The following is a 56,243-nucleotide window of genomic DNA, read 5'->3' on the forward strand; positions in this document are numbered from 1 at the left end:
CGATGCCGTCGGAGACGATGTTGAAGCCTTGCGCATGAGTGAGGGGCGGGCCTTCGAGGAAGCAGGCCATGCGGTCGCCCCGCGGCGAAATCCGCCAGGGGCCGGCTAGGAAGGCGGCGATCTGGTCTGGCGCGAAATAATCGTCCTGCGGCCCCATGATGACGCGGATCGTCTCCGCCGGCCGGTCGAGCATCGGCGCGACGATCAAGCCGGTCTCGACGCCGTCGGCGGCGTTCGCTGCGACAGCGATCCTGTCGCCGGCTGCGAGCGTGCGGCCGTTGAGGCCGCCGAGGCTGGAGCGGGTATGGGTCGAGGCGGAGCCGAGAGCCTTCGGCACGTCGAGGCCGCCCGTCACGGCGAGATAGCACCAGCTGCCGGCCTGTCCGGCGCGCAGCTTGAGCTTGGCACCGGGCTCGACGAGCGCGATGGTCGCGGGCGGCAGCGCCTGCCCGTCCAGTGCGATCGCGAACGCCCCGCCGGCGATGGCGACTGCCACGGGGGCGCCCTCGGCCGTGACCTCGATGCCGCCGAGCGAGACTTCGATCGCGGCGGCATCGGAGGGGTTTCCAAGCGCGCGGTTCGCAACCGCATGGGCGAAGGGGTCCATCGGGCCCGCGCCGGTGACGCCATAGCGCAGATAGCCGTGGCGGCCGCCATCCTGGATGGTCGCGCCAGGGCCGGCGGAAAGCAGGCGCAGCGCTGCCGTCATGGCGTGATCCTTCGGGCCACGACCTCGCCCGCCTGGACCCGTGCCTCCAGCGCCGCGAAGGTCGCAGCGTCGATCGGCTCGAAACGCAGATTGTCGCCGGGCTCCATCAGGAAGGCCTCGGGCCGCTCCGGTGCGTAGAGCCGCTCGGGCGTGCGCCCGACGACATACCAGCCGGTCGGCATGGCGAAGGTCGCGATGGCGCTGAGGCCGCCGCCGACGAGCACGGCGCCGGCCGCATGCGGCGGGCGCGGCTTGCTGCGCCGCGACACCGCAATGTCCTCGCTGAGGCCGCCGAGATAAGTGAAGCCCGGGGCGAAGCCATACATGTAGACGCGGTAGGTCGCGGCCACATGGCTGGTCACGATCTGCCCGGGCGAAAGGCTCATCACGCCGGCCATCTCCGCGAGATCCTCGCCATGGGGCGCCTCGTAGCAGCAGGGGATGGTCCAGAGGCTGGCGGTGCGTGTCCTGGCGACAGGGGCGGAGAGCCGCGCCGTTACCGCCTCGACCAGCGCCTGGCGGGCGATCCGCAGCGGGTCGTAATGGATCATGAGCGAGCGATAGGTCGGCACGAGCTCACGGATGCCGGCAGGCAGGTCGGCGCTCAGGACGGCGTCGAGCGCCAGCACGCGGTCGTTGATCGCGGGATCGACCACACGGCCGAACTCGACGACCAGCGCCGCCTCGCCGGCGTCGAGGAAGCGTGGCTGCACCGCGCCGGGATCGTCTTCCTGGTCGGGACCGTCTTGGCTCATCGGAAGGCGGCCAGGCGCAGGCCGGCCTGCTCCAGGGCCTGGCGCACGCGCCTTGCCGTGGCGACCGCATGGTCGGAATCGCCATGAACGCAGATCGAGTGGATCTGCGTCGGCAGGCGCTTGCCGGAAGCGGTGATGATCACGCCCTCGGTCACCATCTCGACCATCCGGCTGGCGGCTTCATCGGCATCCGCGATCAATGCGCCGGGCTTGTCGCGGGCGATGAGCTGGCCCTCATCGGTGTAGCCGCGATCGGCGAAGATCTCCTGATGGACGGCAAGCCCGGCAGCCTCGCCGGCCGCGACCTGCTCGGTCAGGGCGATGGCGAGCATGGCCAGGCCGGGATCGACCGCCTTGACCGCGCGCGCGATCGCATCCGCCACGCCGCGATCCTCGGCGGCGATGTTGCCGAGGGCGCCATGGGGTTTGACATAGCCGATGCGGTGGCCGGCATAGGCGGCGAGCGCCGCTGCCGCGCCGATCTGATAGGCGACGAGGCGTTCGATCTCGCCCGTCGAGAACGGAATGCGGCGGCGGCCGAAGCCCCAGAGATCGGGAAAGCCGGGATGGGCGCCGACCGCGACGCCGCGCTCGCGGGCGACGGTGAAGGCGCGCGCCATGATTTCCGGGTCGCCGGCATGCAGGCCGCAGGCGACATTGGCGGAGGTGACGACAGCCAGCATCGCCTCGTCATCGCCGCAGCGATAGGCGCCGAAGCCTTCGCCGAGATCGGAATTCAGATCGATCGAGAGCATCACATTTCCTCGCTCTTTCCGGCAGTTTGGCCGCGCGCTGGTCGGGGGAACACGAGCACGCGGCCAAGCGCCTAAAGCAGTTTCCGATCCGATCGGATCGTTCAACCGCTCTAGCTCTTTGTTTTAACGCGTTGTCTCCGCGCAAACGCTCCGCATTTGTCGCGGGGAAACCTGTGTCCACTTCGCTCAGCAACGCTTTAGATTCCGAGATAGGCCTTGCGGATGTCGGGGTTGTCGCGCACCTCGGCCGCCGTGCCGGAGAGGATGACCCGCCCGGTCTGCAAGACATAGGCACGGTCGGCGATCTCCAGGCTCTCGGCGAGGCGCTGCTCGACGAGCAGGACGGTGACGCCGGCCTTGCGGATGGCCAGCACCGCCTCGAAGATCTCGTCGACGAGCTTGGGCATGATGCCCTGCGAGGGCTCGTCGAGCATCAGGATGCGCGGCCGCGTCATCAAGGCCCGTCCGATGGCGAGCATCTGCTGCTCGCCGCCCGAGAGGGTAGAGGCGCGCTGCGGCAGGCGCTCCTTCAGGCGCGGGAAGAGCGTGAAGACCTGCTCCATGGGCTGCTCCCGGTCGGGACGCTTACGGTGCAGATAGCTGCCGAGCCGGAGATTGTCGGAGACCGACAGGCGCGGGAACAGGCGCCGGTTCTCAGGCACATAGGCGACGCCGCGCGCGGTGATCTCGTGCCCGGGCAGGCCGCTGATGCGCTCGCCGTCGAAGCTGACCTCGCCGGAGCGCGGCCGTTCCATGCCGGAGATGCTCTTGAGCAGCGTCGATTTGCCGGCCCCGTTGGCGCCGGCGACGACCACGATCTCGCCCTCGGCCACGGAGATCGAGATGTCCGAGATGGCGATCAGGCCGTCATAGGCGGTGGTCAGGGAGGAGACTTCAAGCAGCACGGTGTCTCTCCCCCAGATAGGCGGTGATGACGGCGTCGTTGCGGACGACATCGAGCGGCTTGCCCTCGGCGAGGACCATGCCGAGATTGAGCACCACGGCCCGGTCGACCAGCGGCATGACGATCTCCATGACGTGCTCGACCATGACCACGGTGACGCCCTGGTCGCGGACCTTGCGGACGAGCTCGACGCCGAGCCGCGCCTCGCTTGGCGTCAGGCCGGTCATGACCTCGTCGAGCAGCAGGAGTTTCGGCTTGGTCGCGAGCGCTCGCGCGACTTCGAGGCGGCGCTTCTCGGGTGGAGTCAGGTCACCGGCAGAGGCGCCGGCGCGATGGGCGAGGGCAGCGAACTCCAGCGTCTCATAGGCGATGTTGCGGGCCGCGGCCGCACTCCGCGCCCGGACGAAGCCGCCGACCATGACATTGTCCAGCACGCTCATCGAGTCGAAGGAGCGCGGGACCTGGAAGGTGCGGGCGATGCCGCGCTGGCAGCGGAGCGGGGCGGAGAGGGTGGTGATGTCCTCGCCCTCGAACAGGATATGCCCCTCATTCGGCGGGAAGGTCCCGGCGATGAGGTTGAACAGGGTCGACTTGCCGGCGCCGTTGGGGCCGATCAATCCGAGGATCTCGCCGCGCTGGACGGTGATCGAGACATTCGCATTGGCGACGAGGCCGCCGAAGCGCCGCGTCACGTTGTCGATGCTCAGCAGGGTGTCGGTGCTCATGACCGTACCTCGCGCTTCGGCTTGCGCTGGAACAGGCTGAGGATGCCCTCGGGCTTGGCCAGCGAGACGACCATGATCAGGCCGCCATAGATGATGAGGTCGATGCCCGAGCCGGAACCACCGAGATAGGAGCGCGTGATCTCGGTGAGCGGGATCAGGATGGCGGCGCCGACGAAGGGCCCCCAGAGCGTGCCGATGCCGCCAAGCACGGCAGGCAAGGCGAAGAGCAGCGAGAAGCGGAAGCTCATCACGCTTTCCGGATCGATATAAGCCAGGAAGCTCGCATAGAAGCTGCCGCCGACTGCGGTGAAGAAGGCGGAGACGGCCGCCGCCGCCATCTTGGAGTGGAAGATCTCGACGCCGAGGCTCTCGGCCGCTTCGGGATTGTCCTTCACGGCGCGCCACCAATAGCCCCAGCGCGAGCCTTCGATCAGGAAGGTGACGAACCAGGTGACGGCCAGCAGGCCGAGCGCGAGATGGACGTAAGGCACCTTGTCGCGGGCGAATTGCAGCGTCCACCAGCTGTCGGAGCCGAACGGCCACTGGATGCCGAGCGCGCCGCCGACGAAGTCCCAGTTATGGATGAGCAGCAAACCGATCTCGGCGATGACGATGGTCGCGATGGAGAAATAATGGCCCTTGAGCCGGAAGCAGGGATAGCCGAGCAGGAGCGCGACCGCCGCCGAGAGCACGCCGCCGACCAGCATGCCGCCCCAGGGCACGATGCCATAGCTGACGAACAGGACAGAGGTGGCGTAGGCGCCGATGCCGAAATAGAGCGCGTGGCCGAGCGAGATCTGGCCGCAATAGCCGCCCAGGATGTTCCAGCTCTGCGACACGGCGGCGTAGAGCAGGGTCAGGATCAGGACGTTCTGGAGATAGACGTCGCGGACGATGAAGGGCGAGGCCGCGACGGCTGCGAAGACGAAGGCAGCTGTGAGGAGCTGCTTGCGCCGCTGCGGCAGCATGCCGGCCGTGCGGGGAGGGGAAAGCGCGTCTGCTGTCATGGTCAGAGCTTTCCGAAAAGGCCGCTGGGTCGCACGAAGACGACGCCGAGATACAGCATGTAGATGCCCAGCGACTTCATCGCCGGCGGCAGGATGGCGGCGGTCAGCGCCTCGACGAAGCCGACGATGATGCCGGCGACCAGCGCGCCGAAGACGCTGCCGAAGCCGCCGAGCGCAACCGTGACATAGGCGATCAGGCCGAAGGTCGCGCCGACCTGCGGGTGGATGTAGTAGAAGATCGCAAGCACCGCGCCAGCCAGGCCGACGAGCGCGGCCCCTAGGCCCCAGCCCAGCGTGAAGACACGGTTGCGGTCGATGCCGACAAGCGCGACCGCGCCCTGGTCCTCGCGGGTCGCCTCGAGCGCCTTGCCGAAATCGGTGCGCGACATCAAGAGATAGAGGCCGCCGAAGGCCGCGATCGAGACCAGCCCGCCGAAGATCTGCGGCAAGGGCAGGAAGACGCCACCGAGTTCGAGCGTCTTGCCGCCCAGCCAGGAGTTGCCGATGCTGCGGTAGTCGGGCGTCAGGAAATACTGCGCGGCGCCCTGCAGAAGGGTGGCGAGACCGAAGGTCGCGAAGATTTGCACCATGCCCTGATTGGCCTTGGCCCGCATCGCGAAGCGCACGACGCCGAGATAGACCACCGCGCCGACGCCGAAGAGCACGGCGACGACGATGGGCATGAGCAGGACGGGATCGAGGGAGGTCAGGAACACCAGCCCGAAAGCCACGTACATTGCCGTCATCAGGAACTCGCCATGGGCGAAGTTCACGACATCCATCAGGCCAAAAATGAGCGAGAGGCCCACTGCGATCAGGGCGTAGATGAGCCCCATCAGCAGGCCGCTCGCAAGCACTTGAGCCAGTGCTTGCGCCGTCATGTGAATTTCCTTCCGCCTGTGGAGCGTCAGCCGTTCATCGGCCAGATCGCACCGGCGATCGCGACATCGGTCGGGAAGATCGTGACGAACTTGCCGTCGACATATTGCAGCAGGACGGGGCTCGCATCGGGGTTCTGGCCGTCGGCGCCGTAGCGCACGCGCGCCCAGGGCATGATCGTGCTGGTGCCGGGGATGTCGGTCGCGGCCAGCGCGTCGCGCACCTTGGCGCCGTCGGTCGTGCCGGCGCGGTTGATCGCCTCCGCCAGCAGCAGCAGGCCCATGAACTGGCGCGAGCTGTTATCGTTGAAGTCGCGGGTCGAGCGCGCCTTGAACATGTCGTTCACCGTGGTGATGAACGGGCGTTTGGCCGCCAGATCGAGCGAGAAGCTGGCGCGGGTGATCGCGCCGCGCAGCTTGTCGCCGACCGCGTCATAAGTGACCTGCTCCGAGAAGCCGCTCGCCTGGGCGACCAGGTTCTTGGGTTTGTAGCCGAGCTCGGCCGTCGTCTTGACGAGCAGCATCGCGTCCGTGGTGTAGGAGGACGGCATCAGCACGTCGGGATCTGCGGATTTGAGCTGCTGGACCTCGGCGGTCAGCGAGGGCGAATTGGTCCGGTATTTGACGTCGGCCGCGATCTTGTAGCCGCGCTCGGTGGCGAGTTTGCGCTGGACGTTGGAGGAATCGACGCCGAAGATCGTGTCCTCGAAGAAGAGCGCGACAGTGTCGATCTTCTTGCCCTTGGCCTTCTGCGCATCGAAGAAATCGAACATCGCGGCCGAGAACATCTCGTCCTGCGCGGCCGGGCGGAAGAAGAACTTCATGCCGCGGCGCTGCAGGCTGGGCGAGGAGGAATCGGCGCAGAGGAACGGCACGCCGTAGCGCTCGGTGACAGCGCTCACCGTGGCGGAAACCGAGGACTGGTAGCAGCCGATGATGGCGGAGACCTTTTCCTGGGTGATCAGGCGCTCGGCCTCGGCGCGGCCCTTCTGCGGGTCGGCCTGGTGGTCGGCGAAGACCAGTCGCAGCTTGGCGCCGCCAAGCGCCGAGAGGCCTGCGCCCCTGGCGCCGATCAGGTCGAGCGCATGGTCGTTATTGACGATGTCGAGCGCGGTCTCGAAGGCGTGCCTGGCGTCGATGCCGACCTGGGCGCTGGCGCCCGACATCGGATAGATCACGCCGATGACGACCTCGCGGGCCGCCTGGGCCTGGACCGCCCCGGCGAAGCCGGCAGCAGCGGCGAAGGACATGGCGGAGGCTCCGCCGAGCAGCAGTTCTCTACGATTCATGATGTAACCCCTCTTCGTGATGGATGGGCTCTTCGGCCCCTTGTTTGGATCTCTCGCAGTCCGGTCTTCAGATGATCGCGAACTCCGTGTTGCGGCGGTCGGTCACCAGCATGCAGCCAGGCGCATGGGTGATGGCGAAGGACGGCTTGACCTCGGCGATGACCGATTGCGGTGTGACGCCGCAGGCCCAGAACACGGGGATCTCGTCGGGCAGGACCTCGACCGGGTCGCCATAATCGGGCTTCGACAGGTCGCGGATGCCGATCTGCTCGGGATGCCCGATATGGACGGGGGCGCCGTGCACGGCGGGGAAGCGGGAGGTGATCTGGATGGCGCGGATGGCCTGGGCCGGCTTCAGCGGGCGCATCGAGACGACCATCGGCCCGGAGAAGCGGCCCGCCGGCGTGCAGGGAATGCTGGTGCGGAACATCGGCACGCGGATGCTGCGCTCGACATGGCGCAGCGGGATGCCCTCGTCGAGGAGCGCCTCCTCGAAGGAGAGCGAGCAGCCGATGACGAAGGAGACGAGATCGTCGCGCCACCATTCGCTGACATCGCCGGTCTCCGTGACGAGCTCGCCGTCCTTCCAGACGCGGTAGCCGGGAAGGTCGGTGCGGATATCGAGGTCGCGGCCGAGCACCGGAACCTTGGGGCTGCCGACATCGGAGACGCCGATGATCGGGCAGGGGCGCGGATTGGCCTGGCAGAAGCGCAGGAAATCGGCGGCGAGATCGGCGGGCAGGACGGCAAGGTTGCCCTGGACGAAGCCTGGCGCCAGGCCGGAGGTGTTGCCTGAGAGCGAACCATCGCGGCAGGCCAGCCGGATCGCCTGCGCGGCGGTGATGTCGCTGGAGCCCTGGGCGGTCGCGGAGGGAGTGATCTCATTCATCGTGCTCATGGTCCCTTCCTGCCGGTTGCGGTCCGATTGGCACATCGTTGCGTCAGCCCGTCCAATCTTGAATCGGGATCGACGGCGATAAGCTCCAATTATAGAAGCCCCGGCGAGCCGAGCGGCGCCCGCAAGGGTTTGAGAAACTTCGCATAAAGGCCAGCGCGCCCTGGCGGGCGCACCGGGCTGAACGGCAGGTGAGGCAGGCTTAGTTTGACGGCCCCACACCAAAATGAAAGACGTGTTTCTTCGCTTTCGGTTTTAAGAGAATCTGCAAATGGAGACGCGTTTCCTCCAGACTTTGCTGACGGTGGTGGAGACGGGCTCGCTGACGCGGACCGCGCGCCTGCTGAACGTGACGCCATCGGCTGTGGTGCAGCGGATCAAGGCGCTGGAGGACGAGATCGGCTCGCCGCTGATCCAGCGCTCCGGCAATGCGATGGGACCGACGGCGGCCTGCGCCGCGATCCTCGCCGATGCGCGCCTGATCGTCAGCGCGGCCGGCGACATCAAGGCGGCAGCGTCCGGCCCGCTCGATGTCGGCCTGCTCAGGATCGGGGTGATCCATACCGTGCTGAGCGGCCTGCTGCCCGACATCTTGCTGGCGCTGAAGCGCAACCGGCCGGGAATCGAGCTCTACATCCTGCCCGGCACCTCGACGGATCTCTATCCGAAGCTGCTCGACGGCACGCTCGATGCCGTGATCGCCATCAAGCCGAACTTCAACCTCCCGAAAACGCTCGATTGGCTGTTGCTGCGGCAGGAGCCGCTCCTGGTCATCGCGCCGAAATGGACCACGGAGGGCGATCCGGTCGTCATCCTGAAGAACGAACCCTTCATCCGCTACGACCGGAACCATTGGGGCGGACGCACGGTCGATCAGTTCCTGCGGGCGCAGCGCATCCGCCCGCGTGAGCAGTACGAGCTGGATTCGATCGAGGCGATCACGGTGCTGGTCGACCGGGGGCTGGGGGTGTCTCTGATCCCCGACTGGCTGCCGCCCTGGCCCCAGGGCGTTTCCGTTCGCAAGATCGCCATCCCGGACGCGCCCTTCCGCTCCATCGGATTGCTCTGGCCGAAGGTGTCGCGGCGCCTGCCATTGATCCGGGCCTTCGCCGAGGAGGCTGCTATCGCGGCAGCAGTGAAGAACGAAGCGACGTTCCGCGCTCCCGCGACAAGGGGCCGGGCAGCGCAGGCAAGCTGAGCCGGCGAGTGATTGCGATCAGGCGCCGGGCGCGGCTTCGAACTGGCGCGCGACCTCTTGGGCGAGCTCGGCCATGGGCTGGGCCAGTCCGCCCATCAGCGCCAGGGGGAAGGCGGCCGTGAAGACGAGGTCTGGCACGGTGAGCGAGGTCTGGACGATGCGCAGGCGTCCTTCCGACAGCTCCTTCTGGACGACGATGGGCGGAATCACGCTGAGCCCGATCCGGTCGAGCGTCATCCGGACGATGGTGGTGAGCGAGGAATTCCCGAAGATGCGCGGCGGCGGCAGGCTCGGATCGTTCAGCGCCTCGCGCAACCGAGGGTAGGGCGAGGTCGCCTTGGGATAGGTGATGATCGGGAAATTCCGGATCCGTGCGAGGCTCAGCGGTTCCTCGCCTATGTCGAGATCAGGGGAGGCGATGAAGGCGAGCGGATAGGCGCACAATTCGCGATTGGCCATGGTGGGATCGCCAAGCGGGCCGAGCAGGAAAGCGAGGTCGAGCTCGCCGCGCCCGAGCAGGTCGCGCATGGTCGGCGAGACATCGACCGTGAGGTCGATGACGATGTTGGGATAGACAGCATGCGCCCGCTCCATGAAGCGGCTCAGCCAGGTCTGCGCGATCGTCTCCGAGACGCCCAATCGCAGGATGCCTTTCATGGCGACGGTGGAGCCGACATCGGCGACCATTTCCGTGCGCAGCAGCAGGAAGCGCTCGGCATAGTCGACGAGCTTGCGGCCCTGATGCGTCAGGCTGATCGAGCGCGAATTGCGCTCGAACAATTTGACGCCGAACTCAGCCTCGAGCGCGGCGATCCTCTGGGAGACGGCGGGCTGCGTCGTGTTCGCGCGCTCGGCGGCCTTACTGAAGCTGTTCAGCTCCGCGACCCAGTAGAACAGCTCGAGGCTGCGAAAATCCGTCATGTTCGCTGAGCGTCTCCAGGCATCGAGGCAAAGCGGCCGAAACACAGGGAAGCCGGATTGGCGACTTCCGCCTTTTTGCTAGAGCAGGATGCGAAAAAGCGGGCACCGGTTTTTCGCATTGATCCTGCTCTAACTCTAGGATGAGAGACGGATTCAGGCTTCAGCACAAGCCAGGGTGAGGGTCACGGAGATGGCCTGCGCGGCGAGCCTGCTACTTCACCTGCCGCCAGTCGCCACGATCGCCCTTCCAGTTGACGGAATGCCCGAGCGCCCTGAGCACCGAGGCCCGCAGCGTGCGCACCAGGCCTGCCCATTCCAGGGCGGAGATGCCGTCGACCGCCGGCTCCGGCGCCATGAACATGCCGTCCACGCCGCCGCCCGCGACGCATTGCTCGATGCAGCGAACCTCCAGCTCCGGTTCATGGAAGACGACTTCGTTCTGGAGCAGGGCCGAAAGCGCGGCGATGATGCCGGTCGCGCCCCAGTTCGAGACATTGGCAACGACGAGATGGCTGGCCGCGGTTGCCGCAGCCACGCCGCCGCGTCCCGGGATGCCGCAATCGGCGGCCTTCGGTGAAAACCGCGGCAGATCCTGCGCGATCACGCCCATGCCGAGTTCGTTGCCGCCGTCGCCGATGCCGATGAAGGGCAGGCCGAGCTCCTTGCCGGTCCGGAAGAGATAGTCGAGATCGCCGACCATGCCGTCGAGCGGCCGGCCACCCAGGCCGTGATAGAGCCCGTTGGCGTTGCAGCCGGGACGCTCGATCGCGATCAGCAGGCTCGGCCGGGTCCGCTCCAGCAGGTCGTCGCTGACGGCGCGGCTGCCCTCGGCATCCTTGGGAATCGTGCGGATATAGACAGGGCGCAGGAAGGCGATCGGCTCGATGACGCCCGAGGCGGGGAAGGGCATGGGGGCGAGGCCGGCGCCGAGGCAGGTCTGGCGCATCATCGCCTCCCAATCCTCGTCGACGACGATCACGCTCTCGACGCCAAGCCCGAGAAACAACGCCCGCGCCAGCAATGCTGCGCCGACCGGACCATCGGTCTCCGGCACGCCGCCGCCCTCGGGAAAGCCCGTCGCGATCAGAACGGGCCCGCCCTTCTGCTTGATCGTGCGCAGGATGATCTCGGCCGCGCCCATGCAGATCGGCCCGGGCTGGCGCTGGGCCAGCGCCGCATGGATGTTGCCGATCAGGCCGACGCCGGTGAGGTCGATCGTCATGAACTGGTCGATGGTCGCGGCAACGCGGCCATAGAGCGGTGAATCACTTGAAAGCATGCGAAGTCCGGTTCTCTAGGAAGGGCGCCGATGTCGGGCGGGCTCAGTCGGCGATGCAGGCGCTGAACTTGTCGTGGTCGACATTGCCGCCGCTGAGCACGAGCGCGACGGTCTTGCCGGCGACATCGAGCTTGCCGGCAAGGATCGCCGCGAGCGGAGCGACGCCGCCGGGCTCGACCACGAGCTTGGTCAGGTCGTAAGCGACGCGCATGGCATGCCGGACCTCGGCATCGGTGACGGCGATGCCGCCTGCGAGCAGGGCCTGGTTGACGGGGAAGGTCAGTTCGCCCGGGATCTGCACCTGCAGCGCATCGCATAGGCTCTTGGCGCCGGGCGCATTGCCCTCGCGGCGGCCGGAGGCGAGTGAGCGGATCGTATCCTCGAAGCCGGCGGGCTCGACGCAATAGACCTGGGTCGCGGGCGAGACGGCGTTCATCGCCACCGCGGTTCCCGCCGCGAGGCCGCCGCCGCTGCAGGCGACCAGCATGAGGTCGATCGCGGCGCCGAGCTCGCGGGCCTGTTCGACCAGTTCGAGCGCGACCGTGCCCTGGCCCGCCATGATGTCTGGATCGTCATAGGGCGGAATGATCACGGCGCCGGTCGCGCGAGCGATCTCGGCGCCGATCTCCTCGCGCACCTCGGTCAGCCGGTCATAGAGGCGCACGGTGCCGCCAAAGCGCTCGGCGCCTTCGATCTTGGCGCGCGGTGCGTCGGACGGCATCAGGATCGTCGCCTTGATGCCGTGACGGGCCGCCACGGCCGAAATCGCCAGAGCGTGATTGCCCGAGGACCAGGCGACGATGCCGCCGCGCCTTTCCTCCGGTGTCATCCTGGAGACGCGGTTGAGGGCGCCGCGGAACTTGAAGGAGCCGGTGACCTGCAAGGTTTCCGCTTTTAGCAGCACGCGTGCCGACAAGCGTTTGTCGAGCTCGTCATTACGGATCAGAGGCGTCCTGACAGCTTTCCCGCAGATGCGGCTGGCGGCGGCTTCAATATCGGTAAGATCGATACTGAGCGTTGCATTGCTATTCCGGGCAGTCTTGTTCGCCGAGTCGAGCACGTCTTCATCTCCGATTTAAACGGAGACGCTAGTCGAGGCGGCGTATCAGTCAAATTCTATCTGTTTATTCTCTGGGATAAGCTGGACTTATTCGAGATTAGAAGCTGTCATCCTGAAAGGCTGAGCTGAAGTGAAATGAGCGCCATCAAGGACCTCCGATCGCTTGCCTTACCCGCGTCGTCATCCTGGACAAGCCGCGCAACGGCGCAGCTCCGGGATCCATCGTAGGGCTCTGCAGCTCTACGATGGATCCCGGGTCGAAGCTTCGCTTCGCCCGGGATGACGGTGCGCAGGAGATTGAGGCGGCGCCATTGCTTGATGCCCGTTTTGCGCCGTTTCGCGGTCAAATCACGAATTCGCGTGCGTGTTTTTTCTAGTTTGTAATTATTATAAGGAAAAAACATAGAAATTGACAGCTTCCGGCTCCGGGAATCTAAGCCTCGATACTTGGTCCGCCTCCCCCACAGGACCGGAGTTGCAGAGGTTGTCATGACACTGATGCCGTCTTCCCTGATGCGCGCCGCCGCGCTCGCCTTGATCCTGTCCGGCGCGTCGCACGCCGCCCGCGCCGCCGATGAGGGCATCACGGTCTATAATGCGCAGCATGAAAGCCTGACCAAGGCCTGGGCCGACGGCTTCACCAAGGAAACCGGCATCAAGGTGACGATCCGCAAGGGCGGCGACACCGAACTCGCCAACCAGATCGTCCAGGAAGGTGCGGCTTCGCCCGCCGATGTCTTCGTCACCGAGAATTCGCCGGCGATGGTGCTGGTCGAGAAGGCTGGTCTGTTCGAGACCTTGCCCAAGGACGTGCTGGCGCAGGTGCCGGCGAATTTCCAGCCGGCGAGCGGGCGCTGGGTCGGCGTCGCGGCGCGCAGCACCGTCTTCGCCTATGACGTGCGCAAGCTGAAGGAGAGCGACCTGCCGAAGTCGCTGCTCGACCTTGCCGACGCGAAGTGGAAGGGCCATTGGGCCGCCTCGCCCTCGGGCGCCGACTTCCAGGCGATCGTCGGCGCGCTGCTCGAGCTCAAGGGCGAGACGGTCACGGCCGAATGGCTCAAGGCGATGAAGGCGAACTCCACCGCCTATCGCGGCAACAGCGTCGCCATGAAGGCGGTCAATGCCGGCGAGGTCGATGGCGCGGTGATCTACCATTACTATTATTTCGGCGATCAGGCGAAGACGGGCGAGAACAGCGGCAATGTCCGGCTGCACTATTTCCGCAACGGTGATCCCGGCGCCTTCCTCAGCACGTCGGGCGCCGGCGTGCTGGCTTCGAGCAAGCATAAGGAGCAGGCCGAGGCTTTCGTGAAATGGATGACCGGCAAGCACGGCCAGGCCGTGCTGCGGGATGGCGACAGCTTCGAATACGCCATCGCCACGGGCGCGGAATCAAACCCGAAGCTGGAGCCGATCGCGCAATTGCAGGCGCCGAAGGTCGAGCCTTCCAAGCTCGACAGCAAGAGGGTCTCCGAATTGATGACGGCGGCCGGGCTGCTCTGAGGTTTCGGTCATAAAGGGCGACGGCGTGACTCGTGTCGCGTCGTCGCCCCGCTTCTTCTTTTAGCTGGTTCGATAGCGTTCATGTCTGTGCAGGCGCAGCCCTTGCGAGCCTATCCCGTCATCGCGACGAGGCCCTTGCCGCTGCGCCGCGTCCGGCAGCTCGCGGCCAAATCCCTGTTCGGGCTGGCGGCGCTGGTTTCGCTCCTCACGCTGCTGCCGCTTGGTTTCATCCTCTGGATCACGGTCCAGACCGGCTGGGAGACGGCGTCCACCCTGATCTTCCGGCCGCGCGTCGGCGAATTGCTGGTCAATACCGCGCTGCTCGAAGTGCTGACCCTGCCGCCCTGCATCGTACTGGCGGTGGCGCTCGCCTGGCTGACCGAGCGCAGCGACGTGCCGGGCGCGCGGCTCTGGTCCTGGCTCGCAGTCGCGCCGCTGGCGATCCCGGCTTTCGTGCAGTCCTATGCCTGGGTCGGTGTCGCGCCGGGGATGCACGGGCTTTTCGCCGCGGTTTTCGTCTCGGTTCTGGCCTATCTGCCCTTTCTCTATCTGCCCGTCGCGGCGCAGTTGCGCCGCCTCGACCCGGCGATGGAAGATGCCGCCGCTTCGCTCGGGCTCACGCCCTGGCGGGTGTTCCTGCGTGTCGTGCTGCCGCAATTGCGGATCGCGCTCTGCGGCGGTTCCTTGCTGATCGGCCTGCATCTGCTCGCCGAATACGGCCTCTACGCGATGATCCGCTTCGACACCTTCACCACCGCGATCGTCGATCAGTTCCAGTCGAGCTATAACGGGCCGGCTGCGAACATGCTGGCGGGCGTGCTCGTGCTCTCCTGCCTCGGCCTGCTCGGGCTCGAACTACTGATCCGGGGCGATGCGCGCTATGCCCGGGTTGGCTCCGGCGCACCGCGCCCGGCCTCGCGCCGCCGTCTTGGGCGGGCAGGCTGGGCTTCCATGCTCCTGCCGCTCGCGCTGAGCGGGCTTGCACTTGGCGTCCCGGCCTATGCGCTCGGCCGCTGGCTCATCGCCGGCGGCAGCGAGATCTGGCAGGCGCGGGAGCTGGCCGCGGCCTTCGGCGAAACCTTGCTCTATGCCGTGGGCGGGGCGCTGGCGACGACGCTTGCAGCGATCCCGATGGCCTGGCTTTCGGTGCGCGTGCCGGGTCGGTTGCAGCGGATTCTCGAAGGCTGCCACTACTATGTCGGCGCCTTGCCCGGCGTCGTGGTCGCGCTCGCCCTGGTCACGATCACGGTCAGGGTCGCCTTGCCGCTCTACCAGACGGTTGCGACCGTGCTGCTTGCCTATGGCTTGATGTTCCTGCCGCGCGCGCTGGTGGGCCTGCGCGCTGGCATCGCGCAGGTGCCGGTCGAACTGGAGCGCGCGGCGATCGCGCTCGGGCGCAGGCCGGTCGGTGCGATCCTTTCGGTGACGATGCGACTTGCGGCTCCGGGCGTCGCCGCCTGCATGGCGCTCGTCGCCATGGGCGTCACCACCGAATTGACGGCGACATTGATGCTCGCGCCCAATGGCACGCGCACGCTCGCGACGGAGTTCTGGGCGCTGACGAATGAGCTCGACTATGCGGCAGCCGCGCCTTATGCGGCGCTGATGATCGCCTTATCCTTGCCTTTGACGGCGCTCCTGCATGCGCAATCGCGACGGGTGGCCGGACAGTGAACCTTCTCGACGTCACCGGCCTTAGCAAGCGTTACGGCCCGCAGATCGCGCTGGATGGCGTCGATCTCACCGTGCCGGCGCGCAGCCGCACGGCGATCGTCGGCCCCTCCGGCTCGGGCAAGACCACGCTGCTGCGCATCATCGCCGGTTTCGATGCGCCTGATGCCGGCCGCGTGAGGCTGAACGGCCAGGTGCTCGCGGATGGGCCATTGATCGCGCCGGCGCATCTGCGCGGCATCGGCTATGTGCCGCAGGACGGGGCGCTGTTTCCGCATCTAAGCGTGGCCGAGAATATCGGCTTCGGGATCGAGGTCGGCGATCCGGAGCGCGACCTGCGGGTCAGCGAGCTGATGGAGATGGTCGAGCTCGACCGCGCCATGCTGCGCCGCCGCCCGCATGAACTCTCCGGCGGCCAGCAGCAGCGCGTGGCGCTGGCCCGGGCGCTGGCGCGCCGACCGGCGCTGATGCTGCTCGATGAGCCGTTCTCTGCGCTCGACACAGGCTTGCGCGAGGCGGTGCGCAAATCGGTGATGCGGGTGCTGCGCCAGGCCGGCATCACCGCGATCATGGTGACGCATGACCAGGCCGAGGCCTTGTCCTTCGCCGATCAGGTTGCGGTGCTGCGAGGCGGGCGGCTGATGCAGGTCGGTGCGCCGGGCGCGCTCTACTGGCAGCCGAAGGACCGCGAGACGGCGCTCTTCCTCGGCGATGCGACCATGCTGGAGGCGCAACTGGGCGAGGGTTTCGTCGATTGCGCGCTCGGGCGCATTCCGGCCGAGACCGGCGAGCGGCGCGGCCCCGGCGAGATCATGCTGCGGCCGGAGCAGATCAGCCTTTCGCCAGCCGCGACCGGCCCCCAGGAGACTGCCGCCTGTCATGGCGAGGTCGAGGAGGTCGAGTTCGGCGGAGCGCTCTGCGCCATCACCGTAGGGGTCGGATTCGAGGAGGCGCGGATACGCGTCCTCGTCCGCTCGCCGGGCCGCGATCTGCCTCTGCCGGGCGCGCGCGTCCGGCTCTCCGTACACGGCGGCGCGCATATCCTCGAGCGGTAGAGTTCGCGACCGGTAACGCCATCCAACCGTGCCTTCGATGCAGGCGGTTCGATAAATTGCTCATGAAATAGGCTGGCATTGCCATCGTGCATACAAGATGCATGTAATCTGGCCAAGGGCCTGCTGCAGCGTGCATCGACGCGCTTCATTCGGCAAGCGCTGTCGATCGCGAGCTGGGCGCCGTTTCCAGCGCGAACGGGCGGCAATCACAGCAAAATCGGCTTCTGCCAAACTGCGAGCGCTTCAAACGATGTCGGTTTCCGCCGCCATCGCCGTGCTTTCGAGTGCGGTTTGGAGCGGCACGCTCTGTGCATGAGGGAGGGTGTCTTTCCGCCGCCGGCGCCGTTCCAGGGCTGCTGGCGCGTGCCAGCCTGTCCGCGCATCGAGGGATCGCTCCATGACAATCACACGCCGCACCGCCATCGCTGCTGGCCTCAGCCTGCCCCTCGCTGCCCGGGGCGGGGCCGCGCAAGCCCAGGCGCCGAGCCGCAGCGAGACGCTGCTCCTGGTGCAGGAATACGGCCCCAACAGCCTGGACATGCAGGGCATCGGCTCGTCGCAGCCGGTCAATGGCGTGGCGCTGAACTGCTATGATCGGCTGCTGCGCTTCAAGCCGGTGCCGATTCCGGGCGGCGGCGGCAATACGATCGCGATGGGTGAGCTCGAGGGCGAGCTGGCGGAAAGCTGGCAGCTTGCCTCCGACGGCATGAGCTGCACCTTCAAGCTGCGCGACGCCACCTTCCACTCCGGGCGCAAGGTCACCGCCAAGGACGTCAAATGGTCGCTCGACCGCGCGGTCTCGATCGGCGGTTTCGCTACGACGCAGATGAATGCCGGCTCGCTGGAGAAGCCCGAGCAGTTCGTCGTGATCGACGACAAGACGCTGCGCATCGACTTCATCCGCAAGGACAAGATGACGCTGCCTAACCTGGCCGTCACCATCCCGTTCGTGTTCGACTCCGAACTTGCCATCAAGAATGGCGGCGACGACCCCTGGGCCAAGGACTACCTCAAGAACAACATCGCAGGCTCCGGTGCCTACAAGGTCGAGAGTTGGAAGCCCGGCGTCGAGACGATCTATGTCCGCAACGACGCCTGGACTTGCGGCAAGCTGCCGAGCCTGCGCCGCATCATCGCGCGCGACATCGCCTCGCCCTCGACCCGCCGGGCCCTGATCGAGCGCGGCGATGCCGACATCTCCTATGGTCTGCCGCCGAAGGACTTCAAGGATCTGGCCGATGCCGGCAAGGTCAATGTCGTCGGCGTGCCGATCCCCAACGGCGTCTGGGGCTGCTATCTCAACACGCAGGTCGGGCCGTTCAAGGATGCGCGCCTGCGCCAGGCGGTCGCCTGGGTGATGCCTTATGAGAAGATGCTGCAGGCCTCGTTGTTCGGCCGCGGCGTCGACATGTCCGGCGGGCCGGAGACGCCCAAGGTCGCCTGGCCGCAACCCTTCCCCTACAAGACCGATGTCGCCAAGGCGAAGGCGCTGGTCGATGCCGCCGGCGGTGGCTTCTCGACCACACTGCTGTTCGATGCCGGCAATGCGACGGTGGCCGAGCCCATGTCGGTGCTGATCAAGGAGGCGCTCGCAACCATCGGCATCAATGTCGAGATCTCGAAGGTGCCCGGCGCCAACTTCCGCGGCGAGATCCAGAAGAAGACCAACCCGATGGTCCTCAACCGCTTCGCCGGCTGGCTCGACTATCCCGACTATTATCTGTTCTGGACGATGCACGGCAACAATTCGATCTTCAACATCGCCGCCTACCAGAACCCGGCGCTGGACAAGCTGGTCGACGAGGCCCGCTTCACCGCCGACAAGGCGACCTACGACAAGAGCGTCGTCGAGTTCATCAAGCTGGTGAACGTCGAGGTGCCGATGGTGCCGATCGCCCAGCCGACCCATGACGTCGCCATGCAGAAGTCGATCGGCGGCTATCAGTTCCAGCCCTGCCGCGAGCCGGATTTCCGCTACCTGACGAAGGGGTGAGCGGTCTCTTCGTCATGCTCGGGCTTGTCCCGAGCATCTCCTGATAGAGATTCTCGGGTCTGCGCGGAGTTTATCCTTGGGCCGGCCAAAGCCGGACCCGAGGGCTTCGCCCGAGAATGACGACACGGTTCCGAAACCTGTTGAAGGAGGCCAAGCCATGCTCAAGATGATCGGCCAGCGCCTTATGACGACCATCCCGTCGATCATCGGCGTGATCATCGTCACCTTCCTGCTCACACGGGTCCTGCCGGGCGACACCGCCGCCTATTTCGCCGGGCCCGCGGCGTCGCCCCAGGCCATCGCCGAGATCCGCGGCAAGCTCGGCCTCGACCGACCGCTGCCGGTGCAGTTCGCGTCTTACGTCACGGCGCTGGCGAAGGGCGATCTCGGCCAGTCGCTGACGACCGGCCAGCCTGTGACCAGGGACATTGCCGCGCGGCTGCCGGCCTCGGCCGAGCTGACATTGGCCGGCTTGCTCCTCGCCATGGCGGTGGCGCTGCCGCTGGGTGTGCTGGCCGCGGTGAAGCAGGGCTCCTGGATCGATCATCTCTGCCGGATCGTCGCGACGGCGGGCGTCTCGTTGCCGGTGTTCTTCACCGGGCTCTTGCTGGTCTATGTCTTCTACTTCCTGCTCGGTTGGTCTCCGGCGCCGCTCGGGCGGCTCGATGTCTTCGCCTCCGAGCCGCCTGGCGTCACCGGCTTCCTGCTGATCGACATGCTGCTCGCGCGCGATCTTGAGGGTTTTCGCGCCGCCTTCTCGCAGCTCATCCTGCCGGCCGTGACGCTCGCCATCTTCTCGCTCGCGCCGATCACGCGGATGACGCGTGCCTCGATGCTGGCGGTGCTCGGCGCCGATTTCGTCCGCACGGCGCGCGCCAGCGGCCTGACCAATAGCAAGGTCATCGGCACCTATGCCTTCCGCAACGCCATGCTGCCGGTGGTGACGACGCTCGGCATGGTGTTCTCCTTCCTGCTCGGCGCCAATGTGCTGGTCGAGAAGGTCTTTGCCTGGCCAGGCATCGGCTCCTATGCGGTCGAGGCGCTGATCGCCTCGGACTACGCCCCGATCCAGGGTTTCGTGCTGACCATGGCGGTGATGTATGTCGCGCTGAACCTCATGATCGACGTGCTCTACGGCGTCATCGATCCCCGCGTCAGGCTGGAGGGTTGAGGCCGTGAACGACATGTCCCAAATCCTCAAAAAAGAACCCGAGCCCGCTCCCGGCGAACCCTCGCCCGCCGAATCTTTGCCGGCCGAGTCCTTGCCGGCCGAGTCCTTGCCGGCATTGCGCTTCGAGGCGCCGCCCTCGACCAGCCTGTGGGCGCATGCGCGCCATATCGTGACGGAGAACCCGGTGACGGGGCTCGCCTTCGGGCTGTTTGCGCTGATCCTGGTAGCGGCGCTGATCGGCCCCTCGATCGTGCCTTATGATCCTCTCGCCTCGAACACCAATGCGGCGCTGCAGGGCCCGAGCCGTGCGCATTGGTTCGGCACGGACCAGCTAGGCCGCGACATCTTCAGCCGCGTCATTGCGGCGACAAGGCTCGATTTCTCGATCGCGGTGTTCTCGGTCGCGCTCGTCTTCGTGCTCGGCGGACTTGCCGGCATCATGGCCGGCTTCTTCGGCGGCTGGGTCGACAAGCTGGTCGGGCGCGTCGCTGACACCATCATGGCGTTCCCGCTCTTCGTGCTGGCGATGGGCATCGTGGCCGCGCTCGGCAACAGCGTCACCAATATCGTGCTGGCGACGGCGATCATCAATTTTCCGCTCTATGCCCGCGTCGCCCGCGCCGAGGCGAATGTGCGCCGCGACGCCGGTTTCGTGCAGGCGGCGCGGCTCTCCGGCAATTCCGACTGGCGGCTGCTGCTGACGCAAATCCTGCCCAACATCATGCCGATCATGGCGGTGCAGATGTCGCTGACCATGGGCTACGCCATCCTGAACGCGGCGGGCCTCTCCTTCATCGGTTTGGGCGTGCGCCCGCCGACACCTGAATGGGGCATCATGGTCGCGGAAGGTGCGAGCTTCATCGTCTCCGGCGAATGGTGGATCGCCTTCTTCCCGGGCCTGGCCCTGATGATCGCGGTGTTCTGCTTCAACCTGCTCGGCGACGGCGTGCGCGACCTCGTCGATCCGCAGCGGAGGAATTGATGGGTACGCTCATGAACCTCTCCGTCATTCCGGGGCTCGCGCAGCGAGAGCCTGGAACCCAGAACCGCAGGTCGAACTCCAGCAGTCATGACCGTCGCGTCCTGTCTTTTGTAACCTGCGGTTCTGGGTTCCGGGCTCGACGCTGCGCGTCGCCCCGGAATGACGGGGAGGTTCTGGCATGACCTCTCCGCCCCTCCTCGACATCAAGAATCTCACCGTCGAATTCGCCACGCGTCGCGGCGCGGTGCAGGCGGTGAAGTCCATCGATATCCAGGTCGCCAAGGGCGAGACGGTCGCGATCGTCGGCGAGTCCGGCTCGGGCAAATCGGTGACCTCCTATGCCGTGGTGCGCATCCTCGACCGGGCAGGCCGCGTCGCCGAGGGCGCGATCTCGTTTTCCGGCATCGACCTTGTGGCGGCTGACGAGGCGCAGATGCGCGACCTGCGCGGGCGCGAAATCTCGATGATCTTCCAGAACCCGCGCGCGGCGCTGAACCCGATCCGCAAGGTCGGCCGGCAGATCGAGGACGTGCTGCTCCAGCATGTCCAGGCGACGCGCGCGACCGCCAGGGAGAAGGCGATCGAGGCCCTGACCAAGGTCAAGATCGCGCGGCCGGAAGAGCGCTACGATGCCTATCCCTTCGAGCTTTCCGGCGGCATGTGCCAGCGCGTGGTGATCGCGCTTGCGCTCGCCTGCCAGCCGCAATTGCTGATCGCCGACGAGCCGACGACGGGCCTCGACGTGACGACGCAGAAGGCGGTGATGGATCTGATCGTCGAGCTTACGCGCGAGCGCGGCATGTCGACCATCCTGATCACCCATGATCTCGGATTGGCGGCGGCCTATTGCGACCGGGTCGTGGTGATGGAGAAGGGCAAAGTGGTGGAGACGGCCGCCGCCGCCGACATCTTCCGCAATCCGCAGCACCCCTATACGCGCAAGCTGATGCAGGCGACGCCGCGCATCGGCATGTCGCTTGCCGATCTGTTGCCGGACGCTCCCAAGACTGCGGCTCCCGAGCCGGATGCTCCCAAGACTGCGCCTGCCGAGGCGAAGGCGCCTCAGATCATGCCCGCGGGGGCCGAGCCGCTGATGCGGGTCGAAAACCTGGTCAAGGAGTATCCACGTCCAGCGACAGGGGCCTTCCTCGCCAAGTTCATGGGCAAGGCGGAGCCGGAGAAATCCGCCTTCCGCGCGGTCGACGGTATCAGCTTCACTGTCGCCAGGGGCGAGACGCTCGGGCTCGTCGGCGAATCCGGCTGCGGCAAGTCGACGACCTCGATGATGATCACGCGACTGATCGACCCCAGCGGTGGGCGGATCGTTTTCGACGGCACCGATATCGGCGCGATCCCGGCCAAATCCTTCGCGGCCTCGCCGTATCGCCGGCGCATCCAGATGGTCTTCCAGGATCCGACCGACAGCCTGAACCCACGCTTCACCGCCGAGCGGGCGATCGCCGACCCGATCCTGCGCATGGGCGGGATCTCGGGTCGCGATGCCTTGCGCGCCCGCTGCGAGGAGCTGGCGCGGCTGGTCGGCCTGCCGGTCGAACTGATCGACCGCTTTCCGCACCAGCTCTCGGGCGGGCAGAAGGCTCGTGTCGGCATTGCGCGCGCCATCGCGCTCGATCCCGATCTCGTCATCCTGGACGAGCCGACGGCGGCGCTCGATGTCTCCGTGCAGGCCGTGGTGCTGAATCTGCTGGAGGAGCTGAAGGGGCGGCTCGGCATGAGCTATCTCTTCGTCTCGCACGATCTCAACGTGGTGAGGCTGCTCTGCGACCGGGTGATCGTGATGAAGACCGGCGCGATCGTCGAGCAAGGCATGGCCGAGGAGGTGTTGGGCAATCCGCAGGCGGCCTACACTCAGGAATTGCTGACCGCGATTCCGCATCCGCCGATGTGACATGCCACCCTCGCCGTCATTCCGGACAAGCCGCGCTAGCGGCGCCGATCCGGAATCCATCGTAGAGTTCAGAGCTCTCCGATGGATTCCGGGTCTCCGCTTCGCTGCGCCCGGAATGACGGGGAGGGTGGAAACAAGGACGATACCGGAATGAAGATCAACGACCCCGCCGTGCTTGCCGAAGTCGAGGCCGCTTTTGCGGCTTATGAGAAAGCGCTGACGACCAATGATGTCGAGACGCTTGATGCGCTGTTCAAGGACAGCCCGCAGACGCTGCGCTACGGCGTGGGCGAAAATCTCTACGGCTATGCCGAAATCGCGGCCTTCCGTGCGGCGCGTTCGCCGGTCGGGGTGATGCGCACGATCGAGCGCACCGTCATCACCGCTTACGGCGATGCCATGGCCACGGCCAACACGCTGTTCCGGCGCGACAGCATGGTGGGCAAGATTGGGCGGCAAAGCCAAACCTGGGTCAAGTTCCCGGAAGGCTGGCGGGTCGTCAGCGCCCATGTCAGCGTGATCGCGGAATGACGCCCGGTTGCGCTGCGCCATGACCCTCACGCTCTGGCCTGCTAAGCAGGTGGCTGCGCTTCCGTTGAATCTTTGGTCCTGATCCATGCCGCCTCGCCGCGCCGCCGCCGTTGGACTCAAGCCCGCAGCCCCCACGCGCACGGAAAGCTTGCGGCTCCAGATTGCCGACGAGATCGTCTCGGGCGCGCTCGAGCCCGGCACGCCGCTCGACGAACAGGAGCTCGCCGCGCGCTTCGGCGTTTCGCGCACGCCGGTTCGGGAGGCGATCCGCCAGCTCTCGAGCTCGGGGCTGGTCAGCGTCAGGCCCCATCGCGGCGCGGTCGTGGCGCTGCCGACGCCGCGCCAGCTCCACGACATGTTCGAGGTTATGGCGGAGCTCGAAGGGCTTTGCGCCGGGCTTGCCGCCCGCAACATGACGGTGCCGGAGCGGCGCGGGCTTGAAGGGCTGCACCAGGCCTTGCGCACGCTCGTCCATGAGGGCGATCCGGCGCGCTATCACGAGACGAACGAAGCCTTCCACGCCGCGATCTATGCTGGAACGCATAACGGCTATCTCGCCGAACTCACCTTGATGACGCGGGCCCGCGTCGCGCCGTTTCGCCGGGCGCAGTTCCGTGCCACGGGGCGGTTGGGTGGCTCCTATCAGGAGCACGACACGATCGTGCAGGCGATCCTGCGCGGCGATCAGGCCGGCGCGACCGAGGCGATGCGCGCCCATATCGGCATCGTGCGCGATGCCTTCAGCAGCTATGCCGAGGCGCGGTGAGGCTCACGCCGCGCTCATCTGCGCCGAAACATAAGCCCGCCAGCCGCCATATTCCGTGACGTCGCGCGCACCTTCCGTGGCGATGGCCTCGCAGAGGAAGCCCTTGACCCGCGTAGCATCCGCTAGAGCGAGCGTGCCGATGCCGAGCGGGGCGGGGATGCCGGCGACGAAGCGGCCAAAACCTTCCGCCGGTAGTGCCCAGACTTCGAGCGCGATTGCTGCGCCTTGGCCGGGCGCGACGCGCACCAGGCCGGGCCGGGCCGGCGGTCCGCCGGGGAGGGCGAAGAGGCGGTACTCGGCCGTGGTCGTCGTCGCGCGCAGGAAGCTCGCTCCGAGCCCGGTCAATTCGCCGTTGAGCGGCATGCCGGAGAGATGCGCGCCGACGACGGCGATCTCGATCGTGCCGGGAGCGGGGGCTATGGGCCGCGCCGCCAGCACCGGCGCGTCTGTGCCCGTTGCGCCCAGAGTCAGGCCGGATGCGGCATGGAAGGCGCGGCCGAGGCCGGCCAGCGCCGCGTCATGGCCGCTTGGCGCGATGAAGGTGACGCCGGCTGCCGTGCCGTCTTCGGTCAGGCTCACCGGCACGGCGAGCGCACACATGTCGAGCAGGTTCACGAAATTGGTGTAGCGGCCGAGCATGGAGTTCTGACCGATGGGGTCTGCCGCCATTTGCGCCAGCGTGACCGGGCGTGGTGCTGTCGGCACCATCATCGCATCGATGCCGTTCAGGGCTGCCTTCGCAGCCAGTGCGAGTTCGGCCAGCTTGTAGCGCGCGGCGAAGGCATCGGCTGCGTCCGGCAGGGGCTTGCCGGCGATGACCTGCCGGATCACCGGCAGGATCGCCTCGGGGTCGCGCGCCAGCAGGTCGCGGATGGCAAGAAAGCGTTCCGCGACCCAGGGGCCGTCATAGAGCAGCCGGGCGGTGTCGTAGAACGGTGTCATGTCGAGCGGCACGATCGTCGCGCCGAGCGAGCGGGCGCGTTCGACTGCCAGCGCGAAGCTTTCTGCCGCCTTGGCATCGCCGTCGAAATCGAGATCGGCGGGGCCTGGAATGCCGAGTTTGAACTGCGGCGGGATCGCGCCCGGCTGGCCGAGAGGAACAGGGCGGGAAAAGGGGTCGGAGATATCCGGCCCCGCGATCACCTCCAGCACTGCGAAGGCGTCGTCGGTCGCCAGGGCGAAGACGGAGACGCAATCGAGCGTGCGGCAGGCGGGCACGACGCCGGCTGTGGGCACGAGGCCGAGGCTCGGCTTCAGGCCAATGAGGTTCTGCAGGCCGGCAGGCACGCGGCCCGAGCCTGCCGTGTCCGTGCCGAGCGCAACCGGGACGATGCCGGCAGCGACCGCGCTCGCCGACCCTGAACTGGAACCGCCGGGCACCAGATCGGCGCGCAGGGCGTTGCGCGGCACGCCATAGGGCGAGCGTGTGCCGTTCAGCCCGGTGGCGAACTGGTCGAGATTGGTCTTGCCGATGATGATTGCGCCCTGCGCGCGCAATCGCGCCACGGTGCTGGCGTCCGCGGTCGGCGTATAGGCGAAGGCCGGGCAGGCGGCCGTGGTGGCCAAGCCGGCGACGTCGATATTGTCCTTCACCGCGACCGGCACGCCCCAGAGCTTGCGGCCGCGCGGACCCTCAGCCTGGAGGCGTTCGGCCTCCGCCAGCGCCTCGGCTTCGGGCCGCAAAGCGATGAAGATGGCCGCGTCGCCATGGGCGCGATGGCGCGCATAGCAGGCGGAGATCGTCTCGGCGATCGTGACGCGGCCGTCGAGATGGTCGGCAAGGAGGGCGCTCAGTGTCGGCACGGCGAGATCTCTCGGTGAAAGGTTATAAAAGAGGCATCAATTGGCTCAATGCATACAAAGATTATGCATGGTTGCGATAGGCAGCTCCGATACCTGCCTCGGCGTCAGGAACGAATTTCGGTTCCGGCGAAATGGCCGTTCTGATTTCCGTGTGATTCCATGATCTTATTGTGATCCCTCTCGGCGGAGGCCCGCTCGGTCAGGCGCGCTCGCGTTCAGGCATGGCCCTTGCAAAGCCCGTTCCGTTCGCCAGTGACGGGAGCGCTTTCGGTGAGCCGGTCCGAGATTCCAGCCCAGCCTTTTCCGCTCAGCGTCGATTTCGCGCGCACCGCGCTCGTGATCATCGACATGCAGCGCGATTTCCTGGAGCCGGGTGGGTTTGGGGCTGCGCTCGGCAATGATGTCTCGCTGCTCGTCGCTGCGGTCGGACCCTGCCAGGCCATCCTGGCCGGTGCGCGCGAAGCCGGCATGCTGGTGATCCATACCCGCGAGGGCCACAGGCCGGATCTGTCGGACGCGCCGCCGGCCAAGGTTTTGCGAGGCGATCCGACGAAGCGCATCGGCGCGGCAGGTCCGATGGGGCGCATCCTGATCCGGGGCGAGGCCGGCCATGACATCGTTCCGGCGCTCGCGCCCCTGGCCGACGAGCCGGTAATCGACAAGCCGGGCAAGGGCGCCTTCTACCAAACCGATCTCGATCTCATGTTGCGCAATCGCGGGATCGAGGCGCTGCTCGTCACCGGCGTGACGACCGAGGTCTGCGTCCACACCACGGTGCGCGAGGCAAATGACCGGGGCTATCGCTGCCTCGTGCTCGGCGACGCCTGCGCCTCCTATTTCCCGGAATTCCATGAGGTGGGTCTGCGCATGATCGCGGCCCAGGGCGGGATTTTCGGCTGGGTTTCCACGACAGGCGAGGTGCTGGCAGCGCTCAGCGCTGCCAAGCGCGCTGCCTGAGCGCAACGCAGGAGGGGGCTATGGCGACGGCGACCGCGGCGACGACCTCACCGAAACTCTGGACGCCGGGCGACTGGAACGCCCTGTTCGGCTTCGGCACTAATATCCTGGTCAACCTGCTGGTGTTGACCGGCTTGCTGCAATTCGTGCTGAAGATGCCGAGCGAGATCGTCTTCGGGCGCATCCTGCCGGCGCTTGGGCTGATGATGGCCCTCTCGACCGGCTATTATGCCTGGCTCGCCTGGAAGCTCGCCAAGGAAACCGGCCGCGACGATGTTTGCGCGCTGCCTTCGGGCATCAGCGTGCCGCATATGTTCGTCGTCACCTTCGTGATCATGCTGCCGATCGCCTCGATGACCGGCGACCCGGTCAAGGGCTGGGAAGCCGGCCTCGTCTGGGTCTTCTTCCAGAGCTTCATCCTGATGATCGGCGGCTTCATCGCGCCCTATATCCGCAAGATCACGCCGCGCGCGGCGCTGCTCGGCACGCTGGCCGGCGTCTCGATCGCCTTCATCTCGATGCGTCCGGCGCTGGAGATTTTTCTCACGCCGGCGATCGGGCTTGTCTGCCTTGCGATCATCCTGGTGAGCTGGTTCGGCGGCGTGCGCTATCCCAGGGGCATTCCGGCGGGGCTTGTCGCCATCGCCTTCGGCATGGTCATCGCCTGGGGTTCGGCGCTGCTGGGGCTCGATGTCGGTGGCCTGAGCCTCGCCAAGCTGGGCGCGGCCTTCTCGACCTTCGGCTTCTCGCTGCCGCTGCCGGCGGTCGACCATGTCTTCTCGGGCTTCAGCTATCTCGGCGTCATTCTCGTCACCGCGATCCCCTTCGGCATCTACGATCTCGTCGAGGCGATGGACAATGTCGAGAGCGCGGAAGCCGCCGGCGACCATTACCCGACGACGCGGGTGCTGACGGCCGACGGCATCGTCAGCCTGATCGGCTGCCTGATGGGCAACCCCTTCATCAACGCGGTCTATATCGGCCATCCCGGCTGGAAGGCGATGGGCGGGCGCATCGGCTATTCCGCCGCGACCGGGCTGATCGTCGTCGTGCTGTGCTGGTTTGGCGTCATCGCGCTCTTGCTGGCGCTGATCCCGATCGTCGCGATCTCGCCGATCCTGCTCTATATCGGCATGCTGATCGGCGCTCAGGCCTTCCAGACCACACCGGTGAGCCATGCGCCGGCGATCGTGCTGGCGCTGACGCCGCATCTTGCCGCCTGGGCCAAGGTGCTGATCGACGGAGCGCTTGGAGCCGCCGGCACCAATGCGGCGGCGGTTGGCATCGACAAGATGGCGAATATGGGTGTGCTCTATCACGGGCTCGAACTGATGGGCGGCGGCGCGATCCTGTCGGGGCTCGTGCTCGGCGCCATCGCTGTCTTCGTCATCGAGAAGCAATTCCTGCACGCAGCGGCCTTCGCGGCTGCAGGCGCCATCCTCACCTATTTCGGGCTGATGCATGGCGAGGCGATCGGCATCGGCAAGGGGCTCGGCGTCACACCCTCGATCAGCCTCGCCTACGCGATGGTGGCGGGCTTCCTCTATCTCTGCTCGCGTTCGCTGGTCGGAGCCGAGGCGCCCAAGCCCATGATCTCCGAACCGCAGGGCGTATTGGAACCGGCCGAATGAGCCAGACGAAACCCGCCTTCGACGCCGCGCGCCACCTCGACGCGATGGCCCCGGCGCTGGGCCTGACGATCACGGAGAAGCAGCGCCCCGGCGTGCTGCAGTTCCTTGGTGTCGCGCATCTGATGTCGGAGATCCTGCGCGCCGCGCCGCTCGACGACGCCTCCTTCGAGCTCGCGCCTGTGTTCCGGCCGGGGCGGACCAGCGACGGAGAGCCTGCGTGAGTTTCGATGCCTTCACGCCGGCCCATCTGATCGCGGCGCAGATCAGGGACGGCGCGGTCTCGGCCGAGACCGTCGTCACCGGCTTCCTCGACCGGATCGCGAGGATCAATCCGCAGGTCAACGCCTTTACCGACGTCACCGCTGAGCGGGCTTTGGCGCAGGCGCGGGGGATCGATGCGGCGCGCATTGCGGGCAAGACGCTCGGGCCCCTGGCGGGCGTGCCCTTCGCCGCCAAGAATCTCTTCGACATCGAGGGCCTGCCGACGCGGGCCGGTTCGAAGATCAATCGCGAGCGCGCGCCGGCGCCGCGCGACGCCGTGCTGATCGAGCGGTTGAGCGCGGCCGGTGCGGTGCTCGTGGGCGGGCTCAACATGGGCGAATACGCCTATGATTTCACCGGCGAGAATGCCCATGACGGCGCTTGCCGCAATCCGCATGATCTTGCGCGCATGGCTGGCGGCTCCTCGTCGGGCTCCGGTTCCGCAACGGCGGCGGGGCTCGCTCCGCTATCGCTGGGCTCGGACACCAATGGTTCGATCCGCGTGCCGAGTTCGCTCTGCGGTGTCTTCGGGTTGAAGCCGACCTATGGCCGCCTGCCGCGCACGCGCAGCTTTCCGTTCTGCGACTCGCTCGACCATCTCGGCCCCTTCGCCCGCGACGTGAGCGATCTCGCCATGGCCTATGACGCGATGCAGGGAGGCGACGCGCATGATCCAGCCTGCGCGCAACGGCCGGTCGAACCGGTGCTGCCGACATTGACGCATGGCGTCTCGGATTTACGCATCGCGGTGGCCGGCGGCTATTTCGCGACTGACGGCATGCCGGAGGCCGATGCGGCGGTGAAGGCGGTCGCCGGGGCTCTCAGCGCGACGCGGAATCTAGTGCTGGAAGGGGCGGGCATCGCCCGCGCCGCGGCCTTCCTGATCACCAATGCCGAGAGCGCCGCGTTCCATCTCGAGCGCTTGCGGGAGCGGGCCGATGACTTCGATCCCGAGACGCGTGACCGCTTTCTGGCGGGCGCGATGCAGCCGGCGGCCTGGTACATCCAGGCGCAAGCGGCGCGGCGCTGGTTCCACGACGAGATAATGCGGGCCTTCGCCGATGTCGACCTGATCATCGCTCCGGCGACGCCTTGTCCGGCGCCGGAAATCGGCCAGAAGACGTTGAGCCTGCGCGGCGAGACCGTGCCGCTGCGGCCCAATCTCGGCCTGTTCACCCAGCCGATCTCCTGCATCGGCCTGCCCGTTGCGGCCGTGCCGGTGTTCGGCGCGGGCCTGCCGATCGGCGTGCAGGTGATCGCCGCGCCCTGGGGCGAGGATTTGTGCCTGCGGGTCGCGCATGCGTTGCAGCAAGCTGGGGTGTGCGAGGCGAAGGCGCCAGGGCTGGGGTAGGCCGTCATTCTCGGGCCGCGCTTGCGCGGACCCGAGAACCTCCCGCCGAAAAGGGCGCTTTTCTTTCACGAGATGCTCGGGTCAAGCCCGAGCATGACGAGCTGACCCGCTTTACGCCGCGCCGATCAATATCCCCGCCGCCAGCACCAGCCCGCCGCCAAGCACGACCTGGAACGCGGCGCGCAGGAAGGGCGTTTCCATGAAGCGGTTCTGGATCCAGACGATGGCCCAGAGCTCGATGAAGACGACGATGAGCGCGATCGCGGTCGCGGTCCAGAAGGACGGGATCAGATAGGGCAAGGCATGGCCGAGCCCTCCGAGCATCGTCATCACGCCCGAAGCCAGTCCGCGTTTCCAAGGCGCACCGCGACCGGAAATCTTGCCGTCGTCATGGGCGGCCTCGGTGAAGCCCATCGAGATGCCGGCGCCGACCGAGGCCGAGAGGCCGATCAGGAAGGTGGTCCAGGGGTTCTGGGTCGCGAAGGCCGTGGCGAAGATCGGGGCCAGCGTCGAGACCGAGCCGTCCATCAGCCCCGCAAGGCCAGGCTGGACCCAGGTCAGGATGAACTGGCGCTTGGCGGCCATGTCCTCGTCAACGCGGGCCTCGCCGCCGAGATGCGTCGCGGTCAGGTCCTGCGCCTTGCTCTCATGCTTGGCTTCGGCCGCCGCCAATTCGCCGAGCAGCTTGCGTGTGTCGATATCGCTCGAACGCCCGGCCGCCGCGACATAGAAATCGCGGGCCTGACGCTCCATGTCCTCGGCCTCTTCCCGCATGCGGTCGAGGCCGAGATTCTCGATCAGCCAGACCGGCTTGCGCGTGTAGAAATCGGAAACATGCTCGCGGCGGATCGGCAGGATGACATCGCCGAAACGGTGCTGGTAGAGGTCGATCAGCCGCCTGCGGTGCTCATCCTCCTCCTCCGCCATGCCATCGAAGATCGCGGCGGAGGCGGCATAGTCGCCGCGCAGCTTCTGCGCATAGATCGCATAGATGCGGCCATCTTCCTCCTCGGAGGAAATCGCCAGGGCCAGGATTTCCTTCTCCGACAGATCGTCGAAGCGGCGTTTGCCGGTGAGGCCGGGCAGGGAGAAGCGCGAGAGCATGTGAGATCTCTAGTTTAGAATAATTCTAGATTAGAGGTCTCCGGGCCGATGCGCAAGGGGCATGACGATGTGTGGCGGGAGGAGCCGGAGCCCGGACAGAAAAAAGCCCGGCCTTTCGGCCGGGCGTGGTGATATCGGAAACCGGTGCGCGCTCAGACGGTCAGCTTGCCGGCCTTGGCGGCGGCATAGCGCTCATTGACCTTGGCCCAGTTGACCACGTTCCACCAGCTCTTGAGGTAGTCGGCGCGGCGGTTCTGGTATTTCAGGTAATAGGCGTGCTCCCAGACATCGTTGCCGAGCAGGACCATATGCTTGTCCATCAGCGGGCTGTCCTGGTTCGGCTTGCCGAGCAAGGCGAGCTTGCCGTCGGCGCCGACGGTGACAAAGACCCAGCCAGAGCCGAAGACGCGCAGGCCCGCGGCCTCGAAATCGGCCTTGAACTTGTCGAAACCGCCGAGGTCCTTGGTGATCGCAGCCGCGACGTCGCCGGTCGGTACGCCGCCCGCGTTGGGACCCATGACCTCCCAGAACATGGTGTGGTTGGCATGGCCGCCGCCGGCATTGCGGATTGCGGTGCGGGCCGCTTCCGGAACCGAGCCGATGTCGCCGAGCAATTTGTGGAGGGGTGTCGAGGCGACGACGCCATGGTCCTTGGCAACGGCATTGAGGCCGGCGACATAGGCGGCGTGGTGGCGGGTGTAGTGGATGTCCATCGTGGTCGCGTCGATATTGGGCTCGAGCGCGGCGGCCTCATAAGCGCGCTTGGGCAATGAGAAGGGGCCTGCCGGAGCCGCCGGCGCAGCGGCCTGGGCCCAGACCCTGGGGGCGGCCGAGACAGCGATGGCGGCCGCGCCGAAACCGAGCAGCGAGCGGCGGGAAAACGAAGTCGCGTTGATCATGACATCCTCCATGGGCCGATTGGCTTGCTGGCTCGGCCTTGCCTTTACGTTATGCACGCAACAGTTCTGCGGATGCAGAGGGGGCGTTCAAAAATTTGCGGTGCTGGCGGCGTTCCGAAACACCTCATCGGCTGCTTTTTTTGCACATGGCGCAGACGACTTCGCATGACGGCCTGTATCGCGTCTCTGCCATAATCGTGGCATGAGTTCGACTAACGCCCGCACGCTCCTTCTCGTTCCCTTGCTCGGCCTTCTCTGGGGCTTCAACTGGCCGGCCGTCAGGATATCGCTCAGCGAGATCGCGCCCTGGACGCTTCGTGCCGGCGGCATGACCTTCGCGGGGTTGACGCTGGTCGCGGTTGCGCTGCTGCGCGGCCAATCGCTGCTGGTGCGGCGCTCGGAATGGCCGCGCTTGCTGCTGGCGGGCTTCCTTTCGATCGCCGCCTTCAACGTCCTGCTTGCCTTCGCGCAATTGATGGCGCCGACCTCGCGCGCCGCGATCCTGACCTTCACCATGCCGATCTGGGCGACGCTGCTGGCGCGGCTTTGGCTGGGCGAGGCGCTCGACCGGCGCAAGCTGCTCGGGCTCGCGCTCGGCATCGCTGGGCTGGCATCGCTGGGGCTGCCGCTGATCCGTGGCGGCGGGTTGACGCTCGGCCTGCTGTTTGCGCTGATCGCCGCCCTGAGCTGGGCCCTGGGCACGATCGTGACCAAGCGCTGGCCGGTCTCAGTGCCGGCCCTGACGGTGGCCGCCTGGCAGCTCCTGATCGGCGGGGCGGTCGCTGCGCTCGGCATGCTCGCCTTCGAGGGGCTGCCGGTGCCCAAGATGCTGGCGCCGCGCACCCTTGCCGCCTTGAGCTTCCACATCCTGGGCGCACAGGCTTTGGCCTATTTCCTCTGGTTCACCGTGATCGCGCGATTGCCGGCGGGTATCGCCAGCATCGGCACCCTGATGGTTCCCGCCGTCGGCGTGCTTGGCTCGGTCGTGCTGCTCGGCGAGCGGCCGAGCCCGAGCGACTGGCTCGGCCTCGTGCTGGTGGTGGCGGCCTCGGGAACGATCCTGCTGCCGGCAAGGCCGCTGGCGGGCCTCAAGGCGGCGCGATGAGCGATGGCCGGCTTGGGCAGCGTTGCGGAGCCTCAATTTGAGTAGGAGCGTCGCGGCTTGAGGAGACGACAATGTTGCCGAGCTTCGAAACTGACCGCTTGCTCGTTCGGCCCCGCTCCATGGCGGATTTCGCGGCCTGTCTGGCGATGGACCGGGACCCAGAGGTGACGAAACATGTTGCGGGGCCCTGGCATGATCCCGAACGGCATGAGCGCTTCCTGCTCGAGCGGATTCAAAAACCCTTCGGCTCCGGCTTGGGGTATTGGTCGCTCTTCGCCAAGCGGGAGCCCGACCAGTTCCTCGGCTGGATTCTCCTGATCCCTTATGACGGTGTTGGGCCGGACATCGAAATCGGCTGGCGACTGAACCAGCTCGCATGGGGCAAGGGCTATGCGACCGAGGCGGCACGCCCGATCGTCGAGCACGCTTTCCGAACGGTGGGCCTTCGCCGGATCGTCGCGGACATCGACCCGGCGAATTCGGCCTCGATGCGGGTATCCGAGAAGCTGGGCTTGGCCTTCATCGGCGATGGCGAGCATGATGGCATGCCGTGCAAATGCTACGCGACGACGCGGGAGGATTTCTTCGCGGCGAATCCCCGCAAACCCTGATCTTGGGCCGGCATGGACTCCCCGGGGCCGGTTTCGCGCATTAACGGCGGGTTTACGGCGTTTCGTTACGGTCTGGGCGGACATCCCACGACCGAGGGTCACCCCCGCCATGCATGCGTTCGCTCTGAAGGCCCCCGAGCCGGCCAATGAGGATGCGCAGCATGAGGCTGGAGCCGCGCATGCCGTGCGCGCGATCTCGGAGCGCTTCGGCAAACTCGGCGTCGAAATCACTGATATCGCCGGCCGCATCGGCGATGTGACGGGTCAGCTCGAGGGGCAGGCCGAGGGATTGCACCGTGTCGTCAGCGCGGTCGAGCAGGTCTCGCGGGCCAACCGCGCCATCCAGCAGGCGGCGGAGGGGGCGCAGGAAACGGCGTCCGTGGTCAGGAGCGGGCTGGAGCGCGTCACCGGTGCGGTCAGGCTCGGGCTCAACGCGGCGCAATCGGATATCGAGGCGCTGTCGCAAGGTGCGCAGTCGATGTCGCAAGCCTTGGCCGAGGCCGTCTCGGACGCCCACAAGGTCAGGGTGTCGAGCGACGCGATCCAGTCCATCACCCGCGAGATCCAGCTTCTGTCGGTCAATGCCGGCGTCGAGGCGGCGCGCAGCGGCACGGCCGGGCGCGGCTTCGCCGTCATCGCGGCGGCGGTGAAGCAACTGGCCGAGCAGACCCGCGACGCCACCGCGCTGAGCGCCAAGCAGCTCGACATACTGGTCAAATCGGTCGACCAGCTCGCGCGCCGGAGCCAAGAGAATGCCCAGACCGCGCGCCGCGCCAGCGAGGGCAGCCAGAGCATCGCGCTGCAGGTCGGTGAGCTCGACAGTTTTGGCCGCTCGGTGGTCGAGCTGATCGGCGACATCGACGCGATCTCGAACCCGACGCGCGAGAACGCCGTTGCCTGCGCCAAGGTCGGCGAGGATCTGACGGCGCTGGTCGCCGGCGTCGATCAGTCGAGCGAGAATCTCGATCGCGCGGCGCAGCGCACCGCCTCGCTCGTCTCGATCAGCGAGGCGATCCTGGGCGCCATCGCCGCGTCTGGCGTGCGCACCGCGCAATCGGAGCTGATCGCGACCGCGATGGAGACGGCCGGGCAGATCGGAGCCTTGTTCGAACAGGCGCTGGCGCGCGGCGAATTGACGATGGCGGATCTGTTCGACGAGGGCTACCGGCCGGTCGCAGGCTCGGACCCGCTGCAGCATATGACGCGCTTCGTCGGACTGACCGACCGCATCCTGCCACCGATCCAGGAGCCGCTGCTGGCCTCGAACCGCCGCATCGTGTTCTGCGCGGCGGTCGATCGCAACGGCTTCCTGCCTACGCATAACCAGAAATATTCGCAGCCTCAGGGGCGTGACCCGGTCTGGAACAACGCCAATTGCCGCAACCGGCGCATCTTCGCCGACCGCACCGGCTTGGCTGCGGCGCGTAACCAGAAGCCGTTCCTGCTGCAGACCTATCGGCGCGATATGGGCGGCGGTCAGTTCCTGGTGATGGAGGATCTCTCGGCTCCGATCCGGGTCAAGGGCCGCCATTGGGGCGGGTTCCGTTTCGGACTGAGCGTCTGAGGCAGGTGAGTTCTGACTGCCGGTGCTGTTGCGCCGCGGTCATCGTGTTGAGTGAGTGAATCGAGCAAGCGTCATGCATATCGCGCCGTCTTTCCCGAATCTCTCCGTCCTGCTGATCGATGCGAGCCCGCATTATCGGCGCATCATCCGCACGATGATGTACCAGGCGCAGCTCCATCGCATCTTCGAGGCGTCCGATCTGTCCTCGGCGGCGACGATGTTCATCCAGAAGCAGCCCAACATCGTGATCCTGGATTGGGACCTGCCCGATTCCGGCAGCATGAAATGCCTCGCCTCGATCCGCTCCTTCAAGACCTCGCCCTTCGCCAAGGCGCCGGTGCTGGTGATGATGGAGCGCCCGGACCGGCGCTCGGTCGTCCATGCTGCCAAGCTCGGCGCGCACGAGATCATCAACAAACCGATCTCGCCCAATAACCTGTGGCTCCATCTGTCGGGGATCATCAATATCCCGCGGAAATACAAGGAGCAGAACGGCAGCATCTCACTCGTGCCGCGCGCGATCAGCAACAACATGTTCTGACGGTTGCAGGCCGAGGCGTAGCCAACTGGCGGCGGGCGCTGAAAAAGCCTTAGAAACGCCCAAAAGATTGACGCATCGCGAGCCGGTTAGCGAAGTTTTTACCAATGAGACGCGATGCTCAGCGGCACATTCATGGGTCGCGCCGCCGTGGTCATCACCGTCTCCCTACCTCCCTTCCTGGGTCGCTCCGAAGCTGCGGCCTTTCGCAACCAGTTGCTGGTCGCGCTGGAGCAGAAGGAAAGCGTCTCCGTCGAATGCGCGGAGGCCGGTCCTTTCCCCAGTCTCTGGGTGCAATTGCTGCATTCCGCCGCGCTCAGCGCCAAGGCGCGCGGGCTCTCGGTCTCCCTCAAGGCGGCTTCCGAGGAATGCCGCAAATCCCTGCAGGCGATCGGGTTCGACCCCGCTCGAAGCGCTCTCGTTCTGGAGTGATATGGATGAAGATCCTGGCTATCGACGACACCAAGACCCTGCTCAGCCTGCTCTGCCTGACGCTGCGCAATGCCGGCCATGAAGTGGCCGCCGCGGAGAATGGCGAAGAGGGTCTGACCACTTTCGACAAGTTCAAGCCGGATCTCGTGATCACCGACCTCAACATGCCGTTGATGGACGGCATCGAATTCACCCGGGCCTGCCGGGCCAGGCCCGCCGGGCAGAACACGCCGATCATCGTGCTGACGACCGAGAACGGTGCCGAGATCAAGGCGGAAGGTCGCCGCGCCGGCGCCAGCGCCTGGATGGTCAAGCCGTTCGAGCCTACGACCCTGCTCGGCCTCGTCGCCCGCTATCAGAACTGAGGCTGGCTGATGGACCCGTTGGCGGAACTCAAGCAGACCTTCTTCCAGGAGTGCGAAGAGCTCCTGGGCGCATTGGAGCAGAAGCTCCAGGCTCTCGATGAGGGATCGACCGATCCCGAGGACGTCAACGCCGCCTTCCGCGCCATCCATTCGATCAAGGGTGGGGCCGGCGCCTTCGGCTGCACCGAACTCGTCGCCTTCTCCCATGTCTTCGAGGCTTCGCTCGACCACCTCCGCTCGGGTCGTGTCGCGATCGAGGATGCGCCGTTCTCCCTGTTCCTGCGCTGCTCGGACGCTGTTGCGGATCTCGTTTCTGCAGCCCGCAGCGACGAGCCCGCCCGCGCGCGCCCCGATCTGCTGGAAGCGCTGGAGCAAGTCGGCCAGGCGCCCAAACCGGCCGCTGCAGCGCCGGTTGCCGTCAAGCCTGAACCGGCCAAGGCTGAAGCCGTAAAGCCGGCCGCCGCGAAGGCGCCTGCCAAGTCAGCGCCTGCCGCTGCTGACGACGCTCCTCCCGGCATCGCCGCGCTCGGCAATCTGCTCGCCATGGTCGAGGCCAAGACCGGAGCCGCCCCCGCGCGCGTCGATGACGGCTGGGATGATGAGCCGGCTGCTGCCGCGCCGCCGCCCGCCGACAAGCCCGGCCGCGATCTCTGCCTGCGGATCAGCCCGGAATCGGATCTGTTTCGCCGCGTCATCGAGCCGCGCGTCGTGCTGGGTTCGCTGCCTGCCGAGGACATCGTCTCGGTCGTTTGCGATCTGAGCCAGGTGCCGCTGCTGGAGACGCTCGACGTCACCGACTGCCATATGCGCTTCGTCGTGACGCTGCGCACCGAGCTTTCGGTCGAGGATATCTACAGCCGCTTCGACTTCACGCTCGCCGCCGAAGAGTTCGAGATCGAGACGCTCTCGCCGGCAGCCGCGAATGACGACGCCGAGCCGGCCGAGGAGGCTCCCGCCGCGCCGGAGGCCGAAGTCTCGGCCAATGTCGCCGCCGACCTCTCCGCGATCCTCGCCAGGCTGGGGCCGGCTCCGGCCAGCGCGCCCGAACCCGACATCCTGCCGGCCGCGGCACCCGTCGCAGCCCCGGTTCAGGCCGCTGCGGAGGCTGCTCCGGCGCCGTCCCGGACACCGGCTGCGCGTGCGCCCGCCAATGATGCGGCTGCCGCGCGCCAGCGCCAGGCCGTCAGCGTGCGTGTCGATCTCGACCGCATCGACAAGTTGATGAACCTCGTCGGCGAGATCGTGATCACCCAGTCCATGCTGGTCGAATGCGTGCGTTCGCTGCCCTATGACGTCCATGCCAAGACGGCCGAAGGCATCCTGACGCTGTCGCGCCAGACGCGCGAACTGCAGGACCATGTCATGGCGGTCCGCGCCCAGCCGGTGAAGGCCGTGTTCCAGCGCATGCCGCGCCTGGTGCGCGAACTGGCGCAGACGCTCGGCAAGGAAGTGAAGCTCGTTCTCGAAGGCGAGAACACCGAGGTCGACAAGACGATCATCGAGGAACTGGCCGATCCGCTGACCCATATGATCCGCAACTCGATGGATCACGGGCTGGAGACGCCGGAAGACCGCATCGCCGCCGGCAAGAACCCGGAGGGCACGATCAAGCTCGTCGCGGAGCATCGGGCCGGGCGCATCGTGATCTCGGTCACGGATGACGGGCGCGGCATCGGGCGCGACAAGCTGCTCGCCAAGGCGAAATCCCGCGGGCTCGTCGGACAGGATGAAAAGCTTGCGCCCGAGGAGATCGATCAACTGATCTTCGCGGCCGGGCTCTCGACCGCCGAAGTCATCAGCGACGTCTCCGGGCGCGGCGTCGGCATGGATGTGGTGCGCCGTAACGTCGAGTCGCTCGGTGGGCGCATCTCGGTCGATTCGGAACCGGGCAGGGGCTGCAAGTTCACGCTCGCCTTGCCGCTGACACTGGCGGTGTTGGAAGGCATGGTCATCCGCTGCGGCGACGACCGCTACGTTATCCCGATCGCCAGCGTGATCGAGACGCAGCATCTCGCCTCGACCCCGATCGAGCATCTCACCTTCGGCCAGGAGGTGCTGCGCTGGCGCGGCGAGGTCACGCCGCTGCACCGACTCGGCGCGGTCATGGGCTCGACCGGCACGCCCAACGAGAACATCATCATCATCGCCGAGACCGAACGCGGCGACAATGTCGGCATCGCGGTCGACGAGATCGTCGGCCAGCAGCAGGTCGTGGTGAAGAGCCTCGAAGGCAATTACGGCACGGTCAACGGCGCGTCCGCCGCGACCATCCTCGGAGACGGCCTCGTCGCGCTCATTCTCGATGTCGACTCGATGCTACGCCTCGCCGCCACCAGCGGCCGCCCATCTGTTCCCGCACTGAAAATGGCTGGATGATCATGACCCTTCAACTCGGCGAAAAGCATTTCTCGTCGGCGCAGCCGGAATCGGCGGTGCGCCGCATCGTCACCTTCAAGGTCGGCGATAGGACCTTCGGCATCGATGTCGGCATGGTGCGCGAGATCAAGGGCTGGCAGGCGACAACGCCGCTGCCGCATGCGGCGCCCCATGTGCGCGGTGTGCTCAACCTGCGCGGCGTGATCCTGGCGGTCTATGATCTACGCACCTCGATCGGGCTTGGCCTCACCGACGCAACGGCGACCCATGTCATCGTCGTCGTCGACATCGAGGACAAGGTCGCTGGCCTGCTGGTCGACTCGGTCTCCGACATCGTCGACGTCCCGGTTAGCGCGGTTCGCCCGGCGCCCGATCTTGAGCGCGACGAGCACGGCCTGATCGAAGGCCTCGTCCTGCTCGACACCGATATCGTCGCTTTGCTCGATCTCGCCGCGGTGATCCGCGACGGCGGCACCGAGGGCGCGATGGCAAAGGCGGCCCGCGCCGCCTGATCAGATAGGTCCACTTCCGGAAAGGGTTGCGTTTTAGCGTCAGGAAGAACCGCACACCACAGAACCGTACGCCAAGACAGAAACGATAATAATGGGCAGTTCCCTCGGTTCCCTTTCCAGGCTGTCGGTCAGGCTGCCGCTCATGGTCGTCGGCGCGGTCTTCATTGCAGGTGGAGCGGTTGGCGCCTGCGTCTGGCAGGTGGCCGGCGGCATGCTCGCCGCAGCGTCGCCCCAGATCCTGGCATTGAGCACGATCGTGCTCTGCGTCGTCGCGCTGCTCGGCTGGCTACTCGCCTACTGGACCCAGCGCCCGATTGCGGCGATGCGCGATGCAGCGGTGGCGATCGCCGAAGGCGAGGACACGGTGATCCTGGGACTGCAGCGCCGCGACGAGATCGGCGAGATCGGCCGTGCGCTCAAGACCATCCATGACAAGGCAATCGAATCCGCCCGCATCCGGGCCGCGCTCGATGGCTGCCGCACCAATGTCATGGTCTGCGATGCTGAAGACCGTGTCGTCTACGTCAACAGCTCGCTGCTCAAATTCTTCACCGGGGCGCAGGATGATTTCCGCATCGCCTTCCCGGGCTGCTCGGCCAAGGACATGCTCGGCAAGGTCATGGAGAGCGTGCGCAATCAGCCGGGCCTCGCGCATAGCGGCCAGGGCGCCATTCGTTTCGCGCTCGGCCGGCGCACCGTCTCGCTCTCGCTGACCTCCGTGATGCATGCCGACGGACGCCGCTTCGGCACCGCGGTCGAATGGCTCGAGCTCACCGACGAACTCGCGGCCTCGGCTGAGGTCGCCGACATGGTCTCGGCTGCCGTTGACGGCGATTTCTCGCGCCGCGTTCCGCTGGTCGGCAAGCCTGAGGCGCTGATGCGGATCGCCGAGGGCATCAACAGCATCAATGCTCTCGTCGAGGGCGCGGTCGGCGAATTCGCCGGCGTGCTCGGAGGGTTGTCCGAGGGCGACCTGACATCGCGCGTGCAGGGCACCTATCGCGGCCGCTTCGGCGAGTTGAAGCAGAGCCTGAACGGCACGATGGAGCATCTCGCCCAGACCGTGGCGACGATCCAGGCGACAGCCGCCCATGTCTCGCGCGCAGCGCACGAGATCAATGCCGGCGCCGGCGACCTTGCCCAGCGCACCGAGCAGACGGCGGTCAATCTCGAGGAAACGGCAGCGACGACGGAGCAACTCGCGGCTTCCGTCAAGCAGAGCGCGGCGCGCTCGCGTGAGGCGACGGAGCTCGCCAGCGAGGCGATGGGCGCTGCTGAGGGCGGTAAGGCCGTCGTCTCCAAGACCGTGGGCGCGATCGAGCGGATCGAGGATTCGTCGGTCAAGATTTCCGAGATCGTCTCCGTCATCGAAGGTATCGCCTTCCAGACCAATCTGCTGGCGTTGAACGCAGCCGTCGAGGCGGCGCGCGCCGGCGATGCCGGCAAGGGTTTTGCCGTGGTGGCATCCGAAGTCCGCTCGCTCGCCCAGCGTTCCAGCCAGGCGGCCAAGGACATCAAGACCCTGATCGCGAGCTCGAACGAGCAGGTTGGGGACGGGGTCCGTTTCGTGCGCTCGACCGGCGAGGCGCTGGACCGGATCGTCACGGCCGCAGGCAAGGTTTCCGCGACCATCATCGAGATTTCGTCGGCTGCTGCCGAACAGGCGCATGGCATCGAGGAGATGAGCCAGACCGTCGCGCATATGGACGAGACGACGCAGGCGAACTCGGCGCTGGCCGAGCAGAGCGCGACCTCGGCCGGCGAACTCATGGAGCAGATCGCGACGCTGAAGGAACTCGTTGCGTTTTTCCAGACGGAGACGGCCCCGCGGTTCGGCGCAGTGCAGATCAGGGCAGAGCCGGCGCATCTGCCGCGCCGTGTCGAGACGCGCCGGCCGGAGCCGGCCCAGCCGCAGAAGGCAGCTCTTCGTCGTCGGGTGGCAGGCGGCGGTCGCGCCGAGGAATGGGCGGAATTCTAGTGTCGAGGTCCAACGCCATGCTTGTTCCCCAGCCCTTCGCCGACGCGACATTGACGCGCGACGACATGGGCTTCATCGCCAAGCTCGTCTACGAGCATGCCGGCATCGTCATCCGCGAGCATAAGGAGGCGATGACGCGCGGCCGGTTGGCGCGTCGCGTCAAGGCGCTGGGGCTGGGCTCGGTCGCCGAATACTGTGCTTTCCTGAGAACGCCGGGCGCCGTCTCCGAGATTCCCGAGCTGATCAATGCGGTGACCACCAACCACACCGCCTTCTTCCGCGAGCGGCATCATTTCGACCATCTGCGCAAGGATGTGCTGCCGAAATTGCTGCAGGAGCGCAGCGGGCGGCGCGGGCGTATCCGGATCTGGTCCTCGGCCTGTTCCTCGGGCGAGGAGCCTTACAGCATCGCGGCGACCTCGCGCGACGTGCTGGGTTCGCGCAGCGATGTCGACTTCCGTATCCTGGCGACCGACATCGACACCGATATCCTGGAGCGGGCGGAGGCGGGAATCTATCCGAGCGAATTGTTCGAGCGGCTGCCGCCCGACGTCAAGCCGCTGCTCAAGCTCGAGGCTGCAGCCAGGGGCGAGGCGCGCATCAGCGAGGATTTGCGCCGGCTGATCGCATTCAAGCGGCTCAACCTGATCGAGAAATGGCCGATGGGCGGGCCGTTCGACGTGATCTTCTGCCGCAATGTCTTCATCTATTTCGACACCCAGACCAAGGCTTCGATCCTCGACCGCTTCGTGGCGCTGCTGGCGCCGGGCGGCTTCCTCTATCTCGGCCATTCGGAATCGCTCCCGCAGCCGCATCCTCAGCTCCGGCTGATCGGTCGCACCATCTATGAGAGAACAGCATGAGTGTTGCCCGGGCCTCTCGTCGCTATTTCGACCCGCGCTTCGAGGCGACGATCATCACGGTCGCGCCAGGCGAGCATGAGATCACCGCCGCCAAGGACGAGATCGTGGCGACCGTGCTCGGCTCCTGCATCTCGGTGTGCATGCGCGATCCCCAAGTCGGGGTCGGTGGGCTGAACCATTTCCTGCTGCCAAAGAACAATGGCGGCTCGGACACCAATGCCGGTGAGCGCTATGGCGACACCGCCATGGAGGTCCTGATCAACGGCCTGCTCAAGCGCGGCGCCAGGCGCGGCAATCTCGAAGCCAAGGTCTTCGGCGGGGCGCGCGTGCTCTCGGGCGCGACGATGCTGGCGATCGGCGACGGCAACATTGCCTTCGTCAATGAGTTTCTGAAGGTGGAGGGCATTCCCGTGGTGTCCAAGGATGTCGGCGGCACGCGCTCGCGCCGCATCCATTACCAGCCTTCGACCGGCCGGGCCTGGGTGCAGCATGTGCAGCCGAGCACGCGCGACAGCGAGCACGAGCAGGAAGTCGCTTATCTCAATCGCCTCAAGACTCAACCCGTGGCTGGTGAAGTGGAGATCTGGTGATGAGCACGCTGACCTCTCCCGGCGGCCAGGTGAAAGTCCTCGTCGTCGACGATTCCGTGCTGATGCAGAAGTTGATGACGCAGATCATCGATTCCGCGCCCGGCTTCAAGGTGATCGGCGTCGCCGGCAGCGCCGAGGAAGGCTGGGACGCGATCCAGGACTTGCGGCCCGACATCCTGACGCTCGATCTTGAATTGCCAGGTCGCCACGGCCTCAAGCTGCTGGCGCGCGTGCTCAAGCAGGACCCGTTGCCGGTGCTGATCGTCTCGGCTTTCGGAGGGCCGGGCGCCGACAACACCATCCAGGCGCTGGAGCTCGGCGCGATCGACTTCATCGAGAAGCCCGACGGCACGACGCATACGCTCGAAGGCTTCATGAAGCATCTGGTCGCGGCACTGTCGCGTGCCTCGGTGAGCCGGCGCATGTTCGCAGCGCGGCGTGAGGTCGCGCCCGCGCGTCCGGTGCTGGCGCGCGAGCCGGCGCGCGGCGGGCGCACTTCGCTGATCGCGATCGGCGCCTCGACGGGAGGCGTGCCGGCCGTCCAGGTGGTGATGCGGGACCTCGCGCATCTACGTATCCCGGTCGTCGTGGTGCAGCATATGCCGCCGGGCTACACCGCGAAATTCGCGGCGCGCCTGGCGACGGCAACTGGGCTCGATGTCCGCGAGGCCGCGGACGGCGACAAGCTGAAACCCGGCATGGCGGTGGTCGCGCCCGGCGGGCCGCGCCATCTCGAAATCGAGGAGCGCCGGGGCGAGCTCGTCTGCGTCCTGCGGGAAGGGCCATTGGTCAGCGGCCACAGCCCATCCGTCGACGTGATGTTCCATTCGGTGGCGCGCAGTCTCGGCCAGCATGCGGTCGGCATTCTGCTCACCGGGATGGGCCGCGACGGCGCTGACGGTTTGTTAGCCATGCGTAAAGCTGGTGCGGAGACGTTAATCCAAAGTGGGGAAACCTGTGTGGTAAACGGGATGCCGAAAGCGGCCTACGAGTTGGGAGCCGCCGACAGGGTGGTGCCGCTGGATCAGATCGGGGCTGCCGTCGGCAACCTGATCGGTGAGCGACCGCATCTGCGCACCGCGTGAGGAGAGCGTGATGAAGGCGAGAAGCGACTACAGGATCCTCGTGGTCGACGATCAGAAGAGCATGCGCGGGCTCGCGACGTATTTTCTGAAGCAGATCGAATTCCAGGACATCGACGAGGCTGAGAATGCCCGCGAGGCCCTGATGAAGATGCAGAGCAAGCGCTACGATCTGCTGCTGCTCGACTGGAACATGGATGGCATGAGCGGCATTGATCTGCTGCGTGCGATCCGTTCGGTGCCGGAGCTGAACCAGATCAAGATCATCATGGCGACCTCCGAGCGCTCGGTCGACAAGATGGACGAGGCGACCACCAACGGCGCCGACCATTATGTGGTGAAGCCCTATGAGCTGCGCGACCTCGAAGTGCGCGTGAAGAAGGTTCTGTCGCTGAGTTCATAATCGCGCCGCGGCTCGACACATCACCTATTCCAGCGCCCCGAGCCGCAAGGCTGCGGGGCGCATCCGTATTGGGCTACCGTGCGTAGACGCAGGAATGGAACCTATCCTGCTCTCACTCTTTGATGAGAGACCGATTCAGATTTCAGATGGGATCGCTGCGTGATTCCATCTGAAATCATCCGGCTCTACGGGAGATCGCATATGTCGCTGCTGCGCCGGGAGGTACTGGGGCTGATCGCAGGTGCGGTTGCAGCGCCAGGTTTCATCGTTTCGGCGGGCGCGCAGAGCCAGGCGAATGCCTATGGTTTTTCGTTCGACCAGCCTGGTGGTCGCCGGCTCGCATTGTCGGCCTATCGCGGTCATCCGATCCTGATCGTCAATACGGCGACCCAATGCGGCTTTGCCGGGCAGTTCGCGACGCTGCAGCAGCTCTGGCAGCGCTATTCCGGACGTGGCTTGATGCTGATCGCGGTGCCGAGCAATGATTTCGGCGGGCAGGAGCCGCTGCAGGGTGCAGCGATCGCCGAGGCGGCGCTGCAGAGCTATGGCGCGACCTATGCGTTCGCCGAGAAATGCAGCGTGCGCGGGCCTGACGCGCACCCGTTCTACCGCTGGGCCGCCGCGCAGCGCCCAGCCGAGACGCCGAGCTGGAATTTCCACAAATACCTGGTCGGCCGCGATGGCGAGCTGGTCGGCGGCTTTTCAAGCGGTACCGATCCGATCGGCCCGCAGCTCGTGCGTGCGATCGGCCAGGAGTTGCAGGCGGCCTGAGCAAAGGTCCGGCGTGGTCCCGCGGGCTTGGCATCGTTTTCGCTTGGCCCCCTTGCGTCGCGCCGTCTTGGCGCAAGCGCGTGTCGGCGCAAGGATGGCGCCGTCATCGCCATCCAGACGCAACCCCTCCGGCAAAGCCTGCCTTAGATTTCTGATACCGAGGTTCCATGTCCCGTATCCTGACCGTCGCCGCCGCCCAGCTCGGGCCGATCCAGAAAGCCGAGGGCCGCGACATCGTCGTCGCCCGGATGATCGCCCTGATGGATGAAGCCAAGGCGAAGGGCGCCGAACTGATCGTCTATCCGGAGCTGGCGCTGACCACCTTCTTCCCGCGCTGGCATCACGAGGACCGGGCCGAGGCTGACCATTGGTTCGAGGCCGCGATGCCGAACCCGGCGGTGCAGCCGCTGTTTGACCGGGCGCGCGAGCACGGCATGGGGATGAGCTTCGGCTATGCCGAACTCACGCCGGAGGGCCGGCATTTCAACACCTCGATCCTGGTCGATCGTGAGGGCGTGATCGTCGGCAAATACCGCAAGATCCATCTGCCGGGCCATGTCGAGTTCGATCCCGAGCGCGCGCATCAGCATCTCGAGAAGCGCTATTTCGAGCCGGGAGATCTCGGCTTTCCGGTCTGGCGGATGATGGGCGGGCTGATGGGCATGATGATCTGCAACGACCGGCGCTGGCCCGAGAGCTATCGTGTCATGGGCCTGCAGGGCGTCGAGATGGTGGTGCTTGGCTTCAACACGCCGTCGGTCAATTCGCAAAAGTCCGGCGAGGGCATGGCGCAGCGGCTGTTCCATCACAGGCTCTCGGTCCAGGCCGGGGCCTATCAGAATGCGACCTGGGTCGTCGCTGTGGCCAAGGCCGGCGACGAGGATGGGCATCACTGCATGGGCGGCACGCTGATCGTGAATCCCGACGGCGAGATCGTCGCCGAGCTGGAGGGCGAGGCGGATGGCGTCATCGTCCATGCCTGCGACCTCGACGACACCCGCTTCGGTAAGGAGACGATCTTCGATTTCAAGCGCCATCGCCGCATCGAGCATTACGGGCCGATCACGGCGCAGGTCGGCGTGATCGAGCCGAAGTGAGGCTCACCTGAATCCATCCTCGCGGGTCATCCCGGGTCTCCCGGAGTTTATCCTTGGGCCGATCGAAGATCGGACCCGAGGGCTTCGGCCGGGATGACCGCGTTATGTTTGATGCTGCAGCGAGACATCTGAGCGGATCGCCGAATGACCGACTTCACCGCCGCCTTCGCCGATCTCGAACCGCGTGAGCGCTACAAATTGCTGTGCGCCAGCGTGACGCCGCGCCCGATCGCGCTCGTCACCTGCGTTTCGCCCGAAGGCGTCGTCAATGCGGCGCCGTTCAGCTTCTTCAACGTCTTCTCGGAGGAGCCGGCCCTGGTGGTGCTCGGCCTGCAGCACGGACCGGGCAACCGCCCCAAGGACACCACCCGCCACATCGCGGCGGCCGGTGAATTCGTCGTCAATCTGGTCGACGAGGGCTTGGCGGAGGCGATGAATATCTGCGCCATCGACTTCCCGCCCGAGGTCAGCGAGATCGACGCGGCCAAGCTTTCGCTGCTGCCGGGCGTCAGCGTCGCCGTGCCGCGTATCGCGGAAGCCCCTTTCGCATTGGAATGCCGCAAGCAGGTTTCGCTCGCCTTCAGCCCGACGCGGGAATTGCTGATCGGCGAGGTCGTTCGCATCCATGCTCGCGCGGGGCTCGTCGATCCCAGGACGCTGCGGGTCAGCATGAGCGACTACAAGCCGGTCGGCCGCATGTTCGGAGACGGCTATTCGCGCCAGAACGATCGCTTCGACCTCAGGCGCGACAACTATGCTGGCTGGCTGGCGAAGCAGGGCTGAGCGGCGTCACATCACGTTATGTAACGTCAAGTCTTGGGCTTCTGCCCCGGTCGAAACGCCACGATCACCGCCGGATCGGTCTCCAGATAGGGCCCTTCGATCAGGTCGATGCAATAGGGGATCGCCGGCATCACTGCGTCCAGGCATTCGGCGATGGCGCGCGGGCGGCCGGGCAGGTTGACGATCAACGCCTTGCCGCGAATGCCGGCAGTCTGGCGCGACAGGATCGCGGTCGGCACCTTGGCGAGGCTGACCTGGCGCATCAATTCGCCGAAACCGGGCATCGGCTTCTCGATCACGTCCTCGGTTGCCTCGGGCGTGACGTCGCGCGGAGCGGGGCCCGTGCCGCCGGTGGTGACGATCAGGCAGCAGCCCTCCTCATCGGCCAGCGCTTTCAGCGTGTCGGCGATCAGCTTGCGGTCGTCGGGAATGACGCGGGCGACCGGCGTCCACGGGCTCGTCAGCACCTTGGCGAGATAGGCCTCGATGGCGGGGCCGCCCTCATCGGCATAGATGCCGGCCGAAGCGCGGTCGGAAACCGTGACGATGCCGATCCTGATATCCGTGCTCATATCCTGAAACCCTGGCCTGATGCTGCAAGGCAGATGTGACCGATCGGCGCCGCGCGGGCTACCGAAAAGACCGGCTCAGCCCTTGAGGCGCTTGCGCAGGCGGCGCAGCCCCTGGCGCGCATGCGCTGCCAGCTCCGGCAGAGCCGGCCGGCGGCTGCCGAGGGTGACGATCGCATGGCCCATCTCGCGCCGCTCGCCCCAGACATAGGTTCCGGCATCGACGCCGTCTCCCGCGCCGCTGTCGAAGACGACAGGCGGCGTGCCGGCGAAATCGGCCTGGAGCATGGCGATGGTGAGCGCCCGCCCGGGCGAGAGCCGGCTTTGGCCCTCGTCATAGGCGATCTTGAGGAAATGCCGCGTGCCGGCGCTCTCGATCAGCAGACCCATGGCGATCGGCTCGCCATCCAGTCGCAAGCTATCGACCTGCAAGGCGTCCTGTGCCGCGAAACCGGCGACGAGCTGGCGGAAATAGGCGGTGTCCCGCGGTAGCCGCGCGATCGCGGTGCCGGCCTCGCCCTTCCAGCCAGCGGCTTCGAGGGCGAGGAAGGCGTCGAAGCTGTTTTGCGCGGCCTCGCCCCGCTCGCGCCGGAACGCGGCCTCGCCCGCCTTGGTGACGGTACGGAACTGCTGCATGCGCTTCTTGTAGCTCTGTCCGAGCGCGCGCCTGAGATAGCGCTCGGCATCGTCGCCGGCCTCCGGCAGCAGCATCGGCCGGCTCCAGCGCTCATGGATTGCGAGCCTGCTGCCCGTGCTGCGAAAGGCCTCGGAGAGCACGGCGTGGCAGGCCCCTTCCAGCGGCAGCAATGGCAGCACCAGCGTCTTGGGCAGGTCGCTCGAGGCCAGGATATGACGGAGCATGGCCTCCGCCGCATCGTTGGCGAGGTCGCGATCGAGAACCGGAATCGAGGAGACCTCGTAGAGCGGCAGCAGCGGCGCGACGAGCACGGGTGCAAAACCGCTGCGCCAGTCGCGCTTCCGATGCAAGGCCCAGAGGCCGGCGAGGCGCTCGGAGCCCAGCGCCTCGCTATGCCAGGCGGCGAGCACGATGATCCTGTCGTCGGGTATGAGCAGGCGCGCGGCCGCGATGGCGGCTGGCGCCATATGCGGGTTGGCGGCGAGCGCGCGCAGGCTGAGCTCGGTGAAGGCTGCGTTGCGCTCGACATAATCCGCAGGGCGGATGCGCCTGACGACGATCGTGGCGTTCAAGGCGAGACGCCGTCGCGCCGCACGCGCTTGATCTCGCCGCGCAGCGACAGCACGAAGGCAATGACCTGGGCTGCGGCGCGGTAGAGCTCTTCGGGGATCTGGTCGTCAAGCTCGACGGCCGAGAGCGCCTGCGCCAGCACAGCGTTCTCTTCGACGGCGACGCCGTGCTCCCGGCCGGTTTCGATAATGCGCTGGGCCAGTTCGCCCCGGCCCTTGGCGGTGACGCGCGGCGCGCCTTGCCCATCATATTCGAGCGCGACGGCGATCTGGCGAGGCGAGGGACCGGTCATGACATCCGGTCCAGGAACTGGCCGGCGGTCGGCTGCATGACGCGCGGTTGGCCGGTGTGGATATCGATGGCGCCATTCTCGAACTGCGCATCGACGAGCGCAGCCTCCAGCCCGGGAGCAGCGCCGCGCAGCAGCCGGCTGGTCTCCTCGCGCTCGGCCCAGAGCGTGACGCCGACGCTGCGGCCCTGCAGCGTGACCACGCCCTGCAGCGGACCCATCGGCTCGACATCGAGCGCGAAGCGGATACGCCAGAGCGGTGCTTCGACGCCGTTGGGGCCGCGGCGGGGCGGCTCCTTCTCGATATGAAGCGGCAGGACGGCCGCGCCGGAATGGAAGGCGAGAGGGATCTCGGTCAGCCAGCGTGGGGCTTGGTTCTGGTCGGGCCGCGCGCCGTCCAGCGGCAGCGAGGCGAATTGCGAAAGCGTGACGCGGTCGAGGGCCGCGTCAGTCTGCTCCAGCAGGGTTTGCGCGATCGTCAGCGGCTTTTCGCCCGCGGCGAGGGTCGGCTCCACGATCGGCTGGAGCGCAAGTGGGCCGTCGCGGCGCGGCGGCGTGGGTTTTGCCGGCGCGGTCGGCATACCGGCCGTTTGCGGCGAAAGCAGGAGCGCGGCTTGCGGCTTGCCGGCCGGCGTCGGCACGAAGCGCTCGATCACGGCAGCGAGGGCGTCGCGCAGCGTCACCAGGTTCGCCTTGAGGTCGGCCTGCGGCGGTACGGCCTGGCTCGTGGCTTGGCTCGTCGCGACTTGGCGGCTCTCCATGAACAGGCCGGAGCGCTGGACGGCGTCCTTCAGGACCTCGGCCCCAAGCGGCCTGCGCTCGACAGGGACGGCCTGGGCCAGGACGCGCTCGATCAGGGTCAGCAGCGGCTTGGGCAGGGTGAGCGCGACCGAGCCTTCGGAGATGCTGCGCAGATTGGCGAAGAGCGGCGCGAGACCGTCCTGATTGGCCAGTACCGGCCCGAGCAGAGGCCCGGCGATGGCACGAGGTGAGGTCGCCGCGTTGGCCTGTGCTTGCACCGGTTGGGAGGCGGCACCCGAGCGCGGCGCGTCGGCTGTCACTGCGGCCTGCAGGAGCGAACTCGGCTGGAGGGGGGCCGATGCGCGCGGAGGCTCGGCCGGGGAGGTTGTCGTCGGGGAGACCATTGGCGTGGGATTGGGGGCCGTGGCCTGGCCGGTCTGCGGGGTGGATTGCGGTGTCGCGGGTGCAACGCCGGCCGGAGCGGGCGGGCGCGTCTCGACCAAGGTCGCGCGCAGGCTTCCGCCTGGCTCCTCGGCGGCGTCGATCCTGAGCAGCAGCGTCGCGCCGGGGAGCAGAGCCGCCTGCTTCGCTTCCGGCCCGGCGAGCACGAGCGATATCTTGGTGTCGCCGATGAGCGCCGTCGCCAGGCCGTTGCCGTCAAGCGTCAGCAACTGCGCCTCGACGGTCTGGCCCGGCGCGAGCTCGGCCGTAGGCGCGAGCGCCTGCAGCAGAGTGGCGAGGTTCTGGCTCTGGACGAGCTGGGCGAGATTCATCGAGGCGAAGCCATGAGAGCGAGGCCAAGACCCTGACATGAAAGGTTAAGCATTTTGTTGCGCGCAGGATTTGGCGGGCGCGCCCTGCGCGGAGCGCGCTGGCGCGTGGCGCGAGGCTGGGGCAGGGTCTTTGCCCCGAACTCTGGGAGTCTGACCCATGGAATATCGCCAGCTCGGCCGCTCCGGCCTCAAGGTCTCGCCTTTGTGCCTGGGCACGATGATGTTCGGTGGCGCGACGAGCGAGCTGGATTCGCGCGCGATCATCGATCATGCGCGCGAAGCCGGCATCAATTTCATCGACACAGCCGATGTCTACAATGAAGGCCGCTCCGAAGAGGTGACCGGCCGCGCCATCGCCGCGCAGCGCCATGACTGGGTGCTTGCGACCAAGGTCGCCAACCAGATGGGGGCAGGCCCCAACCGGGTCGGGCTCTCGCGCAAATGGCTGATGCAAGCCTGCGAGGACAGTCTGCGCCGGCTCGGCACCGATTTCATCGATGTCTACTATCTGCACAAGGAAGACCATGCGACGCCGCTGGCCGAGACCGTGCGCGCACTCGGCGATCTCGTTGCCCAGGGCAAGATCCGGCATTTCGGCGTCTCGAATTACCGCTCCTGGCGGCTCGCCGAGATCTGCCGGCTCTGCGACGATTTCGGTATCGACCGGCCGGTCGTCAGCCAGCCCTATTACAACGCGATGAATCGCATGCCCGAGGTCGAGCATCTGCCGGCCTGCGGCTTCTACGGGCTCGGCGTCGCCTCCTATTCGCCGCTGGCGCGCGGCGTGCTGACCGGTAAATACGAGCCCGGCCAGGCGCCGCAGCAAGGCACGCGCGCGGCACGCGGCGACAAGCGCATCCTGCAGACGGAATGGCGCGAGGAGAGCCTCGCCATCGCCCAGACGATCAAGGCGCATGCGGAGGCGCGCGGCATGACGCCGATCCAGTTCGCGGTACGCTGGGTCCTGAACAATGCCTTCCTCACCGCCGCGATCGCCGGGCCGCGCACGCTGGAGCAGTGGCAGGCCTATCTCGCGGCGCTGGATGTCGCGTTCACCCCCGAGGACGAGGCGCTGGTGGATGGGCTCGTGCCCGCCGGCCATCCCTCGACGCCGGGCTATAGCGACCCGGCCTATCCGCTCGAGGGCCGCAAGGCGTTGACGGGCTGATCAGGCGGCGCGGACTGATCAGGCGGCGACCGCGACGAGCCCGCTCCAGGCTACCATGGCGGCCTGGGCGATGGCCTCCAGTTCGGCGCGCGTGGCGCCGTCGCGCGCGCGCAACGATATGCCTTGCTGCACCGTGACATAGAAGCTTGCGATCATCTCGGTATCGGTCGCGGCCGGCAACTCGCCACTTTCGACCGCTTCTCGCAGCCGCTGCGTGAAGCTGGCGATCGCCCGCTCGCGCACGCCTCGTAAATCGGCCCGGAGCGCCTCGCTCGCGCCGGCGGCATGGACCACCGCCAGCACGATCATGCAGCCGGCCGGTTTGCCCGGCCGCGTGAACATTGCCACTGAGCGCATCAGGAAGGTTTCTATCGCGGCCCGGGCCGTCGGGGCATCGGCAACCGCCTGGGCCAGTTCCTTGCCGTCGCAGGCCTCGTATAGCGCCATCGCCTCGCGATAGAGCGCCTCCTTGCTGCCGAAGGCGGCGTAGAGGCTGGGCGAGCCGATGCCCATCGCCTCGGTCAGATCACCCATCGAGGTGCCCTGGAAGCCGTTGCGCCAGAACAAATCCATGGCGCGGCGCAGCGCCTCGTCGCGATCAAAGCTTCTCGGTCTGCCGCGCTCGGACATGATCACCCGTTTTGTGCCAAGCGATACATAAATCGCTTGACGGGTGCCGGCAAGCGCCGCAAATATTTATGTATCGAACGGCACAGAAAAGGAATCTCTCATGGAACGGCTGATCGGGAAGAAGGCGCTGGTGACCGGTGGGAGCCGCGGCATCGGCGCGGCGATCGCGTTGCGGCTGGCGCAGGAAGGCGCCGATGTCGCGCTGACCTATGAGCGCTCGCAGGACAAGGCGCAGGCGGTGGTCGGCCAGATCGAGGCCCTTGGACGCAAGGGCTTCGCGCTCGCGGCCGACAGCGCCGATGCCGAGGCGGTGACGGCCTGCGTCGGCAAGGCTGCCGCTCTGCTCGGAGGCCTCGACATCCTGGTCAACAATGCCGGCATTTTCCGTGGCGGACCGATCGCGGAGTGGAGCCTCGCCGATATCGACGCGACGCTGGCAGTGAATATCCGCGCCGTCGTGCTGGCGTCGCAGGCGGCCGCCGCCCATCTCGGCGAAGGCGGGCGCATTATTTCGATCGGTTCATGCCTGGCCGAGCGCGTGGTCGAGCCCGGCGTCTCGCTCTATGCGATGAGCAAGGCCGCGCTGATCGGCTTCACCAAGGGCCTGGCGCGCGATCTCGGGCCACGCGGCGTCACCGTCAATATCGTCCATCCCGGCTCGACCGACACCGATATGAACCCGGCTGCCGGGGAACGGGCCGACGCGCAGCGCGCCAAGATGGCGATCCCGCGCTATGGCAAGCCGGAGGATATCGCCGGACTCGTGGCCTATCTCGCCAGCGCGGAGGCGCGCTTTGTGACCGGCGCCGGTTTCGCCATCGATGGCGGCGTCAATACCTAGACGCTATCCCTCCAGCGCAACGGCGGCTCAGTTCACCAGGCAGAAGCCGCCGACATTGTGGTCGCTTTGGCAGGCTGATCTGGGAGCCTCTCCCGGCTTGTTGTTGCGCGAGGATTGCCATCCCTGCGGCACCACCTGGACGCTGGGACCCAGGGGCGGGGCGGGGAGCTCGACAGCGCTCCCGTCATGGCTCGATCCGCCGCTGCTCGCGCTGATGTTGTCCGGATTGGAGCTGGATTGCGCGACGGCAGAGGCCGCAGACAACTGAAGGGCTGCCACAGTGCAGACCAGAACGAGACGCAGCATGCCATTTCCCCAGGAACGGCGCGCACGCTGCCTCATCGCAGGCGCCGGTGAAAGCGGCATTTGCGATCAGCCTAAGCAGGATGTTAACCGGCCGGCGCGGAAACGCGCCGCCGGGCCTCGTTGCGTCAGTGCATCGCGTCGCGTCAGTGCATGACGCAGAAGCCGCCGAAGCGCAGCCTTGCCGCCTCGGCATCGAGCGGCAGGCAGGCGGTGGCGATGATGGCGATCGCGAGAACCCTGAGCATGCCGCGTTCCTCTGCTTTAGCGGGCGATCTCAGCCTGCCGGCATGATCGGAATTTGCAAAGCGCGACGTCGCAACAACCTAAGCGCGAGGTTAAGCCGAATGGCGGGCGACGCGATCTAGTTGCCCGGCAGCACGATGATGGTCGGTTGTGCGGGCAGGCCGGCCTTGGTGAGCGTAATTGTCGGCTCGGTCTTACGCTCGGTGGCCCAGACGCCGTCGGTGCGGCGCAGGAAGCGCTCCAGGCTGGAGCCGCCGAAGAAATGCATCGGGATCATCACCTTGGCCTGCAGGGATTTCAGCACCTCGACCATGCCTTCCTGGTCGAGCGTGTAGCTGCCATCGACCGGGAAGAGCACGATGTCGACGCGGCCGAGTGCGCGCAGATGGCCGGGCTCCAGCGGGTGATGCAGATGGCCGAGATGGGCGATGCAGAGATCGCCGATCTCGAAGACGAACATCGAATTGCCGTCATAGTCGGTCGCGCCGGAATAGGAGCGGATATTGGTCGGCACGTTGCGCACGCGCATGTCGCCGAGCGTGACATCGTGTTTCGCCGCGCCCTGGCCGCTCGGATCCCAGCCCGGCAGCACATATTTGATGGCCGGGTCCGGGTTGCGCGAATTATGCGTCGAATGCGCCTTGTTCATCGTGGCGATGTCGGGCGTCTCACGCGGGCGGACATAATCGTTGTAGTCGGTTGCGGCCCTGATGCCGCCCGGCGTCTCGATCAGGAAGGTGGCGTGGCCGACGAAGGTGAGGCGGACCTCGTCCTTGGCGAGCGCGGCGCGCTGGATCGGCAGGCGGTAGCTCGCCATCTCGGGCCGGCAGCCGGGCTCGTCGGACTGGGCGCGGGTGGGGGTGGCGAGCGCGGCCATTGCGATACCCAGTATCGCGCCGCAGAGCCTGCGTCCCAGGATGGTCGGCGGATTCATCATCGGCACCCCGCATCGTTCCAGCGTCCACGAGCTTAGGCAATTGCCGGGCCGGGGGAAGCGGGCAGGAGCAGGGCTGGCGCGTTTGTGAAGCGAGAGGCCGTCGGGAGAGGTAGCGTGGCCACGTCAGTGCAGCGGGTCGAGGAATGGCGTGTCGCGGCCGCTCACATAGAAGATCACCACCTTCGTCGGCTCGGCGGCGCTGCGGTTGTAGCCGACCATCTCGACATGCGGCGGTTCGACATAGGCCTCGCCAGCCTTCACCACCACGGTTGGCTGTCCCTTCAGTTCCAGCGTGAAGGCGCCTTCGAGGACATAGACCGTCACGGGAAAGCGGTGGCTGTGCCGGACGGTCCTGTCGCCGGGCTTGAAGGTCGCGGTCAGGATGCGGACTTCCTGCGAGGCGTCACGCGGCATGGCTTCGACGAGTTGGCGCAGCACGAGGTTCGGCTTCGCAAGACCGGCCTCCTGCGCCTGCGCGCTGGCCCCCAGAAGAAGACCCACGACAGCCGCCGCAGCCAAACATGATGATATGCGCATGGCGCTTTCCTCCGGCTAGGGTCTGACGCCTTGTCAGAACTGCCGAAAGGGTAGGCCTGAGCTGCGGATTATGGCAGCCTCAATGCTGTGGACAGGGGCCGCAAGACTGCAAGGTCGAGCATGTTCGATTGGAACGATCTGAAGCCTTTCCTTGCTGTCGCGCAGCATCAAAGCATGATCGCGGCGGGGAAATCGCTCGGCCTCAGTCAGTCGACCGTGCAGCGACGGCTTTCGGAACTCGAGCGGCGGATCGGCCGCGCCCTGGTCGTCCGGCATCCTGCGGGATATCGGCTCACGGCCGATGGCTTGAGCCTGTTGCCGATGGCCCGCAGGGTCGCTCGCGCTGTGGGCGAGTTGGAGCAGTATCTCGACGACACCGCGCGGGAACTCGACGGCGTGATCCGCGTCACCTGTCCCGAGCCGCTGGTGCTGCGCATCGTTCAGTCGAAGCTGCTCGACGCCTTCCATGCGCGCCATCCGAAGCTGCGCGTCGAGTTCGTGACCAGCGACCGCTATCTCGATCTGTCGCAGGGCGAGGCGGATGTCGCCTTCCGCTCCGGCGACACCGATGATGAGCTTGTCGGACGCAAGATCGCCGACTCGCTCTGGGCGATCTATGCCAGCCCCGACTATGTCGAGCGGCACGGTCGGCCGACGACCGCGCAGGAACTGGCGCAGCACCCGCTGGTCGGCTTTGAAACGACGCTCGGCTCGCACCGCATGCTGACATGGCTCGCGGAGGTCGCACCGGCCGCCCGCTTCGCCGTGCGCAACAACAGCGTCCTCGGCCTGGTTTCGGCAGTCAAATCCGGCGTGGGCATCGGCCCATTGCCGACCGCGCTCGGAGACGCCGATGACGGTCTCGTGCGGATCCTCGGCCCGATCCCGGAACTGACGCGAAGCTGGCGAATCCTGGCTCACCCCGATCTCCGGCGTACGCCTCGCGTCGCTGCCTTCTTTGATTTCATCG

The 56,243-nt window shown here is 66.6% G+C and carries 56 protein-coding genes (2 of these 56 only partly in view); 33 read left to right on the top strand and 23 right to left on the bottom strand.

Translation table 11 applies throughout. The features are described 5' to 3' along the window. From RMR04_RS08415 to RMR04_RS08455, 9 genes are all read right to left on the bottom strand, one after another. On the bottom strand, positions 1-709 hold the 5' portion of the coding sequence (locus RMR04_RS08415; RefSeq protein ID WP_311914110.1) for a 5-oxoprolinase subunit C family protein. 317 nt of this gene lie to the left of the window's left edge; the window shows 709 of its 1,026 coding nt (coding positions 1-709); its start codon is at positions 707-709; the stop codon falls past the left edge of the window. After that, positions 706-1,464, bottom strand: coding sequence for a 5-oxoprolinase subunit B family protein (locus tag RMR04_RS08420; RefSeq protein WP_311914112.1), 759 nt, complete (start codon positions 1,462-1,464; stop codon positions 706-708). The genes RMR04_RS08415 and RMR04_RS08420 overlap by 4 nt, the downstream gene beginning before the upstream one ends. Next, complete coding sequence (locus RMR04_RS08425; RefSeq protein WP_311914113.1) at positions 1,461-2,219, bottom strand: LamB/YcsF family protein; 759 nt, start codon at positions 2,217-2,219, stop codon at positions 1,461-1,463. The genes RMR04_RS08420 and RMR04_RS08425 overlap by 4 nt, the downstream gene beginning before the upstream one ends. 197 nt (positions 2,220-2,416) lie before the next feature. Next, on the bottom strand, positions 2,417-3,124 hold the full coding sequence (locus RMR04_RS08430) for an ABC transporter ATP-binding protein (RefSeq protein ID WP_410492216.1): 708 nt from the start codon (positions 3,122-3,124) through the stop codon (positions 2,417-2,419). Further along, on the bottom strand, positions 3,114-3,848 hold the full coding sequence (locus tag RMR04_RS08435) for an ABC transporter ATP-binding protein (protein ID WP_311914115.1): 735 nt from the start codon (positions 3,846-3,848) through the stop codon (positions 3,114-3,116). Before RMR04_RS08435 ends, RMR04_RS08430 begins: the two co-directional genes overlap by 11 nt. Then, positions 3,845-4,855, bottom strand: coding sequence for a branched-chain amino acid ABC transporter permease (locus RMR04_RS08440; protein WP_311914117.1), 1,011 nt, complete (start codon positions 4,853-4,855; stop codon positions 3,845-3,847). Before RMR04_RS08440 ends, RMR04_RS08435 begins: the two co-directional genes overlap by 4 nt. Before the next feature lie 2 nt (positions 4,856-4,857). Further along, positions 4,858-5,736, bottom strand: coding sequence for a branched-chain amino acid ABC transporter permease (locus RMR04_RS08445; protein WP_311914119.1), 879 nt, complete (start codon positions 5,734-5,736; stop codon positions 4,858-4,860). A 26-nt stretch (positions 5,737-5,762) separates the two neighbouring features. Beyond that, the gene (locus RMR04_RS08450; RefSeq protein WP_311914121.1) at positions 5,763-7,022 is read right to left on the bottom strand and encodes an ABC transporter substrate-binding protein; all 1,260 of its coding nucleotides are present in this window, start codon (positions 7,020-7,022) and stop codon (positions 5,763-5,765) included. A 67-nt stretch (positions 7,023-7,089) separates the two neighbouring features. Then, entirely contained in the window at positions 7,090-7,911 is an 822-nt protein-coding gene (locus RMR04_RS08455) for a putative hydro-lyase (RefSeq protein ID WP_311915771.1), read from the bottom strand. A gap of 277 nt (positions 7,912-8,188) precedes the next feature. On the opposite strand from RMR04_RS08455, the gene RMR04_RS08460 reads away from it, so the two are divergent. Continuing rightward, a complete protein-coding gene (locus RMR04_RS08460; protein ID WP_311914123.1) occupies positions 8,189-9,115 on the top strand; it encodes a LysR family transcriptional regulator in 927 nt (308 codons plus the stop codon). 18 nt (positions 9,116-9,133) lie between these two features. Here the strand turns inward: RMR04_RS08460 and RMR04_RS08465 are convergent, their stop codons facing one another. The 3 genes from RMR04_RS08465 to RMR04_RS08475 all read right to left on the bottom strand — a co-directional run bounded on the left by RMR04_RS08465 (position 9,134) and on the right by RMR04_RS08475 (position 12,375). Continuing rightward, a complete protein-coding gene (locus tag RMR04_RS08465; protein WP_311914124.1) occupies positions 9,134-10,036 on the bottom strand; it encodes a LysR family transcriptional regulator in 903 nt (300 codons plus the stop codon). Between the two features lie 211 nt (positions 10,037-10,247). Next, the gene (locus tag RMR04_RS08470; RefSeq protein ID WP_311914126.1) at positions 10,248-11,315 is read right to left on the bottom strand and encodes a glutamate cyclase domain-containing protein; all 1,068 of its coding nucleotides are present in this window, start codon (positions 11,313-11,315) and stop codon (positions 10,248-10,250) included. 43 nt (positions 11,316-11,358) lie between these two features. Beyond that, positions 11,359-12,375 (bottom strand): threonine ammonia-lyase, encoded by a 1,017-nt coding sequence (locus RMR04_RS08475; protein WP_311914127.1) that lies wholly within the window; start codon positions 12,373-12,375, stop codon positions 11,359-11,361. A gap of 489 nt (positions 12,376-12,864) precedes the next feature. Here RMR04_RS08475 and RMR04_RS08480 point away from each other — a divergent pair, with 489 nt between their 5' ends. From RMR04_RS08480 to RMR04_RS08520, 9 genes are all read left to right on the top strand, one after another. After that, positions 12,865-13,878 (top strand): iron ABC transporter substrate-binding protein, encoded by a 1,014-nt coding sequence (locus RMR04_RS08480; RefSeq protein ID WP_410492217.1) that lies wholly within the window; start codon positions 12,865-12,867, stop codon positions 13,876-13,878. An 81-nt stretch (positions 13,879-13,959) separates the two neighbouring features. Next, positions 13,960-15,552 (top strand): ABC transporter permease, encoded by a 1,593-nt coding sequence (locus tag RMR04_RS08485; RefSeq protein WP_311914128.1) that lies wholly within the window; start codon positions 13,960-13,962, stop codon positions 15,550-15,552. Continuing rightward, on the top strand, positions 15,549-16,604 hold the full coding sequence (locus tag RMR04_RS08490; protein WP_311914129.1) for an ABC transporter ATP-binding protein: 1,056 nt from the start codon (positions 15,549-15,551) through the stop codon (positions 16,602-16,604). Before RMR04_RS08485 ends, RMR04_RS08490 begins: the two co-directional genes overlap by 4 nt. Before the next feature lie 397 nt (positions 16,605-17,001). After that, positions 17,002-18,597: an ABC transporter substrate-binding protein gene (locus RMR04_RS08495; protein WP_311914130.1), complete on the top strand. Its 1,596-nt coding sequence runs from the start codon at positions 17,002-17,004 to the stop codon at positions 18,595-18,597. A 157-nt stretch (positions 18,598-18,754) separates the two neighbouring features. Next, positions 18,755-19,768, top strand: a complete 1,014-nt coding sequence (locus RMR04_RS08500) for an ABC transporter permease (protein WP_311914132.1) — start codon at positions 18,755-18,757, stop codon at positions 19,766-19,768. Positions 19,769-19,781: 13 nt separating this feature from the next. After that, a complete protein-coding gene (locus RMR04_RS08505; RefSeq protein ID WP_311915773.1) occupies positions 19,782-20,750 on the top strand; it encodes an ABC transporter permease in 969 nt (322 codons plus the stop codon). Positions 20,751-20,928: 178 nt separating this feature from the next. Next, a complete protein-coding gene (locus tag RMR04_RS08510; RefSeq protein WP_311914134.1) occupies positions 20,929-22,659 on the top strand; it encodes a dipeptide ABC transporter ATP-binding protein in 1,731 nt (576 codons plus the stop codon). Positions 22,660-22,809: 150 nt separating this feature from the next. Continuing rightward, on the top strand, positions 22,810-23,190 hold the full coding sequence (gene hpxZ, locus RMR04_RS08515; RefSeq protein ID WP_311914135.1) for an oxalurate catabolism protein HpxZ: 381 nt from the start codon (positions 22,810-22,812) through the stop codon (positions 23,188-23,190). Between the two features lie 85 nt (positions 23,191-23,275). Next, complete coding sequence (locus tag RMR04_RS08520; RefSeq protein WP_311914136.1) at positions 23,276-23,956, top strand: GntR family transcriptional regulator; 681 nt, start codon at positions 23,276-23,278, stop codon at positions 23,954-23,956. A 3-nt stretch (positions 23,957-23,959) separates the two neighbouring features. Here RMR04_RS08520 and atzF read toward each other — a convergent pair whose 3' ends face one another. Beyond that, positions 23,960-25,759, bottom strand: a complete 1,800-nt coding sequence (gene atzF / locus RMR04_RS08525; protein ID WP_311914137.1) for an allophanate hydrolase — start codon at positions 25,757-25,759, stop codon at positions 23,960-23,962. Between the two features lie 270 nt (positions 25,760-26,029). On the opposite strand from atzF, the gene RMR04_RS08530 reads away from it, so the two are divergent. The 4 genes from RMR04_RS08530 to RMR04_RS08545 are packed head-to-tail and all read left to right on the top strand — an operon-like array spanning position 26,030 to position 29,959. Further along, positions 26,030-26,716, top strand: a complete 687-nt coding sequence (locus tag RMR04_RS08530) for a cysteine hydrolase family protein (RefSeq protein ID WP_311914139.1) — start codon at positions 26,030-26,032, stop codon at positions 26,714-26,716. A 20-nt stretch (positions 26,717-26,736) separates the two neighbouring features. Then, entirely contained in the window at positions 26,737-28,347 is a 1,611-nt protein-coding gene (locus tag RMR04_RS08535; protein ID WP_311914140.1) for a regulator, read from the top strand. Next, positions 28,344-28,568: a DUF4089 domain-containing protein gene (locus RMR04_RS08540; RefSeq protein ID WP_311914141.1), complete on the top strand. Its 225-nt coding sequence runs from the start codon at positions 28,344-28,346 to the stop codon at positions 28,566-28,568. The genes RMR04_RS08535 and RMR04_RS08540 overlap by 4 nt, the downstream gene beginning before the upstream one ends. Beyond that, a complete protein-coding gene (locus tag RMR04_RS08545) occupies positions 28,565-29,959 on the top strand; it encodes an AtzE family amidohydrolase (protein WP_410492218.1) in 1,395 nt (464 codons plus the stop codon). The genes RMR04_RS08540 and RMR04_RS08545 overlap by 4 nt, the downstream gene beginning before the upstream one ends. 111 nt (positions 29,960-30,070) lie before the next feature. Here the strand turns inward: RMR04_RS08545 and mbfA are convergent, their stop codons facing one another. Both mbfA and RMR04_RS08555 read right to left on the bottom strand, forming a co-directional pair. Next, complete coding sequence (gene mbfA / locus RMR04_RS08550) at positions 30,071-31,063, bottom strand: iron exporter MbfA (RefSeq protein ID WP_311914143.1); 993 nt, start codon at positions 31,061-31,063, stop codon at positions 30,071-30,073. A gap of 152 nt (positions 31,064-31,215) precedes the next feature. Continuing rightward, the gene (locus RMR04_RS08555) at positions 31,216-31,962 is read right to left on the bottom strand and encodes a superoxide dismutase (RefSeq protein ID WP_311914145.1); all 747 of its coding nucleotides are present in this window, start codon (positions 31,960-31,962) and stop codon (positions 31,216-31,218) included. Positions 31,963-32,164: 202 nt separating this feature from the next. On the opposite strand from RMR04_RS08555, the gene RMR04_RS08560 reads away from it, so the two are divergent. From RMR04_RS08560 to RMR04_RS08635, 16 genes are all read left to right on the top strand, one after another. Beyond that, positions 32,165-33,067, top strand: a complete 903-nt coding sequence (locus tag RMR04_RS08560) for a DMT family transporter (RefSeq protein ID WP_311914146.1) — start codon at positions 32,165-32,167, stop codon at positions 33,065-33,067. Positions 33,068-33,186: 119 nt separating this feature from the next. After that, the gene (locus RMR04_RS08565) at positions 33,187-33,678 is read left to right on the top strand and encodes a GNAT family N-acetyltransferase (RefSeq protein ID WP_311915775.1); all 492 of its coding nucleotides are present in this window, start codon (positions 33,187-33,189) and stop codon (positions 33,676-33,678) included. A 109-nt stretch (positions 33,679-33,787) separates the two neighbouring features. Then, positions 33,788-35,242 (top strand): methyl-accepting chemotaxis protein, encoded by a 1,455-nt coding sequence (locus RMR04_RS08570; protein WP_311914147.1) that lies wholly within the window; start codon positions 33,788-33,790, stop codon positions 35,240-35,242. A gap of 73 nt (positions 35,243-35,315) precedes the next feature. Next, on the top strand, positions 35,316-35,783 hold the full coding sequence (locus RMR04_RS08575) for a response regulator (protein WP_069692561.1): 468 nt from the start codon (positions 35,316-35,318) through the stop codon (positions 35,781-35,783). A 114-nt stretch (positions 35,784-35,897) separates the two neighbouring features. Further along, positions 35,898-36,212, top strand: coding sequence for an STAS domain-containing protein (locus tag RMR04_RS08580; RefSeq protein ID WP_311914149.1), 315 nt, complete (start codon positions 35,898-35,900; stop codon positions 36,210-36,212). Positions 36,213-36,217: 5 nt separating this feature from the next. Continuing rightward, positions 36,218-36,577: a response regulator gene (locus RMR04_RS08585; RefSeq protein ID WP_069692559.1), complete on the top strand. Its 360-nt coding sequence runs from the start codon at positions 36,218-36,220 to the stop codon at positions 36,575-36,577. A 9-nt stretch (positions 36,578-36,586) separates the two neighbouring features. After that, positions 36,587-38,953: a chemotaxis protein CheA gene (locus tag RMR04_RS08590; protein WP_311914150.1), complete on the top strand. Its 2,367-nt coding sequence runs from the start codon at positions 36,587-36,589 to the stop codon at positions 38,951-38,953. A 2-nt stretch (positions 38,954-38,955) separates the two neighbouring features. Next, the gene (locus RMR04_RS08595) at positions 38,956-39,465 is read left to right on the top strand and encodes a chemotaxis protein CheW (RefSeq protein WP_069693956.1); all 510 of its coding nucleotides are present in this window, start codon (positions 38,956-38,958) and stop codon (positions 39,463-39,465) included. Positions 39,466-39,556: 91 nt separating this feature from the next. Next, positions 39,557-41,443 carry a methyl-accepting chemotaxis protein gene (locus tag RMR04_RS08600; RefSeq protein ID WP_311914151.1) on the top strand — a complete coding sequence of 629 codons (1,887 nt, stop codon included), beginning with the start codon at positions 39,557-39,559 and terminating at the stop codon, positions 41,441-41,443. 17 nt (positions 41,444-41,460) lie between these two features. Beyond that, complete coding sequence (locus tag RMR04_RS08605; protein ID WP_311914152.1) at positions 41,461-42,306, top strand: CheR family methyltransferase; 846 nt, start codon at positions 41,461-41,463, stop codon at positions 42,304-42,306. After that, on the top strand, positions 42,303-42,896 hold the full coding sequence (locus RMR04_RS08610) for a chemoreceptor glutamine deamidase CheD (protein WP_311914153.1): 594 nt from the start codon (positions 42,303-42,305) through the stop codon (positions 42,894-42,896). The genes RMR04_RS08605 and RMR04_RS08610 overlap by 4 nt, the downstream gene beginning before the upstream one ends. Then, positions 42,896-43,981, top strand: a complete 1,086-nt coding sequence (cheB, locus tag RMR04_RS08615; RefSeq protein WP_311914155.1) for a chemotaxis-specific protein-glutamate methyltransferase CheB — start codon at positions 42,896-42,898, stop codon at positions 43,979-43,981. Before RMR04_RS08610 ends, cheB begins: the two co-directional genes overlap by 1 nt. A gap of 10 nt (positions 43,982-43,991) precedes the next feature. Continuing rightward, entirely contained in the window at positions 43,992-44,381 is a 390-nt protein-coding gene (locus RMR04_RS08620; protein ID WP_069692553.1) for a response regulator, read from the top strand. 201 nt (positions 44,382-44,582) lie between these two features. Next, positions 44,583-45,152 carry a glutathione peroxidase gene (locus tag RMR04_RS08625; RefSeq protein WP_311914156.1) on the top strand — a complete coding sequence of 190 codons (570 nt, stop codon included), beginning with the start codon at positions 44,583-44,585 and terminating at the stop codon, positions 45,150-45,152. Between the two features lie 167 nt (positions 45,153-45,319). Then, complete coding sequence (locus tag RMR04_RS08630; RefSeq protein WP_311914157.1) at positions 45,320-46,249, top strand: N-carbamoyl-D-amino-acid hydrolase; 930 nt, start codon at positions 45,320-45,322, stop codon at positions 46,247-46,249. A gap of 144 nt (positions 46,250-46,393) precedes the next feature. Beyond that, positions 46,394-47,032 carry a flavin reductase family protein gene (locus tag RMR04_RS08635; RefSeq protein ID WP_311914158.1) on the top strand — a complete coding sequence of 213 codons (639 nt, stop codon included), beginning with the start codon at positions 46,394-46,396 and terminating at the stop codon, positions 47,030-47,032. Positions 47,033-47,058: 26 nt separating this feature from the next. On the opposite strand, the gene mog is transcribed toward RMR04_RS08635, so the two are convergent. From mog to RMR04_RS08655, 4 genes are all read right to left on the bottom strand, one after another. Continuing rightward, positions 47,059-47,604: a molybdopterin adenylyltransferase gene (gene mog, locus RMR04_RS08640; protein WP_311914159.1), complete on the bottom strand. Its 546-nt coding sequence runs from the start codon at positions 47,602-47,604 to the stop codon at positions 47,059-47,061. 75 nt (positions 47,605-47,679) lie between these two features. Beyond that, on the bottom strand, positions 47,680-48,810 hold the full coding sequence (locus tag RMR04_RS08645) for a GNAT family N-acetyltransferase (RefSeq protein ID WP_311914160.1): 1,131 nt from the start codon (positions 48,808-48,810) through the stop codon (positions 47,680-47,682). Continuing rightward, positions 48,807-49,100 (bottom strand): EscU/YscU/HrcU family type III secretion system export apparatus switch protein, encoded by a 294-nt coding sequence (locus RMR04_RS08650; protein WP_310157717.1) that lies wholly within the window; start codon positions 49,098-49,100, stop codon positions 48,807-48,809. The genes RMR04_RS08645 and RMR04_RS08650 overlap by 4 nt, the downstream gene beginning before the upstream one ends. Then, the gene (locus RMR04_RS08655; protein ID WP_311914162.1) at positions 49,097-50,611 is read right to left on the bottom strand and encodes a flagellar hook-length control protein FliK; all 1,515 of its coding nucleotides are present in this window, start codon (positions 50,609-50,611) and stop codon (positions 49,097-49,099) included. Before RMR04_RS08655 ends, RMR04_RS08650 begins: the two co-directional genes overlap by 4 nt. Before the next feature lie 157 nt (positions 50,612-50,768). Between RMR04_RS08655 and RMR04_RS08660 the strand changes: the two genes are divergently transcribed. Then, positions 50,769-51,779, top strand: coding sequence for an aldo/keto reductase (locus tag RMR04_RS08660; protein ID WP_311914163.1), 1,011 nt, complete (start codon positions 50,769-50,771; stop codon positions 51,777-51,779). An 18-nt stretch (positions 51,780-51,797) separates the two neighbouring features. Here RMR04_RS08660 and RMR04_RS08665 read toward each other — a convergent pair whose 3' ends face one another. Then, complete coding sequence (locus RMR04_RS08665) at positions 51,798-52,352, bottom strand: TetR/AcrR family transcriptional regulator (protein ID WP_311914164.1); 555 nt, start codon at positions 52,350-52,352, stop codon at positions 51,798-51,800. Between the two features lie 157 nt (positions 52,353-52,509). Here RMR04_RS08665 and RMR04_RS08670 point away from each other — a divergent pair, with 157 nt between their 5' ends. After that, complete coding sequence (locus RMR04_RS08670) at positions 52,510-53,250, top strand: 3-oxoacyl-ACP reductase family protein (RefSeq protein WP_311914165.1); 741 nt, start codon at positions 52,510-52,512, stop codon at positions 53,248-53,250. Between the two features lie 27 nt (positions 53,251-53,277). Here the strand turns inward: RMR04_RS08670 and RMR04_RS08675 are convergent, their stop codons facing one another. From RMR04_RS08675 to RMR04_RS08685, 3 genes are all read right to left on the bottom strand, one after another. Further along, on the bottom strand, positions 53,278-53,556 hold the full coding sequence (locus RMR04_RS08675; RefSeq protein WP_311914167.1) for a hypothetical protein: 279 nt from the start codon (positions 53,554-53,556) through the stop codon (positions 53,278-53,280). 361 nt (positions 53,557-53,917) lie between these two features. Beyond that, entirely contained in the window at positions 53,918-54,733 is an 816-nt protein-coding gene (locus RMR04_RS08680; RefSeq protein WP_311914168.1) for an MBL fold metallo-hydrolase, read from the bottom strand. A gap of 126 nt (positions 54,734-54,859) precedes the next feature. Continuing rightward, positions 54,860-55,237, bottom strand: coding sequence for a cupin domain-containing protein (locus RMR04_RS08685; protein WP_311914169.1), 378 nt, complete (start codon positions 55,235-55,237; stop codon positions 54,860-54,862). A 156-nt stretch (positions 55,238-55,393) separates the two neighbouring features. Here RMR04_RS08685 and RMR04_RS08690 point away from each other — a divergent pair, with 156 nt between their 5' ends. Further along, positions 55,394-56,243 carry the 5' portion of a LysR family transcriptional regulator gene (locus RMR04_RS08690; RefSeq protein ID WP_311914170.1) on the top strand. The gene runs 41 nt beyond the window's last position, so the window shows 850 of its 891 coding nt (coding positions 1-850); the start codon lies at positions 55,394-55,396; the stop codon falls past the right edge of the window.

Origin of the sequence: Bosea sp. 685 (assembly GCF_031884435.1) — a bacterium.
In the GTDB taxonomy this organism is placed as follows: Bacteria; Pseudomonadota; Alphaproteobacteria; order Rhizobiales; family Beijerinckiaceae; genus Allobosea.

Coding starts and splice junctions, on each gene's coding strand:
- RMR04_RS08610 (WP_311914153.1), top strand. CDS start 42,303: ATGAGTGTTGCCCGGGCCTCTCGTCGCTATTTCGACCCGCGCTTCGAG.
- RMR04_RS08655 (WP_311914162.1), bottom strand. CDS start 50,611: ATGAATCTCGCCCAGCTCGTCCAGAGCCAGAACCTCGCCACTCTGCTG.
- RMR04_RS08440 (WP_311914117.1), bottom strand. CDS start 4,855: ATGACAGCAGACGCGCTTTCCCCTCCCCGCACGGCCGGCATGCTGCCG.
- RMR04_RS08570 (WP_311914147.1), top strand. CDS start 33,788: ATGCATGCGTTCGCTCTGAAGGCCCCCGAGCCGGCCAATGAGGATGCG.
- RMR04_RS08605 (WP_311914152.1), top strand. CDS start 41,461: ATGCTTGTTCCCCAGCCCTTCGCCGACGCGACATTGACGCGCGACGAC.
- RMR04_RS08565 (WP_311915775.1), top strand. CDS start 33,187: ATGGCGGATTTCGCGGCCTGTCTGGCGATGGACCGGGACCCAGAGGTG.
- RMR04_RS08480 (WP_410492217.1), top strand. CDS start 12,865: ATGACACTGATGCCGTCTTCCCTGATGCGCGCCGCCGCGCTCGCCTTG.
- RMR04_RS08675 (WP_311914167.1), bottom strand. CDS start 53,556: ATGCTGCGTCTCGTTCTGGTCTGCACTGTGGCAGCCCTTCAGTTGTCT.
- mog (WP_311914159.1), bottom strand. CDS start 47,604: ATGAGCACGGATATCAGGATCGGCATCGTCACGGTTTCCGACCGCGCT.
- RMR04_RS08680 (WP_311914168.1), bottom strand. CDS start 54,733: ATGAATCCGCCGACCATCCTGGGACGCAGGCTCTGCGGCGCGATACTG.
- RMR04_RS08510 (WP_311914134.1), top strand. CDS start 20,929: ATGACCTCTCCGCCCCTCCTCGACATCAAGAATCTCACCGTCGAATTC.
- RMR04_RS08575 (WP_069692561.1), top strand. CDS start 35,316: ATGCATATCGCGCCGTCTTTCCCGAATCTCTCCGTCCTGCTGATCGAT.
- RMR04_RS08465 (WP_311914124.1), bottom strand. CDS start 10,036: ATGACGGATTTTCGCAGCCTCGAGCTGTTCTACTGGGTCGCGGAGCTG.
- RMR04_RS08540 (WP_311914141.1), top strand. CDS start 28,344: ATGAGCCAGACGAAACCCGCCTTCGACGCCGCGCGCCACCTCGACGCG.
- hpxZ (WP_311914135.1), top strand. CDS start 22,810: ATGAAGATCAACGACCCCGCCGTGCTTGCCGAAGTCGAGGCCGCTTTT.
- RMR04_RS08590 (WP_311914150.1), top strand. CDS start 36,587: ATGGACCCGTTGGCGGAACTCAAGCAGACCTTCTTCCAGGAGTGCGAA.
- RMR04_RS08595 (WP_069693956.1), top strand. CDS start 38,956: ATGACCCTTCAACTCGGCGAAAAGCATTTCTCGTCGGCGCAGCCGGAA.
- RMR04_RS08670 (WP_311914165.1), top strand. CDS start 52,510: ATGGAACGGCTGATCGGGAAGAAGGCGCTGGTGACCGGTGGGAGCCGC.
- RMR04_RS08625 (WP_311914156.1), top strand. CDS start 44,583: ATGTCGCTGCTGCGCCGGGAGGTACTGGGGCTGATCGCAGGTGCGGTT.
- RMR04_RS08470 (WP_311914126.1), bottom strand. CDS start 11,315: ATGCTTTCAAGTGATTCACCGCTCTATGGCCGCGTTGCCGCGACCATC.
- RMR04_RS08660 (WP_311914163.1), top strand. CDS start 50,769: ATGGAATATCGCCAGCTCGGCCGCTCCGGCCTCAAGGTCTCGCCTTTG.
- RMR04_RS08535 (WP_311914140.1), top strand. CDS start 26,737: ATGGCGACGGCGACCGCGGCGACGACCTCACCGAAACTCTGGACGCCG.
- cheB (WP_311914155.1), top strand. CDS start 42,896: ATGAGCACGCTGACCTCTCCCGGCGGCCAGGTGAAAGTCCTCGTCGTC.
- RMR04_RS08585 (WP_069692559.1), top strand. CDS start 36,218: ATGAAGATCCTGGCTATCGACGACACCAAGACCCTGCTCAGCCTGCTC.
- RMR04_RS08650 (WP_310157717.1), bottom strand. CDS start 49,100: ATGACCGGTCCCTCGCCTCGCCAGATCGCCGTCGCGCTCGAATATGAT.
- RMR04_RS08520 (WP_311914136.1), top strand. CDS start 23,276: ATGCCGCCTCGCCGCGCCGCCGCCGTTGGACTCAAGCCCGCAGCCCCC.
- RMR04_RS08635 (WP_311914158.1), top strand. CDS start 46,394: ATGACCGACTTCACCGCCGCCTTCGCCGATCTCGAACCGCGTGAGCGC.
- RMR04_RS08500 (WP_311914132.1), top strand. CDS start 18,755: ATGCTCAAGATGATCGGCCAGCGCCTTATGACGACCATCCCGTCGATC.
- RMR04_RS08420 (WP_311914112.1), bottom strand. CDS start 1,464: ATGAGCCAAGACGGTCCCGACCAGGAAGACGATCCCGGCGCGGTGCAG.
- RMR04_RS08425 (WP_311914113.1), bottom strand. CDS start 2,219: ATGCTCTCGATCGATCTGAATTCCGATCTCGGCGAAGGCTTCGGCGCC.
- RMR04_RS08665 (WP_311914164.1), bottom strand. CDS start 52,352: ATGGATTTGTTCTGGCGCAACGGCTTCCAGGGCACCTCGATGGGTGAT.
- RMR04_RS08620 (WP_069692553.1), top strand. CDS start 43,992: ATGAAGGCGAGAAGCGACTACAGGATCCTCGTGGTCGACGATCAGAAG.
- RMR04_RS08435 (WP_311914115.1), bottom strand. CDS start 3,848: ATGAGCACCGACACCCTGCTGAGCATCGACAACGTGACGCGGCGCTTC.
- RMR04_RS08630 (WP_311914157.1), top strand. CDS start 45,320: ATGTCCCGTATCCTGACCGTCGCCGCCGCCCAGCTCGGGCCGATCCAG.
- mbfA (WP_311914143.1), bottom strand. CDS start 31,063: ATGCTCTCGCGCTTCTCCCTGCCCGGCCTCACCGGCAAACGCCGCTTC.
- RMR04_RS08580 (WP_311914149.1), top strand. CDS start 35,898: ATGCTCAGCGGCACATTCATGGGTCGCGCCGCCGTGGTCATCACCGTC.
- RMR04_RS08505 (WP_311915773.1), top strand. CDS start 19,782: ATGTCCCAAATCCTCAAAAAAGAACCCGAGCCCGCTCCCGGCGAACCC.
- RMR04_RS08555 (WP_311914145.1), bottom strand. CDS start 31,962: ATGATCAACGCGACTTCGTTTTCCCGCCGCTCGCTGCTCGGTTTCGGC.
- RMR04_RS08445 (WP_311914119.1), bottom strand. CDS start 5,736: ATGACGGCGCAAGCACTGGCTCAAGTGCTTGCGAGCGGCCTGCTGATG.
- RMR04_RS08485 (WP_311914128.1), top strand. CDS start 13,960: ATGTCTGTGCAGGCGCAGCCCTTGCGAGCCTATCCCGTCATCGCGACG.
- RMR04_RS08600 (WP_311914151.1), top strand. CDS start 39,557: ATGGGCAGTTCCCTCGGTTCCCTTTCCAGGCTGTCGGTCAGGCTGCCG.
- RMR04_RS08495 (WP_311914130.1), top strand. CDS start 17,002: ATGACAATCACACGCCGCACCGCCATCGCTGCTGGCCTCAGCCTGCCC.
- RMR04_RS08560 (WP_311914146.1), top strand. CDS start 32,165: ATGAGTTCGACTAACGCCCGCACGCTCCTTCTCGTTCCCTTGCTCGGC.
- RMR04_RS08460 (WP_311914123.1), top strand. CDS start 8,189: ATGGAGACGCGTTTCCTCCAGACTTTGCTGACGGTGGTGGAGACGGGC.
- RMR04_RS08450 (WP_311914121.1), bottom strand. CDS start 7,022: ATGAATCGTAGAGAACTGCTGCTCGGCGGAGCCTCCGCCATGTCCTTC.
- RMR04_RS08455 (WP_311915771.1), bottom strand. CDS start 7,911: ATGAATGAGATCACTCCCTCCGCGACCGCCCAGGGCTCCAGCGACATC.